This is a genomic window from Xenorhabdus mauleonii, from assembly GCF_900113945.1.
Lineage (GTDB): Bacteria > Pseudomonadota > Gammaproteobacteria > Enterobacterales > Enterobacteriaceae > Xenorhabdus > Xenorhabdus mauleonii.
On the sequence record NZ_FORG01000004.1, the window covers coordinates 230,687 to 288,357 of the forward strand.

The window sequence follows — 57,671 nt, forward strand, 5'->3', positions numbered from 1 at the left end:
TTATATTGAGACTTGAAATCCGTAAGACAGATATTCATTCATTTTAATAAATTCTGTTATAATGTGCGGGCATGCATGCGTTGTAATCAGAGAAAAATTTTTTATATTTTTTAGCTGATGTATCAACCGATCTTGTTCTGAGTATCGCAATATTTATAACGAGTCAAATCAATATATGAATACTAAAATGCAGCTAAAACGAGTAGCTGAAGCGAAGTTACCTACGCCTTGGGGCGAGTTCTTGATGATTGGGTTTGAAGAAATCAAAACAGGTCGTGATCATGTCGCCCTTGTTTTTGGTGATATTTCTGGCGATAGCCCGGTATTATCGCGGATCCATTCTGAATGCCTCACCGGAGATGCTTTATTCAGTCTAAGGTGTGATTGTGGTTTTCAATTAGAAGCAGCATTAACACAAATTAGTAAAGAAGGCCGAGGTGTTTTGCTGTATCACCGTCAGGAAGGCCGAAATATTGGCTTGCTGAATAAAATCCGCGCTTATGCTTTACAAGATCAGGGTATCGATACCGTTGAAGCCAATCATCAATTAGGTTTCGCGGCTGATGAAAGGGATTTTACCCTTTGCTCAGATATGTATAAGTTGTTAAATATCAATGCGATTCGTCTTCTGACCAATAACCCTAAAAAAGTTGAAATCATGGTGGAAGCCGGCATAAATATTGTAGAACGAGTGCCGTTGATTGTTGGGCGAAATCCTAAAAATGCTTACTATCTGGATACCAAGGCCAGCAGAATGGGGCATATGTTGCTTAAATAAGCAGCCTCTTTTGATTGCGTTGTTGACTCCAGAGTCGAGTTAAGAGATATCAGTTTATCTTTTAATCTCCGCAGTAATTAATCTCTGCAATAATTCATCTCTACAAAACAAGAAAAACTGCGTCGGTGTGGGCGCAGTTTTTCTTTCCAAAGATAATTTATTTCATTACTACTATCTTATTTAAGCATATTACGAATGACGTAATGCAAAATACCACCATTATAGAAATAAGCCAGCTCTGTGCCGGTATCAATACGGCAACGGGCATTGACCATGATTTCTTGTCCATTGGCATAAGTAATTTTCACCGGAATCGTCTGCCCAGGTTTAATATTGCCTAATTCTGCAATATCAATTTGTTCATCTCCCGTCAGGTTTAATGTCTTACGACTGGTACCTTCAGGGAATTCCAGTGGCAATACCCCCATGCCGATTAGATTCGAGCGATGAATACGCTCGAAAGATTCCGCTATTACAGCCCGAACCCCCAATAATCGTGTTCCTTTTGCTGCCCAGTCACGACTTGAACCCGAACCGTACTCTTTGCCTGCAATAATGATCAGCGGCGTTTTTTCCTCTTGATAACGCATAGCTGCATCATAAATGGCGAGCTGGGATTGTGATGGAATGTGGCGGGTATATCCCCCTTCAATTCCAGGCACCATTTCATTGCGAATACGGATATTGGCAAATGTTCCCCTCATCATGACTTCGTGGTTACCACGTCTTGAACCATAAGAGTTAAAATCTTTTGGTGTAACGCCATGCTCTTGTAAATAACGTCCTGCGGGGCTATCTGTTTTGATGTTTCCTGCCGGAGATATATGATCCGTTGTAACCGAATCTCCCAATATAGCCAGTATGTGAGCCTGATGAACATCAGTCACAGGTGCAGGTTCAACGGTCATATCGCTAAAGAATGGCGGATGGCGGATATAGGTTGAATCCGGTTGCCAGAAATAAGTCGCTGAACTTTCTACATTCAAAGATTGCCAGCTTTCGTCCCCATCAAATACCGCATTGTATTCTTTATGGAACATCTCCGTTTTAACTTTCTCAACGGCTTCCGCAACTTCTTGACTATTAGGCCAGATGTCCCTCAAGTAAATATCATTGCCCTGTTGATCCTTCCCGATAGGTTCACGGGTCAAATCTTTCTTCATGCTGCCGGAAAGTGCATAAGCGATCACGAGCGGTGGTGATGCCAGCCAGTTCGTTTTCACCAAAGGATGAATGCGCCCTTCAAAATTTCGGTTACCAGACAGCACTGCGCCTACAGTCAGATCATTCTGCTTAATTCCCGCTTCAATGGGATCAGGCAACGGGCCTGAGTTACCGATACAAGTAGTACAACCATATCCCACCAAATTGAAACCCAATTGTTCCAAATACGGCATGAAACCGGCTAACTTAAGATAATCTGTCACTACTTTTGAGCCGGGTGCCAGTGAGGTTTTAACCCAAGGCTGGCGCTGTAGACCTTTTTCAATCGCTTTTTTGGCAAGTAAACCCGCTGTCATCAAAACATTGGGGTTAGAAGTATTTGTACACGAGGTAATGGCAGCAATAACAACTGCACCATCCTGCAATGAAAAAGTTTGGTCATCCAAAGTGACAGATATTTCAGATGAATGAGCCTGTGCTTTATGAATATCCAGCTCAACAGCCGATTGGAACGCTTGTGGGACATTCCCCAGCGAAACCCTATCCTGTGGGCGTTTTGGCCCAGCCAAGCTGGCTTCTACTGTTGACATATCCAATTCAAGATTGCTAGTGAAAACAGGTTCGTCCCCTGCGTTACGCCACAATCCCTGAGTTTTGCTATAAGTCTCTACCAAAGCAATTTCTTCTTCATTGCGTCCGGTTAAGCGCATGTAGCTTAATGTAATATCATCAACCGGGAAGAACCCACATGTGGCGCCATATTCAGGCGACATATTGGCAATGGTCGCTCTATCCGCCAAGGGCAAATCAGACAATCCATCGCCGTAGAATTCGACGAATTTGCCTACAACGCCATGCTGGCGCAGCATTTGAGTTACAGTCAGCACCAGATCCGTCGCGGTGATCCCTTCCCGCAATTTACCGGTCAATTTAAAGCCAACTACATCCGGGATTAGCATGGAAACAGGTTGCCCCAGCATGGCCGCTTCGGCTTCAATTCCACCGACACCCCAGCCCAGAACACCCAATCCATTAATCATCGTGGTATGGGAATCTGTTCCGACCAATGTATCAGGATAGGCAAAATTTTTACCCTCTTGATTTTCATACCAAACCGCCTTACCCAGATATTCGAGATTAACTTGATGGCAGATCCCTGTTCCCGGCGGCACAACACGAAAACGGTTAAAGGCTTTTTGCCCCCAACGCAGGAACAGGTAACGTTCATAGTTACGTTCCATTTCAATCTGAACATTTTCTTCAAATGCTTTATCTGTACCAAATTTATCGACCATCACTGAGTGATCTATGACCAAATCAACCGGTGATAGCGGATTCACTTGTTCTACATTTCCACCGAGCCTCAACACCGCCTCTCGCATAGCAGCCAGATCCACCACCGCCGGAACACCTGTAAAATCCTGCATTAACACCCGGGCAGGACGATAGGCGATTTCTCTGTCTGCATGGCCGCTTTTCTGCCATTCCACCAGCGCCTTCAAATCATCTTCGACAACAGATTCACCATCAATATTGCGAAGAAGATTTTCGAGCAGGACTTTCAGGGACTTGGGTAAGCGGGAGATTTCACCCAATTTTTCGGATAACAGAGGTAAGCTGTAATAGTGGTAGGTTTTACTGCTAATCGGTTCCCCATTGATCGATTTACTATTGATCAATAGCGTTGAAGCACAGTCCGTTTTTAAATTAAACGACATAACCCCTCCTTTTCTTATTATGGTTAACTACACTATTAAACATAACATATAAAAAAACATTTGTTGTTCAGCGATCACACATTTTGCTAACTGACTGTAAAACCTCACTTATTGATAAACTTTATTGATGACAATTCAAAATTAGTTGTGTTTTATTCGTAGTGAATAAATAAGCAGAACATTCGACAGTATTTGTTACTAGAGGCTTTACTCTTTGATTTGAATACTGATAGCTGTATTCAAATTCTTTGATTGGTTAATCACAAATTGGAGAATCAACTATGGATATAAAAACAGACAAAACACACAAAGATTATTTAAGTCATATACAACAGGCCGACCAATTTTTCTCCACGGAATTTAATGTTAATAGTAAGAATGGTAAGTATTCTCTGGGGGATTATCGGTTCAGCGATACAGATGGCCTTGTCCAGTTTGTCATAACCTCACAAGTTACTGATAAAGCACATGCCTTACAGCAATTAGACAATATCAAAAAAACACAGATAGCCCTTTCCTCAATAGCTACTGACTATATAGCCAAATATACCGATGTTCATGGCAAGCAGTTTAAAACTGATATTCAATTCTGGAGTGATGTCATCGCGAAATTGCCACTGATGAGCATCCAGAATATCGAAACTCAAACCTACCGCCATGACATGATAGGTTTTTCCATTGCAACGAATTTACTCCAACTCATTATGGACATTGTATTGACTACCCATTCACCCGGTATGAAAAGTTTTGCTAATTTCTTACAAAAACAAGGAGATGCAATCAGAATGGGATTGGAGCAAAATGATGATTATTATTCTACTCTGACATTGGCCAGTGTCATTGAGGCCGTCGGCATGGATGGGCAAATCATATACATTCCCAAAATAAAACTGTATAAAATTGATTTTGATAGAAGTAATTCGGAAATGACATCAAATTGCGCTTCCAATAAAAGTGTCAATGTTGAGTTTACTTACTCTTCCTGCGTAGCACTATTTGATTATCAGGCGTTGGAGGATCCTCAAATAAAAACCTCTTTTGATAACTTCATTCTTAAGCACAGAACATCATCAATAGAAGATTCCGATAGCTTTTTCAGCGGTGAATTTAAACCAAGCTCTGATTGACAACCCCCCTTAATGAGGTCGTTTCAAAATGCTGAAGCGGCCCTCTTCATATTTTGGCTAATACTTATTTTTCTAATGTTTATGCCTGTTAAATTGGCTCCAGTCAGCATAAGTTTAACCATTTTCACGATTGTTAAGCATTATTCGCTTGTTGTTTCATGAAAATGGGTAGATAAAGTCTGTTGTTTGCACAAACACTAAAGTTACATCCGCGTCAGCCTTCTTGGTGTTTTATTGTTACTTATTAGCTTTCGACTATAAAGGGTGAATGCAGAAAGATTGCAAGCAACAATGATGATAACCCAAAAATCACTATTGCCTTGCTAACGGGATGTGTTCATATAAGTAATATGAGTTATAAAACCTTTCCTTTAATGGATTATTTTTATTTTCTAGAAGTAAACCAATTAATTAAAGAATATTTAACAGATGACGGAGTTTGTTCACTAAAAATAATAGCCTATGACTTCAACAAATTAAAACCTATAGACAACCAAGAACCTGATTCGATTACCCGTGCCAGGTTAGTGAGTATGGGATTCGAAAGGTGTTTTGCTGAATATGTACTGCGAGATAAACATGAGTTGGATATAACCAGAGAAAAGTATAAGCGCTATATTCTTATTCACTTGATATATGAAGATAACATTGCTGACGCAATGTATGCTTATCGCCTTGCAATCAGTACATATTGGTTTCATTTCCAACCTGACGCCCCAACAAGAACTTATCCCGAAGTGTTTGATGGAGAAATGCCTGGTAATATACAAAGCTCATCTACTCGCCCTCAATGGGAACCACGGAATGCTCCTCCTGCTTTTGTAGCTCCCTCCAGAAACAGAGGAAGAGGTTCTTCCACAATGCACCCATCAAGTTCCAGGACATCCAGAATATCTCAACGTAACCAGCCACCTTCCTATCGTCTTGTAGGCCTTTACGAGCCACCACCGAGCTATGATTCAGTTGTAAATCAAAACGCGCCCCCCAGTTCCGGCCAAGACAGAGCGGGCCCATCCCATTTTTCACCTACTGGCCCGACAAGTTCTCTAGGACAAAGCCAAAATCCGTTTCAAGCCAGAGGAAGAAGAAGGGACAGAAGATAAAAAAAATCACCTCCTACTTTCAGGAGGTGATTTAATCTGTTTAATCCGTTTTTTTATATAATCGGTAATTCAATGTCTTTGAACATTTCTTCGATTTCTTCATTAGAGCGTAATGCAACCGCTTTATCTACAACATCTCGAGTAAGATGTGGCGCAAAACGCCAGATAAAATCATACATATAGCTGCGCAGGAAGCTGCTGCGCCGGAAACCAATCTTCGTTGTGCTGTAACTAAATCTATCACGCATATCAATGCGTACCAGATCGCTGTCTTGAACAGGCTCAACGGCCATACTGGCAATAACGCCTACCCCCAATCCTAAGCGCACATAAGTTTTAATCACATCGGCATCTGTTGCCGTGAATACTATCTTAGGCTTCAAGCCAGCTCTATCAAAAGCAACATCCAACTCAGAGCGCCCAGTAAAGCCAAAGGTATAGGTTACAATCGGATATTCCGCCAATTCTTCGATAGTGACATTCTGTCTATTGGCAAGAGGATGTTCTTTCGTTACCACGACAGAACGGTTCCAATGATAACAAGGCAACATAATCAGATCGCTGTATAGATGAAGCGCTTCGGTTGCAATGGCAAAGTCACTGTTCCCCTTGCAGACTTCTTCCGCAATTTGGGTGGGTGAACCTTGGTGCATGTGAAGCGAAACATTAGGATAACGCTCAATAAAGCCTTTAATGACAGGAGGCAACGCATATCTTGCCTGTGTATGGGTAGTCGCAATATATAACGAGCCACGATCTGGATAGGTATGTTCACTGGCGACAGAACGAATCGAATCTATTTTTGACAGAACCTCACGTGAAATACGGACAATTTCTTCACCAGCCGGAGTCACATGTGTTAGATGTTTGCCACTGCGCGCAAATATTTGAATACCCAACTCATCTTCAAGCATCCTGACTTGTTTGCTGATCCCTGGTTGAGAGGTGTACAATCCTTCCGCTGTAGAAGATACGTTCAGGTTGTGATTAACCACCTCTACAATATAACGTAATTGCTGTAGTTTCATATCAGCACTGTCCCTAATAATAGTGTACGAATGTTTTGTAATTTAATAAATTTCTATATTTCTAATGGTTATTCGCTTATAACCATATGATATATTTACTTATAGGCATATAACCACTATAACACCTGCTGTATATTTATATAACAAATAATTAGGTTGGGTAACTATTATTGAATACTTGTTGCAGATATATTGTGTTTTGATTCTGCTTAAATACAAAAAAAAGCCAGTCCTGAAGACTGGCTTTTTAGAAAGAAAAAGTACGTTTTTGATAAAAAAAGAAATATCTGTCTAAATATGTCACCATGAACTACACCGCAATAATTGCGGCATAATTCACCATTTTATCACTATCGTGATTACTTCTCTTTTACGACCCAAGCACCATCAACAAAAAATGCTGTCCATCCGGTAGCTTTGCCGTTCTTCTCGGAAGAAACGTATTGCTGCTTGGTTTTGCGGCTAAAACGTACTACCGTTTTATTTCCCTCAGGATCAGCCGCAGGTGCTTCAGCTAAATAACGTAGCTTTTCCGGCAAACGATCTTTGAAGCGAGCAAGTTCTTCAACCAATGGTGCACGAGTTTCACGTGATTTAGGGAATGTATTGGCTGCTAAAAATACTCCGGCAGCTCCATCGCGCAATACAAAGTAAGCATCCGACTTTTCGCAGGCCAATTCTGGCAACGGAACCGGATCTTCTTTCGGAGGAGCCACTTCCCCATTACGTAAAATCTTACGGGTATTCTTGCACTCTTCGTTTGTACAACCCATGTATTTACCAAAACGCCCCATTTTCAGATGCATTTCAGAACCACATTTGTCACATTCAACGATAGGGCCATCATACCCTTTGATGCGGAACTCACCCTCTTCAACTTCATAACCATCACAAGCAGGGTTATTACCACAAACATGCAATTTGCGCTGGTTATCAATCAGGTAGCTATCCATTGCCGTGCCGCATTTCTTACAGCGTCGACGGGCACGCAATGCATTGGTTTCCGCATCCTCTCCTTCCAGGATATTCAGTATTTCATTTTCTGGGATCAGATTGATTGTTTGCTTGCAGCGCTCTTTCGGTGACAGAGCGTAACCGGAACAACCGAGAAATACGCCCGTAGTCGCTGTGCGAATTCCCATAGCTCGATTGCAAGTCGGACATGCAATCGAAGTAATGACCATAGGATTTGGCCGCATACCGCCTTCATCAGGATCTTTGTTGGCAACCTCAAGCTGTTCACTAAAATTAGAGAAGAATTCATCCAGTACACCTTTCCAGTTCGCTTCATTATTGGCAACATGATCAAGCTGGTCTTCCATTCGCGCAGTGAAATCATAGCTCATCAATTCGTTGAAATTTTCTTCCAGACGATCATTGACGATTTCACCCATTTTCTCTGCATAGAAGCGGCGGTTTTCAACACGCACATAGCCACGATCTTGGATGGTTGAAATAATTGACGCATAGGTCGATGGACGACCAATTCCACGCTTCTCAAGCTCTTTAACCAAAGAGGCTTCACTGAAACGAGCCGGGGGCTTTGTAAAGTGCTGGCTTGGAAGCAACTGCTGTAAGTTAAGTTCAGTACCAACTTCAATGGTCGGTAATGTTTTATCTTCATCTCCCTTGCGCAAGGCTGGCATCACTTTTGTCCAACCGTCAAAACGCAAAGTGCGCCCTTTTGCACGCAGTTCAAAATCACCGGCTTGAACAGTCAGTGTCGTTGAATCATATTTCGCAGGCATCATCTGACAAGCGACGAATTGGCGCCAAATAAGCTGATACAGTTTTTGAGCATCAGCTTCCATGTCTTTCAACTGTTCGGCCATAACTTCGACATTAGAAGGCCGGATCGCTTCATGCGCTTCTTGAGAATTTTCTTTACTGCTGTAAACATTGGCGCTCTTCGGCAAGTATTTGTCACCGAAATTATCACTGATATAGCCACGAACCATATCCAGTGCATCCTGACTCAAATTAGTTGAGTCGGTACGCATATAAGTGATGTGACCCGCTTCATATAAACGTTGCGCCATCATCATTGTCTTTTTGACCCCAAACCCAAGCCGCGTACTTGCCGCTTGTTGCAATGTTGAGGTAATGAACGGTGCGCTCGGTTTACTGGACGTTGGGCGATCTTCACGGTCAATGACTTTATATTTTGCCTTTTCAAGCAAAGATACAGCAGCCTGTGTTTGCTGCTCATTAACCGGCTTGAACGGTTTTCCCTTTTCATGGGTTACTTCCATATGGAGAGCAACCTCATCCTTAGCCACTAAATCCGCATAGAGTTGCCAATATTCTTCCGGCACAAACGCTTTGATTTCACGCTCTCTCTCGACCACAAGGCGAACTGCGACAGATTGAACCCGCCCGGCAGATAATCCTCTGGCCACTTTTTTCCACAATAGCGGTGAAACCATATAACCGACAACACGATCCATAAAACGGCGTGCTTGCTGAGCGTTGACTCGGTCAATATTCAATTCACCGGGCTTATCGAAAGCGTGAGTAATTGCATTCTTGGTAATTTCGTTGAATACGACTCGACTGAAACGAGCTTCATCCCCACCAATAATTTCCCGCAGATGCCATGCAATGGCTTCTCCTTCGCGGTCAAGGTCCGTTGCCAGGTAAACATGTTCAGCCTTTTCAGCTAACGCCTTCAGCTCCGCAACAACTTTTTCCTTGCCGGGTAGAATTTGATAGTTTGCTGCCCAACCATGGTACGGATCGACACCCATGCGATTTACCAGCGCTGTTTTCTCATCTTTTTTTACTTTCTTTTTATCCTTATCGGTAGATGAGCTTGAACTCTTTTGACTTGCTGACCCACTTGTCGGCAGATCACGGATATGACCCACACTGGATTTTACAATGTAGTCATTCCCCAGATATTTATTGATTGTTTTGGCTTTTGCCGGGGACTCCACTATAACAAGAGCTTTAGCCATAGTTACCTTTACCTAATTATCTTCTTTTCAGATGGCGAAAATCACGGAGTTATGTTGCGATATATAAAATAAAATCTCTTTTTATATTGCGATAGATTTGCAAGATATCAACTAATTTTTATCTTGTACTTTTGTTTCAGCGCAAAACCCTTTGAAATATTTAAGGTATTTTATATCCCAACACAAACCGTGCAATTATATGATTTAACAGTTGTAAACAAAATATTCCATCTGCATGACGAAAAGCCCACACTCTACCTGATAAAAAACGATGCGCAACAACTTATTTTCGGAAGGAGCACAATAAATGCAAACTGAAACCATGCCCATTACGCGAGAACTGTTACTAAAAAAAGCAAATGAAATCATTAGGAAGCACGAAGATTTTATACAAGGAATGTATGCAGAGAGTGTGGAGCAAAAAGGAGGAGTGTTAGTGTTCCGCGGTGAATACTTTTTAGATGAACATGGATTACCGACGACTAAAAGCACAGCAGTGTTTAATATGTTTAAACATTTAGCGCATATACTGTCCGATGAATATCACTTAGTGGATTAGAAAATTAATCCGCCACAATTGTTCTGTTATCAATAATAATGCGGGTAATAAAGGGCATAATGTCTTCTATTTACCCGCATTAATTTTAATCGATTATTATGACAATTAATTCAATATCGGTTAATTGCCATTACACATAATCACAATAGAGGCTTTTCACCTCTTTGCCACCAGCGCATAAACAATTTATCGACGTTTTCCATCGCGCTTCCCATGACTCGTTCAACGACACGTTTACGACGAGAATAACTAACACCGATAACTTCGCAATGTTCAATCTGTGAGATCAGAAAATCATCACTGACTCCTACGTCATCAATCAGGCCATACTCTTTTGCTTGTGTTCCGTACCAATATTCACCTGTAGCCACCTTTTCCACATCCAAAGATGGGCGATGCTGGTGAATAAATGATTTAAATAATTTATGCGTTTCGTTCAAATCTTCCTGAAATTTCTTCCGACCCTGCTCTGTGTTTTCTCCCAAAACAGTCAGAGTACGCTTGAATTCCCCGGCAGTATGTAACTCAACATCAATATCATTTTTCTTCAGCAATCGATGAATATTTGGCAACTGAGCCACGACACCAATAGAACCGATAATAGCAAAAGGCGCAGCAAGAATACGATCAGCCACACAAGCCATCATATAACCACCACTTGCAGCAACTTTATCCACGGCAATGGTCAGGCGTATTTCTTTCTGACGTAAACGTGCCAACTGAGATGCAGCCAACCCATAACCATGCACCACTCCACCGGGGCTTTCCAGACGCAGCAAAACTTCATCTTTTTTATCTGCCACCGCCAGTATGGCACTGATTTCTTCACGGAGAGAATCAACTTCATGGGCATCCATACTGCCTTTAAAATCCAGCACATAAAGACTTGGCTTTTGCAAGCCCGTTTGGCCTGCTTTGGCTGCCGTTTTTTTCTGTTTAGCGTCGTTCTTTTCCTGTTTTTTCAATGCCTTTTGCCAGATTTTTTGTTCTGCTTCGCTCATGCGAGCCTGCTGCATCTGGCGCTGCTTTTCTTTGTACAATTCACCGAGATTAGTGAGTTTCAACTCCCCTTTATGCATTGTTTTACGGACACCTAATCCGATACAAAATACCGCCAGAACAACGATAGCCAATACCACTGTGAGTACTTTCGCTAAGAACAATCCGTATAGAGACAAATATTCCACAGATCCACCTTTATTATCTTATGATGAACAATATGTTTCATTCTAACCAAAAACCGAGGGGTGCGCTCTAACAGTTTACTGACCCCTTCTCAATGCGTGCTATTTTGTTATTTCCAAGGCCCTTGATATTTGACGATGGCTTTAAGTTTTGTTCTGATTACAGTCTTCAAGTGCCATCCCGAAATGGTAACCAATGGGTTTCCAAGAATCACAAGAAAATCACAGGAAAAGTGTTCGATGTTCAATTACCATCCCAATGATGATCTGCTGCAACAAAAAATTATTTTAGTCACGGGTGCCGGTGACGGCATCGGGCGGGAAGCTGCCTTGACTTACGCTCGCCACGGCGCACAGGTTATTTTGCTGGGACGCACTACCGCTAAATTAGAAACCGTCAAACAACAAATTGAAGCCAACGGTGGTTTACCCGCCGATATCTACACTATGGATCTTCTGACTGTAACCACAGAAGAATGCCAAAATTTTGCCGCCGAATTGGCTCAACGTTATCCTCGTTTAGATGGCGTGTTACACAATGCAGGCCTGCTGGGCGTTGTCGCCCCGATCATAGAACAGCCCCCTCAACTCTGGCATGAAGTCATGCAAGTGAATGTTAATGCCACCTTTATGCTGACTCAGGCTCTGATCCCGCTGTTATTAAAATCCCCTTGTGGCTCTTTGGTATTTACCAGCTCCAGTGTTGGCCGCGAAGGCCGGAGTGGTTGGGGCGCTTACGCAGTGTCTAAATTCGCCACCGAAGGTTTCATGCAGGTTTTGGCGCAAGAATATCAAGGTACGTCTTTGCGCATTAATTGCATCAATCCCGGCGGAACCCGTACCAGCATGCGGGCCAGTGCGTTTCCTGATGAAAACTCAGGCAAATTGAAAACGCCTGCCGATATAATGCCCGTTTATCTTTATTTGATGGGTGATGACAGCCAAAATGATTCCGGCATTAGTTTTGATGCCCAACCTGGTCGAAAAGCGGGGCCTGCTGAATAATGACAAGGGATAACAGCCAGCACCAAAAAAGACAACAGCGCCTGAAAGAAAAAGTCGACGCCCGTATCGAGGCGGCACAGCAAGAACGGGGGATCGTTATTGTATTCACCGGGAATGGAAAAGGAAAAACCACGGCTGCATTCGGCACTGTCACTCGTGCAATCGGGCACGGGCAACGTGCTGGTGTTATCCAATTCATCAAAGGAACATGGGAAAGCGGAGAGAGGAATTTACTGTTACAACACGGTGTTCAATTTCATGTAATGGCAACCGGATTTACATGGGAAACCCAAAACCGTGAAACAGATACCGCTGCCTGTCTGGTTGCCTGGAAACAGGCGGCAGACATGTTATCAGATCCTTCATTGAACCTTGTTGTTTTGGATGAGCTGACCTATATGGTCAGTTATGGTTATCTGGAATTGACGGATGTCCTGACGGCTCTCAAGCAGCGCCCCTCACACCAAAGTGTCATCATCACCGGGCGTGGGTGTCATCGGGAGTTGCTGGAATACGCTGATACCATTACAGAAATGCGTCCAACTAAACATGCATTTGATGTAGGAATAAAAGCTCAAAAAGGAATTGATTGGTAAACAAACCCGCTGTTTCAGTCTGGGTTGGAGTTCAGGCCAACCGTCGCGATTAAAACAGCGGAATAAGAATTAACGACCTTTAGAGGTTGTATTTCTAGATGTCGTATTTCTCCCGGCATTTTGACGAGAGCTACTAGCAGGGCGTTTTCCGGCAGGACGGGCGGCAACTTTCGCATGTCGTTTTACTGCACGGCGGATCTGATTAGCTTTGATTCGGCGTTGATCACGTTCAACAGCCACTTTAGTCACCATTTCATCACCCAAACCAACTAACTGACGCAAATAGTTGGTTTGCTCCAGGCCCAGTTCAGTCCACCCAGCACGCGGCAAGCCTTTCGGCAAATCGATATCGCCATAACGTACACGGATCAGGCGGCTGACCTGCACGCCGACAGATTCCCACAAACGTCTGACTTCACGGTTACGACCTTCTGTCAACGTGACGTTGTACCACTGGTTAATCCCCTCACCGCCTTTAAACGTGATAGTTTTAAATGATGCTGGGCCATCTTCCAGTTGAACACCCTGAGTTAGTTGGCGAAGCTTTGCATTATCCACTTCACCGAAAACACGGACAGCATATTCACGTTCTACTTCACGGCTTGGATGCATCAAACGGTTTGCTAATTCACCATCCGTTGTAAACAGCATCAACCCACAAGTATTGATATCCAAGCGCCCGACAGCAATCCAGCGTGCGCCCTGCATTCTTGGCAGACGATCAAACACGGTAGGACGACCTTCAGGATCGTGGCGAGTACACAATTCACCTTCCGGTTTGTAATAGGCTAAAACACGGCAAATATCTTTCTGTGCCTCTTTAATGTTTAAAATCCGCCCATCCAGACGAATCTTGATTGAGGGTTTAAATTCGATTCGATCGCCCAGCGTTGCGGTCTTGCCATCAATGCTAATGCGCCCTTGTTGAATATACCCCTCAATTTCGCGACGGGAACCATGACCAGAACGCGCGAGAATCTTTTGTAACTTTTCTGTTTTATCGCTCATTGAGCAACCTCTGCTGTCGCCTTCACAGGCGTCGTATTTGAAATAAGAAATTAAAGCACTCACCTTATAAAAAAGGTGTTACATCACCTTCGCCTTCGCGAAGAATTACTGGTGAATCTCCAGTTAAATCCACTACCGTTGTCGGCTGCTGCCCAAGATAACCACCGTGAATAATTAAATCAACTTGTTTACCCAACGTATCTTTAATCTCTTCTGGATCAGACTCTGCAAAATCATTTCCGGGCAAAATCAAGCTGCATGACATCAATGGTTCGCCCATTTTTTCCAGCAGGTCTAAAGCGATAGGATTGGAAGGAACACGCAACCCGATAGTTTTACGTTTTTCATTCATCAAACGGCGGGGAACTTCTTTTGTTGCCTGCAAAATAAACGTGTAATTTCCGGGCGTGTTATTCTTAATCAACCTGAACGCTTGATTATCCACGTGGGCATACGTCGAAATTTCGGAAAGGTCACGGCACATCAGCGTAAAATTATGGCGACCTTCCAATTGACGAATACGACATATGCGGGACATTGCATCTTTATTTTCAAGGCAACAACCAATGGCATAGCCGGAATCTGTCGGATAGATAACAACCCCGCCCTTTTTCAGTACATCCACGCTTTGGTCAATAAGACGAGTTTGTGGATTGTCAGGGTGGATATAAAAAAACTGGCTCATAACATAACCTCTATTCTCATGCAGTCCCAATCCGTGACCAGTCGTGCCATATCGGAACAACATCACCGGGTAACCACAAATTTCGCCCGAGTTCTATCCATGAACAAGGTTGGTGAAAATCCGATCCTAATGATACTTTCAACCCATATTCTCTTGCTAATTGACCAAGTTGTTGTCTCTCATTAGGTGCTTGCTGGCACTGTGCAACTTCCATTGCATCACCACCATGTTGTTTAAACCAAACTATTAGTCGTTTCAGCCATTTTGTCGACAAATCATACCGGCCCGGATGGGCAATGACAGCTTGTCCACCAGCTTGGTGAATGGTTTCAATAGCTTGCTCAATTGTACACCATTGAGGCCGTACATAACCGATTTTTCCCTTTGCCAGATACTTTTTGAACACTTTCTGGATTGTCGGCTCAACACCTGTTTCAACCAGAAAGCGGGCAAAATGCCCGCGAGTAACTTGCCCGCCATTCGCGAGCCGGGATGCACCTTCCCAAGCACCGGGAATACCCGCTTTAGCTAAACGGTTCCCTATCTCAATACCACGCTGATTTCTTAAACTGACTTGGTTTTTCAGAAATTTTCTCAAGGAAATAGAATTAATATCGATATTTAAACCCACAATGTGGATTTCAAAATTCTCCCACAGCGTTGAAATTTCAGCGCCAGATACTAATGTCAGTGGCAGATTATTTTGTTGGATATGGTTTAAAGCAGGTTCAATGCCTTCCGTTGTATCATGATCGGTAATTGCCAATACATGAATCCCCATGGCAACGGCTCTGTCTACAAGCTGCTCAGGTGATAAAACCCCATCTGAAGCGGTCGTATGGCTATGTAAATCATAGCGTCTTGTCATTTCACTGGCAGCTTCAGTCATTATGTCGTACCTGTTTTATCGGGTGGGAAATGAGAGCACTTATCTATTCTATCGTGCTCCCAAGTATAAAGAGGTCATAATAACATAGGTGACAACAATAATGTTACGCGGCTGTTATTCCAGCCGCGTATTCAGTGACGTGATATTATCTGGCAATAATCAATAATAAAGATAAGATGCTTTCATTCAGTATCAAAGTTACACACTTTGAAATCAGCGTAACAGATTTGAAAATGCCTTTCAAAATGGATTGGTTTCCCACAAAATGACGCCGACATCACGATATCCTGTTCTCCTGATATACTGCGTTCTACATTAAAGCTCCAATTTCCTTGATTATCTGCTGTGACTTTTCCTGTTTTAATATCTCCAAAATGACTAGTCTGGACTTTATATGACATTTCCATATTTGGCGGTGCGGTTCCGTTCACCAACACGTCGGTGATATGACTCATATGTATCAATTTCTGCCCTTCATATGGATGAGTTATATTTATTGAAGCGACCGCACTGACCTGACCTGTTCCACTATCTTGAAGTCGATGAATAGATTGTGTCGCGATGACTTGATAAGTTCCTAATTCAGCATTATGTATGCTACAACTCCATTTACCTTCTGTTTTTGAAGCTTGTACAGGGCCACAGGGCCAGTATTTTCCATTTTTATATTTTGCTTTCAAAGAAACAGATGCACCCGGCGTTGCTTTCCCTGTAATGGGAACAGAAATTGTTTCAGAGTCTCCCATGACTGTACAAACCGGCTCAGCAGTAGCATCAATATTCACAGCTGAAACACCATACTTTACATCATAATTACGGATGATTGTTTTACCCGACGGTGCTTCATCTACCCACTGTTCGGCCAAAAGACGGTATTTTCCCGCGATAGACTGCATAGCGGGGCAAGCCCAGTTTTGATTTTCATCGACCTGAACATGACAATTTACTGTATCCGCTTGTTTGTCAGTAATGGCAACAAGAATATCGGCACCGACTTGCCCTGTTCCATGAATGGCATACGTCGGAGTTTTAATATCTTCACCTTCTTTCGGACTCAGTACTCGCACCTGTAAATTCGGCCCATAACGCACTTGAAAACTTCGGTTAATTTTGGAACCAATATCGTCTTCTACCGTCACATTATAATTCCCCGGTACAGAACCATAAGGCCCGCAAGACCAAGTGTAATCATCCATATTCAGCTTTGCCTGACAATCATTATGGCCACTAAATCCTTTCACTGTCACTGATTTAGCCTTGCTCGGCATCGTGCCATTAAAAGTATATGAGGGGGTTTTAATCACTTCACCTTCTTGAGGTGATTTTACTGTTAAAATTGTATCACCAGCATCAGAAACAACATTAAATACAGCTTTCGCGGTGGATTGCTGAGTATTATCCCAAAAAGCCGTAACCACTAACTTTTGTTCCCCTGTAATGGCAGTATTTAACCCATAATTTGATTGCCAGTTCCCCTGTTTATCTACAGTAATACCCTGCTTACAAACCTGAGTAAGTACTTTTTTATCTAAACAAATCGTTGTTCCGGGTGCCCCAGTTCCCTTTGGAAAAATATTGTCGAGGCGATGATATACAGCTCCTGCATGAGGCTGCGTAATAGTGACAGGAGTAATTGTTTTGGTCTGAACTTCAAAAGATACCTGTGCACTTGAAGTTAAATCACCGTTGATTCGTTGATCAGCAGAAATGATGTACTTCCCTTCTACAGGTTGATAAGGCCCACAAGACCATTTACCTGTAGATGTATCAACAGTAGTTTGGCAGTTTGGTCTGTTTGCAAAATCCTCAATATAGACTTGGGCGCCTTTTTCCCCCGTCCCTGAAATCATAAACGGCAGTTTCGTTATTTTTGCACCATGCACAGGATTAGTGATTTGTATTTTTTCCCTAGAAACCAGATAATTACGCCTGATTTGCGATGTCCTTTCATAAACACCACTGAATATCTCCGATTCTTTTTTGTGATATTTATATTGAGCCGCATAAAGAGAGAATTCTCCCTCATCTTTTGCTGTTATTACCGGGTTACCGGGACAAGCCCATTTCCCTTGGTTATCCACAGTTGCTGTACAGATAATCCCATCAGAGGGAATCAATGAGAATTGTTCTGTCGGTAGAAAATATTGAGAGCTTGCAACAAGAATAAGCTGCTTGGGGCTTCCTTGGCCTTGAATACTAATCTCATCCTTTACCTGATATTGCGCTCCTGCGGCTGGAGACATGATCCGTATCGGTACCTTGAATTTCCACGTAATAGGAACGCCGATTGAATTCTTATTATCGGTTTCCTGCAATGCCAGTGTATAGGTATCCCCACCTAAAATATCACCAAGGTTCTCACCCAGAGGCAACGCCAATTCCCAAAAGAAACCACCTCCTACGTCCAGAGGGACATTAAGAAGTGAACTAATGATATTCCAAAAACCCCCTGCCAGACTGCTGATAAATCCCCCGAACCCTCCACCACCACCGCCACCGCCACCACCACCACCACCACCACTACCACTACCACCGGGGCCACTCAAGGTTCCAAAAAAATTAATAGGATTATCTGGATCTACTTCCGAATTATTTTCAGGGCTATGAATTTCAAATTTTTTTTGCTCGGGTTCATCATCACTTTTATCTTTGACAGTGAAATAATGAGTATCTGTGGCAATGATTTTCCCATCTTTTAATAATTCAGCGGTCAAGGCATAAGTGCCCGGAGAAAAAATCAGGGGTTTTCCACAATCCCAATTACCATTGTCACTGACCACAGCACCCGAGCAAATAATGGTTTCATTATTCAAATTTTTATTATTTTTATTTAACTCCGGTAGCTCATCTATTTTTTTCTTTTTAACATCAATATTGCCAGGCTCATTAGCACTTCCTGATATATTTACTGGCGTACCTTCTGCCACTATTTCGCCTTGAGCTGGCCTCTTCAGTTTACCTACAGGATCGCCATTAATTTCAAAATAAAACCTACCAGGAGTTTTTCCTTCATTATAAGGTGTTTTCCTAAGGTCAGTCCAACCCAATAGATGTTTCATATCATTTGCTTCAATATAATATATTCCCTCTTCCAAACTTTTAGGAAGTGATATAACCCACTTTGGAAAAGACATTAACTCTTTAAACTCACCATATGTTATTTTTAATTCCTTAGAATAAATGCCCGCATTTCCATCTTCAGATAAATCAACCTTATAATAATTGGAATTCTTATCTTCATAATCGCACTTAAGATTATCTTCGGGAAAATGCGGCCCATCCTTTTTCATGCATATATAATATTCTGAAGGATAAAGAATAGTATTGTTCGGTGCAATATATAGCTTTTCATCACCACCATATCCTTCTAGCTCTATCTTTTCTTCTAACTGACTCTTATTAAATTTTTTTAAATCAATAGCAGAGCTATTTTCCAAAAATTTTGGTATGTAATATACTCCCGTAAAATTCCCCTCAGAAAACAATATTGAATCAAGCGGATCGATATCATTATTTTTTCGAATTGAAAAAACCCTATACTTATACACTGTATTTATATTGAATTCTTCTTTAGGCGAATTTTCAATAACATAATGTTTAAAATAACCTCCATGATAAAAGTTATTTCCTTTGCAGTCATAATCATCAGCAGCAGACAAACAAAAAAAATCAAAGACATCATCTACGTCGATCTTAATACTCAGCTTTTTGCTATATTTACTATCCTTATCCAGAACCATTGTTACATTATCATATTCCTTTTTTTTATAAGATAAATTAACTTCATCCATAGTATCTTCACGATCTGTCACTTGAACTGCTGTTATTGTATAATCCCATCTTCCTTCTTCATTACTATTTTCAGTAAAACTTTTATTAGAGTCTATAGTACATGACCATAAGCCATAGCTCTTTGTTTTAATTAAATTATCACCATCATGCAATTCTTCACATAACTCATTTTGTGAAATGACTTTACCACTTACATTAGATTTTAACGCAATATTAATTATTGAACCAGGATCAGCGTACCCACGCAATTTAATTTTTTTACTCGATACTATCGTATTATTTGTCGGATAAACGATAGCAAATTCGTTTGCATAAGTAGGAATAATTGCTTCCACACTGTCTTCTTCCCATGCCTTATATGGTTTACTTCTCTCTCGAGCTGTAATTTTCACAATTTGATCTTCTGATGTTTCAAATTTATCGGGCACAATTTCTGCACGTGGAATAGAACATTCCCATTTCCCATTTTCATCTGATTTGCCACATAAAAGTGAACCAGATTTATTTTGACCAACAACATCATAATAAATCTCTATTTCACTCAGTGGCTTCCCCCATCCTCTAATAAAAATACTTTCACCGCGTTTTGTTAAATGAGTATGCCAATCAGGGTTTTCAATCCAAATTTTTTTCATGCTTTCAGAAAACCACTGACCAATAGGGATGATAAACTCGTTGCTAGAAGGAAAATCAATAAAACGGTTATTATGTTTCTCGGTTAAATCAGAAAAGAACGCCGGATTATTCTGATATTCATTAATTGCATAATCTTTGTCTGGTACAGGATATCCCCAGGAGGCCACACCAATAATAGTATCTTTCCAAATAGCAGGGCCACCTGAATCTCCGCGTTGTATTACCCCAAAATTCCGATAGTCTGCCGTATCTGCTTGTAGCATTAACCCTGGACCGTCCTTATTATCAAGAGATAAAGAAATAACTTTCATACCAGCTCGATATTGTTCGTATTTCTTAGACGGTATTTCTTTACCCGTCTCCTTATCATAACCTTCATCACCATAGCCATAAACAAGAGCATGATAATACTTTTCGAATTTTTTTTCATACGCTGCATCATATTCAAAAAATCGACGAACACGGCCAAATTTTTCTATCTTTTTTATTTCTTCTTCTACAGCAGATTCCAATCTTATCAATGCAATGTCTAGATTTTCGTTATATATATATAAATTTTTATTTGATGATTTACCAATTGGTACATCTTCATAATTAGAAATTTCATATTCTTCAGATTTATCTTTATTTACACAATGAGAAGCGGTTAATAAATAATATTGTGAAATAAGGGAAGCTGTGCAATCAAAAGTTTTATTAGTTTCTATATCCGTTATTTTAAGTCTAACAACCCAAAGTTGACATCTCCCATCACCTCTCGAACAAGTAAACCCCTCTCCTCCGGCAATATTTTCTAAAGGTGGATACTCAATTTTATCATTAGAAAATGAATAACCACACAAAAAGAGAAACGATATCATTATAATTATCTTAATCTTGTTCATAACACCCCCTAATATGTAGTTTTTATTCTTACTCAGCACATTTCATTCCATTTTTATCTCCCGTGCATTTTATTGTTTTTTCATCACTTCTTTGATAAATATCATTGTCAACGCTTTCTTTGAAAGTAAAAATATAACTTCCTTCTTGAGCATAAAATTTCCTGCTTAATTTCCAATTTCCGTCCTCATCTGTATCTACATCTCCTACTTTTATATCGTTCACTGATATACTTACTTTCGGTAAAAATTCCTGAGATTTAACACGTGGCAGAGATGTCCCCTGAAAATAAGTAAAGTCATTTTTATTTTCAGACGTTACAGAAAAAATTTTAGAACTTAATATCTCCATGCCACTTATGTAGTTCCCATCCTTATGATGGCTGAGCGAAATATCTATGAATCCTGTTGGAGCATTTTTAAATGTCGTCTTCCAATTTCCATTAACCTCATCTGTAGGAGGTAAAATAATTCCGCCTGTAGGTATAACTTGGCCTGTCTTTATATCTAACTTAACATAAATAGGATTAGACGGAGCAGTACCCTCGATTTCAATATCTTGTGTATTATCAGTTGTTGAGGAAATTATATTATTATTGCCAGGTTTAGATATTTTAAGGCAAGGAAGTACACTATAATTAACGACTTGGCTTCCGGATAAATTAGAAGTCGCTGTATATTTAATGGAACAGACAGCCTCTACCCCGCTCAAACTCCATGTTCCTGTATCAAGATCAACAGTAGGTGTATAGTTTGTTTTCGGTGAATAAATGGAGCCATCCGGATTATAACCGGTGATACTGATTAGCATATTTTTTGCATCATTAATTGTGACACTATTAAATCTACCGGATAAATCATATTTACCCGAAGAAATCACCTCACCATTCGCCATATTATCAATAAATAAACTACATGCTGGGCCTTTAATCGTTACACTTGAATTTTTTACGTCTTTAATGCTGATCGTTGCTGCATCTAAACCGCAATTTATCCAAAGACTAAGAACTCCCCACCCATCCGAGCCTATCAACTTGGTTTGGTATACGTTATCATCAAAATCAGTGATTAGAATAGGCAATGAGCCATCGCTCATAAGATTTTTTCCATTCACAGTAATATTATTTTGAACAGCTGTTCCAGATGTTGGATCGGTGATTTGAGGTTTAGGGGGGCATGGTAACGCGCTATAATTAACTGTTGGGCTTCCAGTTAAATTAGCTGTAGCTGTATATTTGATGGAACAAATAGCATCCAAACCATCTAAACTCCATGTTCCTTTATCAAGATCAACAGTAGGTGTATAGTTTGTTTTCGGTGAATAAATGGAGCCATCTGGATTATAACCGGTGATACTGATGACCGGGGGCTGTATATTGTCAGGTATGTCATTATCGAAATTAACTGTGCCAAATAAATTATATTTACCTGGAGGAATTACTTGCCCATCTTGTATTGAAGTCATAAATACACCACATGTTGCTCCCGAGATATTTACAGGTGAGCTACCTGTTTCAACGATAGATACATTTGCATATTCGTTACAAGGCATCCATACTTTCCCACTCCAATATTCCCTACCTTCTTCTGTAGAACTGGCTTTATACTCCGTCTCAGATACATCAACATAAAGGTTCGGTAAATATATGTCGTCCACCAACCCCTTTCCTTCAAAGATGACAAAATTCTTTAGAGCCTGATAATTGTCAGCAGGAGAAGTAATTTTTGGTTCGTCCCCTGAATTGCGGATCGTTATATTTATTTTCATTTCATCTTCAGCATAAACGCCAAACGTACCTAAACAATTTTCTCCATTACAAGTAGCTGTAATATCAAATGGGCAATCATTAGACAAAACTTGAACATGCGTCCGCCATTCCGTATGATACGCATCTGAATAAAGAAAGGTTTCTACTCCAAAATCACATGAGTCAGAATTAGACCTAGGTGGAGATATTCTCCATATTACAAATTTTTGCCCATCATAACATCCTCCAAAAAAATTATTGCTATCTTCAAGCCTATCAGGCTTTTCCTCATTTGCTTTTACAGTAAAGTTACTACCACCCGTACCATACATACACTGATGCTTGAATACCTTAATTTCTAATGGATCATAATAATTACCATTAAAGAAAACCATATTATAATATGCAGAAAAAATATTTCTGGGATGATTGTTTTTTTCTTCATTATAGATATTGTCTGAAATAATTTTGTTTTCTATTAACTCAATCGCATTAGCATTAAAAACAAAAAATAATATAATAAAAAAGATAGCGTTCAGGATTATTTTCATGAAAACACCCCTCATTTAAGAACATTATCAATTTGTTGACTATTAAATAAGGAACGACATTAATAAAAAACCTTCATTGAATCTCTATTATCAGAATGGTATCAATTAATAACACCATGACACATATAAATATAATGCGAAAAATTATTTTTTAATATGGAATGTTATTTAATCCCTTAGGAATGGTTTGATGAAATTGAGTTTACCTATATTAAATAGAGCTTTTTAGATATTACTAATCATATTTTCTAATCACTTCCTGTTATCTTCTTTTGGCCTGCTATTGTCATCTTTTTTATGAGTACAGAAAAAACTGTTGACAGGCGAATACCGATCTAGTTTACTAGTACGCAGGTTAGGAAAGATGCTTTTATCAATATACCATTTAGCAAACACTGAGGCACTCGAAAATGATCGTATTTATGCAAGCTACGCAAATCGGCCGTTGGTGGCATAACTTCCCATTCAGGGTAGTTGGCTCACGCACATAAATACACATGCAAAAGTGCCGAAACCCGCCCTAAGAAGCGGGTTTTTTTATCACGGTTTTTATCATTTCAGTTTTTGTGGATGCAGATAGCACGGGGTATAAATATGAATGGCAAAGGATTCAATATCTCTATAAATCAAATGGATACTGTTTATAAAACTGATCCAACACTGCTTTTCCATCAACTTTGCAATAACCGCCCAGCGACACTATTACTCGAGTCCGCTGAAATTCAAAGTAAAAATAATATTAAAAGCATTTTGATCATCGATAGTGCCATGCGCATTACTGCCAATGGGTATCAGGTGACTTTTGAGGCTCTCACCCCTAATGGCAAAAATCTGTTTCCTATACTCGCAGCCTTACTTGCGGAAAAAGCACAATTAAATATCGAATCGCAAGTTATGCATGCGCATTTTCCTACTGCTGAACATAATCTGGATGAGGATAGTCGTCTCAAATCGGATTCCGTTTTTGACGCATTACGTGCCTTATCGGCACTGGCCTCTTTTTCAACTTCGCCTGACGCTATTTTTATTGGCGGGATGTTTGCTTACGACTTAGTCGCAGGATTTGAACCCTTGCCCGCAGTCAAAAATCATCAGAATTGTCCTGATTTCTGTTTTTATCTTGCAGAAACGTTACTCGTGATCGACCATCAGAATGAACATTCATATCTACAAACCTCTCTATTTGGTGAAACTAATTCATTTGATGAAAGTAGCTCAGGTGGAAAGAGTTCAGATGATAGTAATCCAGAAAAAAAACGCCTTAATGAACGTATGACAATGCTGGCCTCTACAATTGCAGAATCTATTCCGTCACTTTTGCCTGTTGCACTGCCTGATTTCACTGTTGACTGCAACTTAAGCGATGACCAATACGCAAATATTGTACAAGAACTACAGCAATCAGTCCGTCAAGGAGATGTCTTTCAGGTCGTCCCATCACGGCGCTTTACCGTGCCATGCTCTGCTCCGCTGAATGCTTATCACGCATTGAAAAAACAGAATCCAAGCCCCTATATGTTTTTTATGCAAGACAAGGATTTTTGCCTGTTCGGAGCCTCACCTGAAAGCGCACTTAAATATGATGCCAAAAATCGCCAGATAGAAATCTATCCCATTGCCGGTACACGCCCGCGCGGACGCAATGCAGATGGAGAATTGGATTTCGACCTTGATAGCCGCATTGAATTGGAAATGCGCACGGATGCCAAAGAAATGTCTGAACATGTGATGCTGGTTGATTTGGCCCGTAACGATTTGGCTCGTATTTGTGAGCCTGGCAGCCGCTATGTCGCGGACTTAACCAAGGTCGATCGCTATTCATTTGTCATGCACCTCGTTTCCCGGGTTGTCGGTACCCTCCGCCATGATTTGGATATCTTCCACGCCTATCAAGCCTGCATGAATATGGGTACATTGACAGGAGCTCCCAAGGTTCGAGCCATGCAACTCATTGCAGAATGTGAAGGTGAGAGACGTGGCAGTTATGGTGGCGCGGTGGGGTATTTTACCGGTAAAGGTGATTTTGATACTTGTATCGTGATCCGTTCCGCTTACGTGGAAAACGGACGCGCCACAGTACAGGCCGGAGCGGGGATCGTATTGGATTCCATCCCTCAATCAGAAGTGGATGAAACACGCAGCAAAGCCAGAGCGGTTATTCACGCCATTGCCAAAGCCCACAATATGGAGGTGACATTCTGATGGCTAATATTCTCCTGCTCGATAACGTTGACTCTTTTACTTATAACCTTGTTGATCAATTGCGTACCCGTGGGCATTACGTCGTTATTTACCGCAACACCGTGCCAATTGACACCATCATCGCCAAATTTGATGAAATGAGATCGCCACTGCTAATGTTATCTCCAGGTCCCGGAAAACCTTCAGATGCTGGTTGTATGCCTGCGCTTATCAAGCAGGTTATGGGGCAAATCCCAATCATCGGCATTTGCCTTGGACATCAGGCCATCATTGAAGCCTATGGTGGAGAGATTTCGACAGCCCCGGAAATTCTGCATGGGAAATCAACGCCAACAACACATGATGGGCACAGCATGTTTGCCGGCTTGCCAAATCCTTTTTCCGTCGCACGTTACCACTCTCTTGCAGGCATACGAGTTCCTGATGCTTTGACTATCTCAGCATCGTGTGCTGATACCGTGATGGCTGTACGTCATGAAGAACACAAAGTCTGTGGGTTCCAGTTTCACCCTGAATCCATTCTGACAACTCGGGGAGCCAAGTTGCTGGAGCAAACCTTGGCTTGGGCGCTAATTTAAACATATTCATTCAAACCTATAACCTTAGGCGCATAGAACTTAAGGGCACAAAACTTAAAGGTATCTCATTAAAAGTATCAGACAGGAAGGAACGGGAAAATGCAGTTGATTTTTGACAAATTATTCAATGCCCAAGCATTGACACAACAAGAAAGCCAGCGATTATTCGACGCCATGATTCATGGCGAGTTGAACGATGTTCAATTATCCGCTGTATTGATTAGCTTAAAACTGCGTGGTGAACAACCCCAAGAAATTGCGGGCGCAGCTCAGGCATTTCTGGCAAATGCGGCTCCCTTTCCCCGCCCTGACTACCTATTTTGCGATATCGTCGGAACCGGGGGAGATGGCTCCAATAGCATCAATATTTCAACCGCCAGCGCCTTTGTTGCCGCCGCCTGTGGTTTTAAAGTGGCAAAACATGGGAATCGCAGTATTTCCAGCCGTTCCGGTTCATCTGATGTGCTGGCTGCATTTGGCATTGCGCTGGATACCTCTGCCGAAGACTCACGCAAGGCTTTGGACGATATTGGCGTTTGCTTTTTATTCGCGCCTCAATATCACCACGGTTTTCGCCATGCCGCACAAGTTCGCCAACAGCTAAAAACCCGAACCTTATTCAATGTACTTGGCCCATTAATTAATCCAGCTCGTCCCCCACTGTCACTGATTGGGGTTTACAGCCCTGAATTGGTGGAACCCATCGCCCGAACCTTACAGTCATTGGGTTATCAAAGGGCAGCGGTTGTGCACAGCGGCGGGATGGATGAAGTGGCTTTGCATGCTCCAATTCATATTGCAGAATTGAATCATGGTGAAATTAACCAATATCAGTTAACGGCAGCCGATTTTGGCTTACCGAATCATCATCCTTCTTCATTAAAAGGTGGAACCCCAGAAGAAAATTGCGCTATGTTGACGAAACTATTGCAAGGGCGTGGACAAAAAGCCCATGCTGATGCTGTAGCGGCCAATGTCGCTCTCTTGATGAAAATCCACGGGCAAGAGAATCTACGGGAAAACACACAATTAGCACTCGATACTATTTACAGCGGTCAACCTTATGAAAAAGTGACTGCACTAGCGACAAGGATTAAAGCATGAAAACTGACGTCTCACAGAAAAGTGTATTGCAGAGAATTGTTGATGATAAAGCAGAATATCTGCTCAACCGTAAAGCAGAGCAGCCGCTGGAAAATTTCATTGATTCCATTGTGCCGAGCCAACGTCAGTTTTATCAGGCATTAACCCAAGATAAAACCGTTTTTATTCTGGAATGCAAAAAAGCGTCGCCGTCAAAAGGGTTAATCCGTGAAGATTTCGATCCTGTTCGCATTGCTAAAACATATCAGCCTTATGCGGCTGCAATTTCTGTTTTGACTGATGAAAAATACTTTCAGGGCAGTTATGATTTTCTCAAGATGGTCAGCGCTGCCGTGCACCAGCCTGTTTTATGCAAAGATTTTATTATTGATGCCTATCAGGTTTATCTTGCCCGTTACTATCAGGCTGATGCTATTTTACTTATGTTATCTGTGCTTGATGATGACACATATCGTGAATTATCGGCGCTGGCACACCGTCTTGATATGGGAGTTCTAACTGAAGTCAGTAATGAGGATGAACGGCAACGGGCAATTGCATTGGGAGCTAAAGTTGTTGGAATCAATAACCGGGATCTGCGGGATTTGTCCATCGATTTAGAACGTACACGCAAACTGGCTGCGGGTTTACCTGAAGGCACCATTATTATCAGCGAATCGGGCATCCACCAGCACCACCAAGTCCGTGAATTAAGCCAATATGCTCACGGTTTTTTAATTGGCAGTGCTTTAATGGCTCAACCCAATATCGATCTGGCTTTGCGTCGCTTGATTTTGGGCAATAACAAGGTTTGTGGATTAACCCGTCCCCAAGACGCCAAATCTGCATTGCAGCAAGGAGCCGTTTACGGTGGTTTAATTTTCGCTGAAAAATCCCCACGCAAAATTAACCTGCAAAAAGCACAACAAATCATTAATGAAGCCTCTTTACAATATGTCGGGGTGTTTCAAGATCAGTCGGTTGATTTTGTCAGTGAGATTGCCCGTACACTTTCATTAAGTGCGGTGCAATTACATGGAAGTGAAGATGAAAACTACATCAATACATTACGCCCTGTATTACCTGAACATTGCGAAATCTGGAAAGCCATTGATATGTCCAAGGTGACAGAAGCGACCTCCGACATACCTAATGTTGATCATTTCTTACTGGATAATGGCTCCGGTGGAACAGGTAAGCCATTTGATTGGCAATTAATTGCCCCACAACTCCAGCACAACAGCATATTGGCTGGAGGGCTGAATGTTGAAAACTGCCGGCAAGCAGCCGCGCTCAACTGCCATGGGTTAGATTTTAATTCTGGTATCGAAACTTCTCCAGGCATCAAAAGCAAACACAAAATAAAACAATTATTTCAACAATTACGCTGTTATCACTAATTTTTCAGACAGAAAGTGGATGAATAGAATAATGAGTAAATTGAACCCGTATTTTGGCGATTTTGGTGGTCAATTCGTTCCTCAGATTTTGATCCCTGCGCTCAATCAGTTAGAAAGTGCCTTCATAGATGCGCAACAAGATCCTGAGTTTCAGCGTGATTTTCTGGATTTGTTGAAAAACTATGCAGGCCGGCCTACCGCCTTAACCTTGTGTCAAAATCTCACTAAGGGTACGAAAACGCGCCTGTACCTGAAACGGGAAGATTTGCTCCACGGCGGAGCCCACAAAACCAATCAAGTATTGGGGCAAGCGTTGCTGGCAAAACGCATGGGAAAAACTGAAATCATTGCCGAGACTGGTGCAGGCCAACATGGTGTGGCAACTGCCTTGGCATGTGCGCTGTTGAACCTGAAATGCCGTATTTACATGGGGGCAAAGGATATTGAGCGCCAGTCACCCAATGTCTTTCGCATGCGCCTGATGGGTGCAGAGGTGATCCCGGTTCACAGTGGCTCCGCTACGTTGAAAGATGCGTGCAATGAAGCCATGCGTGACTGGTCTGGCTGTTATGACAAAGCGCATTATCTGCTAGGAACCGCAGCCGGCCCCCATCCATATCCAACAATGGTGCGGGAATTCCAGCGCATGATTGGCGAGGAAGCCAAAGCACAAATTTTGGAAAAAGAAGGACGTTTGCCTGATGCGGTTATTGCCTGTGTCGGCGGCGGCTCCAATGCCATTGGCTTGTTTGCTGATTTTATTCCTGAAAATAAAGTCCGCTTGATCGGTGTTGAACCAGCCGGCCACGGTATCGAAACCGGGGAGCATGGTGCTCCATTGAAGCATGGCAAATTAGGAATTTACTTTGGGATGAAAGCCCCAATCATGCAAACAGAAGACGGGCAGATTGAAGAGTCTTATTCCATTTCAGCGGGATTGGATTTCCCGTCCGTAGGCCCCCAGCATGCTTATTTAAATAGCATTGGCAGAGCTGATTATGTCTCTATCACCGATGAAGAAGCCCTTGCTGCTTTTCAGGAGCTGTCCCGCAATGAAGGGATTATTCCTGCCTTAGAGTCGTCCCATGCACTGGCTTATGCGTTGAAAATGATCCATCAGGCTCCAGATAAGGAACAGTTGTTAATTGTCAATCTATCTGGCCGTGGCGACAAAGACATCTTTACCGTTCACGATATTTTAAAATCCCGGGGAGCAATCTGATGGAACGTTATGAGCAACTTTTCAAGAAACTAGAAAACCATAATCAAGGTGCTTTTGTTCCTTTTGTCACCTTAGGTGATCCAAACCCTGAATTGTCACTGGAAATTATCAATTCATTGATTTCCGGTGGAGCGGATGCACTCGAATTGGGTTTTCCGTTTTCAGATCCCCTTGCCGATGGCCCCACCATTCAAAATGCGAATTTACGGGCGTTATCCTCCAAGGTGACATCGGCGACATGCTTTGAGTTACTGGCCAAAATCCGGAAACAACATCCTGAAATTCCCATTGGCTTGCTGGTTTACGCCAATCTGGTCTTCCACAATGGGATCGATGATTTTTACCGTCGCTGCAAAGAAGCGGGTGTAGATTCCGTGTTGGTAGCCGATGTACCGCTATCTGAATCATCCCCTTTCCGTTCTGCCGCCATGAAATATGACATTGCCCCGATATTTATTTGTCCCCCCAATGCTGATGACGCTCTACTGCGTGAGATCGCCTCATTCGGGCGTGGATATACTTATCTGCTGTCGAGGGCGGGCGTAACAGGAAGTGAGAATCAGGCAACCCTGCCATTGAACCATATTATTAATAAACTCAAAGAATATCATGCCGCCCCTGCTCTACAGGGCTTTGGTATTTCCGAGCCAATGCAAGTCAAGAACGCCCTCAATAGTGGTGCTAAAGGGGCAATTTCGGGTTCTGCCATTGTAAAAATTATTGAAGGTAATTTGGATCAACCCGCCGTTATGCAAGAAAAACTCATGGCTTTTGTTCGTAATATGAAGGAAGCCACTCGATGAAGATCCAGCCATAATTTCCCTTCGATGAAATTATCCCCATTGGATTTCAAATTGCATCAGGGCAGCAACTTGAAAGATGACGGGGATAACATTTCCTCCACAAACAGGCAGGGAAAATTATAAATATGACTCCGCTGTTTGCTGCTTCCATTGTTCTCAACAATACTGATGTTTGCAGTTCTAACAAATTTCATGACACACCAATTTCATGTAAATCAAGCTCATGAAAATCAACTGCCATTTCATGAAAAACAAAAGATCACTTTTACCAATCAGACGTTTTCCTTGACATCAATGGAGTATCATTATGAAACAACTACAAAAAATCTCTGCATTTTTCGTCGCAATCATAATGGCAATGGCGATATCTGCCTGTGCCCCAACGACCACAACAGAAGGCACAGGAGGTTATATTGACGATACCGTGATCACCACAAAAGTAAAATCTGCCTTGCTGGCAACCAAGGGTTTGAAATCCAATGAAATCAATGTTGAGACCTTTAAAGGACGTGTACAACTAAGCGGTTTTGTTAATTCTCCTGAAGAGATTAAACAGGCAATACAGGTAGCCAGAGAAATCAAAGGGGTTAACTCGGTCATTAATTCCATCAAGCTTCGGTAAAACCTAAAATTGAAAAATGGGGCTGATTAAGCCCCATTGGTTCTCTCTTATGTCAAACACACACGTCGCTTGTTTTTACTACTTTCCTACTTTTGTTTAAATTTCAATCGTCCACTCAAACAAAATTAGAAACTGTAACCTACGCTAAACATAAAGACCCATGGGTCGAGACGAGTCTTATATTTCTTCTGCTCATCACCCACTTTAAATTTCACGTCAGTTTCGATATTCATCCACCACAGTGAAGTATTCAACATCCAGTTTTTATCTAATTGATAATCCATACCAACCTGACCCGCGACTCCCCAAGAATCTTTCAGATCCAAACTATTTAAATTAGCGGCTTGTACTGTGGCATTATTATTAAATTTTTCGCTGAAGAAAGTTGTGTAGTTAACACCCATACCAATATAAGGACGTAATTTATTTTCTGACGCACCAAAATAATATTGTGCCATTAGCGTTGGTGGTAGATGTTTAACCTCGGCGATTTCACCCGCACCCGGTAAACTTACTTTGTGCTGGAAAGGAGTTGCTGCCAATAATTCAACACCAATATTATCGGTTATCATATAACCAAAAGTTAAACCCAACTGAGTATTATTATTGACATCAAAAGATCCCAAACCTAATACATTATCAGAACCTGCATTTGGTCTTACCGTTGCTGTGCCTGCACGGAACAAGAAATCACCCGCTTCATGAGCAAAGGTCAATGACGGAGCTAACGTAGCCGCAGCCAATACGAGCGCAGAAATCTTTTTCATTATCCATCCCATTTGTGTGGTTTTAAAACTGTCAGAAATATACCCGTTTGTTTACTGTTATGATCTAAGACAGATCACATCTTTTAAAGATTTTTAGAAAATAAGGTATCTGTAGTTTTATTATTTCATCTGATGGATATTTTAAATTGATCCAAATCAAGATTAGCTTACTATTACTTTTATTATAGATTTTCATTCATGTTTTTATATCAATTTTTGGTTATTACAGCTATTTAATAACAGGAGTATCCTGTTGCAATATATTATTTGACATCCTTAACTTACATAGCAGCTGATAACATAAAATTAATATTTTTATCATTTTGATAAAATATCAATACGGTTAGCCAACAAAGATAATTTTTCCCTGCCCTTCAATACCTGCTCACGGGGTGCGACAAGAAAGTAAATCTGAGGTATCCAATAATCCCCCTAACAGGGTACAATTGAACATTATCGTTGTTTATTTGATAGGAGCCACTTTCATGCCCATCACGGCAAATACCCTGTATCGTGACAGCATCAACTTTTTGAAGAACCAACTGTTGAATATTGTCATACTCGCTGTCTTGGCCGCGTTGGTAACAACACTGCTTGAGCATCTTCTGATGCCGAATGGTGAGCAACTCAATTTATTAATTGGGATACAAGATGCCTTCAAAGAATCCGGCAACACAGGCGTCAAAGATTTTGTGGAGCAGTTGACACCTGAGCAGCAAATGATGTTTTTACGCACAGCATTCGGGATCTTATTCACCAACATTTTCGGCAATACCTTACTGGCTGCCAGTGTGTTGGTTCTCATTAATGCGGTTTCCAATGGCCAGCAAACCAATGCCATTCACGCCAGCACATTATCAATCACACTATTGCCTAAAATGTTTTTGCTAATGTTTATCTGCACCCTGTTGATTCAGATTGGCTATGTTTTGATGTTATTGCCTGGGATACTCTTTTCTATCGCATTCGCACTTGCCCCTATTTTCTTGTTCGACAAAGGCAAGGGTATCTTTTCTGCCATGCAGGATAGCTGGAAACTGGCATTCAGTAACATGCGGCTGCTAATTCCTGCCATGTTATTGTGGCTTGCTACCAAGTTGATATTGGAGCTTTTGCTAACAAAAGCCCCTTACGTGCTCTCGTCAATATTAAATAATTTATTGTCAGCACTGCTGTTGATTTATCTGTTCCGCCTGTACATGTTGGTTAGGCCGCAAAACGGTACAAAATAAAACCCAAACTCAACAAGATAATTCACCTCCGTATCTCTGTGTAGGGGGTGAATTACGAACTCATTTCTTCCCTCTCCTTTTCCGCTATGTGTTGCTTACTTTGTATCAGACGAATGGCAAAATAGAGATCTGGCACAACTATCAGATCTTCATCACTGCGGCTGAGTTTGTTTTGCTTGATCCAATACTTCAGCTCTGTCCTGCGTCCGGCCAATACCAGAGTGACGCCTTTTTCTTTCAGTTCAGTAATCAATTCATCTAAGGCCGCAAAAACACTGACATCATCATAAGTAAAACTGACAGTAGCATCCACCACCAGCCATGACGGATGAATTGGGGCACTGCCTACATGCTGTAATACCCGTTTTTTAAAGTATCCGGCGTTAAAATAGGTCAGTGGGGAGTTAAAACGGTACATCATGATGCCATCCACGGGTTTAATCTCATTATCTTGGTGAATGGAGCGCACCATGCCTTGGTCGTTTACCCCCAGCAATTGATCTGAAGGACGGAATATAATTCGCAAGAATTGCAACAACCCTAGCAAAACGGCAAAACCAATGCCATCAATGACACCCACCAGCAAAACCGCAATGAAAGTAAAAATAGAAAGCGTAAAAGCCTGACGATTGCGTTTCCGGTATGCCCAGATATTTTTTAATCCCAAAAGTGACCATGAGGAAAATATTAAAACAACGCCCAGCGATGACAGAGGGATGTGTGTCAGAAAGGTTGTCATAAATAACAACACCAACAGAATGGAACCCGCCGCGATGATTGACACCATTTGGGTTTTTCCGCCAAGTGAATCATTGACTGCGGTGCGACTGCCAGCCGCACTGACAGCAAATCCTTGCGATAAGGATGCGGCAATATTGGCAATACCCAATGCCCTGAGTTCTAAGTCAGAATCGACCTGATAGCCATTTTTGCTGGCAAAGCTACGAGCTGTCATCATAAAGCTGACAAAACTTATCACCGCAAGGTTAATGGAAGGAACAACTAAATCACGTATGACACCCAATTCAAATTCTGGCATTGGAACAATGGGCAAGCCCTTGCCCATATCGCCAACAATCTGAACGCCATATTGGTCAAGCTCAAATTGCCAGCTGACGTAAGTTGTTACAATCATTGCTATCAGAGGAGCCGGCCAATTGGGTCGGATAAAACGGACAATGATCAATACCAGCAATGTGAGAACTGACATGCCCACCGTTGGCCAATGAGCACCCAGTAATTTATAGGGAACCGCAATCAACCGTTCAATCAATTCAACTGGCAGGCCTGAGATCCCAAAAACTTTTGCAATCTGGTCTGCCATAATGGTAATGGCAACCCCATTGATAAAGCCTTTCAAAATAGGACGAGACAAAAAATCGGCAAAAGCGCCTAACCGAAAATGGCTGGCTAAAATGCACCAGAACCCTGTCATTAATGTCATAACAATAGCAAGCTGCCAACGAACGTGTTCATTTCCTAAGGCCAGTGGTGTTACCGCCGCAGCAATAACGGCGCAAGTTGCTGCATCTGGCCCAACAATCAACTGGCGGGAAGTCCCGAACAATGCATAGGCAATCATGGGTAAAATACAGGCATACAAACCGATAATGGCACTAATGCCCATTAACTCCGCATAAGCAATGGCCACCGGCAATGCAACCGCAGCAACAGAGAGGCCTGCCCGCATATCATGGCTAAAATATTCTTTACGATAATGACAAAGATTTTCCAAACCCGGCATCCAACGATGCAATCTTTTCCACAACATGACCTTTATGCCCTTTCGTAAAAAACAACCTACTATAATGCTGTGTTAAAGAGAAACTCACAAGTACCTCATTTCTGGTTAAAATCCGCCCAACATGGGAAACAAGTGAAAAATGTTTTTTCCGAAAAATAAACCATTTCACTGATATCTGATACACTCTGGCACAAATTCAAGAACATGCCATTATTGGCATCACTATGGGTTCAATTTATGAAACAACTTTTAGACTTTTTGCCTTTAGTCGTTTTTTTCATCGTTTACAAGATGTACGACATTTTTTATGCTTCCGGCGCATTGATTGCGGCTACCGGATTGGCGGTTGTTATTACTTATTTGCTCTACCGCAAAGTAGAAAAATCTTCTTTAATTACCTTTGCCATGGTCGCAGTCTTCGGGACGCTGACTCTGGCTTTTCACAGTGATTTGTTCATTAAATGGAAGGTCACTGTTATTTATGCCATTTTTGCTCTTGTTCTGATCATCAGCCAATGGGTTATGAAAAAACCACTTATCCAGAAAATGTTGGGCAAAGAGCTAGAATTGCCCGATTTAATCTGGAATAAGCTCAATACAGCCTGGGCAATCTTTTTTGCAGTCTGCGCATTAGTAAATATTTATGTTGCTTTCTGGCTACCTCAGGAAGTTTGGGTTAACTTTAAAGTATTCGGGTTAACTGCATTGACGCTGGTCTTTACTGTGTTGAGTGTGGTATATATCTACCGCCATCTACCTCGCGAACAAAAATAATGTATACCCACTGGATTTTAAGATGCAGCGCGGCGGCAAAAGAATGACAAGTTCGTCGGAAACGAGTTTGTCCGGCCGAAAGCTGGCTTCTGGTGAGAAGCAGGAGCTTCTCAGTAATCCCCGGGAACATAGATAGCTATGTGACTGGGGTGAGTTAGCGTAGCCAACAAAGCAGCATCTTGAAAGACAACAGGTATAATGACCCTCAGATGGATACCTGCCAACAATTCGGCAGGTATTGTTGTATTCACCAAATAAAGCAAGTTTTCTAATGACACAACAACAATCCTTACCAAACGGAGAATTGGTTCTCCGTACACTGGCCATGCCCGCTGATACCAATGCCAATGGGGATATTTTCGGTGGCTGGCTGATGTCTCAAATGGATATTGGCGGCGCAATTCTGGCAAAAGAGATTGCACTGGGGCGCGTGGTAACTGTTAGCGTAAATGGCATCAGTTTTCTGAAACCAGTTGCGGTAGGTGACGTCGTATGCTGTTATGCCCGTTGTCTCAAAACGGGTAATTCATCAATCACCATTCATATTGAGGTTTGGGTGAAAAAAGTGGCATCCGAACCCGTTGGGCAGCGTTATCGTGCAACAGATGCGGTTTTCACTTATGTTGCCGTTGATGAAAACAACTCTTCGCGCCCTTTGCCCGAAGGGAAAAGACATTTCAAGCTAGAAGGCAGTGATTCAGAATAATATTGTGTTCGAAAAATTATTCATGAAAATCAGAGGAGCGTTATTATGGCGCTCCTTTTTTTATTAAAAAATAGAGCAAATTGAAAGAAATAATAAAGTTCGACATTCACAATGCTTTGACTGTTGTCTGACCATTTAGAGATATAATTGCCAGATTAAGGATTCTTTTTACACTGTTTTGAATAGTAAGATATATATTTTTTTAAAGGAAAGTCATAACTACCTCGACATTAATTAAAAAAATATTGATTGAGTTTGAAAGTGGAATAACAGCAGGATTAGCTCAATAAGAGGGAACTTGAAATAGCATAAAATAATCAGATAGTTATGACAGAGCCAAGGAAAACTATGTTCCTTGACTCTTTACTTAATTAACTTTGAGAAATACCGGTTACTCTAAATTCAATAGTTGCTATATATCCGGTAGCTGCCGTTTTCTCATAGCGCCATTTTCTCATGGCTTGTTTCACTTCACGTTCAAAGATATTTTTAGGCGTTGCAGAGAGAATTTTGATGTTTTTAACTCGGCCATCTTCATCAATATCAAACTCCACTTTTACCACCCCTTCAGTTCCTAGCTGTTGTGCTCTGGATGGATAAATAGGATTTGGCCTGCTCAGTGCCCTTGGTCCACGTTGCACTGCAGGTGCATTATCCTTAGCAAAATGGGACGGAGTCGGTTCTCCAAGATTATTCACAACCCGAGACATTTCATCAGAGACAGGTTTCATCGGCTGTTCTGATACTTTTTCTATTTTTTTCTCTATCAGCTTAGAGTCTTTTTTAACGATTTTCTTCTCTTCCCGTTTTTTCACTTCCGGTTTTTTTTCAGGCTTAGGCAGGGCTATTTTCGCGATAGGTTCAGGCTCTGGTGCCGGAGGTTCAGGTATAGATTCAGGCATAGCAGCCATCGAAGCAGGAGCTTCTGCTGCCAGCTGAATCATAGCGACAGACATGGGAGCTGGTTCTTGTCGCTTTACGGGGTCAATCGCATAGAAAAACGCCGCAGCAATAGAAATATGTAAACAAATAGAAAATAGTATCGGCCAGGGTATCCAACGCATAAGTGAATTCTTGATTAGCAGCATAATAGTCAGTTTTCAGATTGCCATTAGTTTAAATGCAAATGACTATCATATTCAATAATGATTCAAAAACATCTGTACCCTTTTTACTTCTCAATCCTTGATTTGTTAACTAAATTATAACGTTACTTTATCGGATACTTATCATGCTACACACTTTGTTACACCCATTCTAAATTCTGGACAAACAAAAGCGCCCGGCGGCGTTTATAGGAATCTATCTTATGCAATCTATAGATACGAAAATTACGCCGCGATTGGCTTTCGAGCCAGCGACGACGACGGCTAACATTTTGCCGGATCATTCTCCAGCGCCCTACTTCGTTTCTGCTGTGTTTCATTAGTTATCCCTGATTAATTTTCTCATTGAGGCTGGTGTATTATTCTTAATCCCACCTTTAAAGATGTCAACTAATTGGCAACCCAACTTATATTAGGTTGATAGTTTGCTAAAATTTCTAGAAAATTGTGGTAATGACGGTGTTAAATACTTAAATAAACAGGATTGATTGCCACGTATGACAACCTTTTATTCTGTACTGAGCTGGCTGGCGATTTTCTTATATTGGCTGATTATTGCAGGGATCACTATACGAGTTTTGATGAAACGCCGTCCAGTGACTTCTGCAATGACTTGGGTACTTATTATTTACATTATCCCTTTAGTGGGAGTTGTCGCTTATTTGTCATTTGGTGAATTGCACCTCGGTAAACGCAGGGTTGAACAAGCCAAGCAAATGCGTTCATCTGTTGTTAAGTGGCTTGCCGAGTTAAGAAAATCCACTCTCATATTTGCCAATGAAAATAGTGAAGTGGCTACGCCGCTATTCCAATTGTGCGAGCATCGCCAGAAAATCAAAGGCGTTAAAGGCAATAAAATGCAATTAATGACCTCCTATGATGATTCATTAAAAGCCATTATCAACGATATTGAGAACGCCAAGTACAATGTTGAGATGGTCTTTTATATATGGCAATCAGGTGGGCTGGTTGATCAAGTAACTGATGCTCTGATGCGGGCTGCCAAGCGCGGGGTTAAATGTCGGATCATGGTGGATTCAGCAGGAAGCTGGCAATTTTTCCGCAGCCCTTACCCTGATATTATGCGTAAAGCAGGGATTGAATTTGTCGAATCGCTGAAAGTAAATATTTTCCGTCTATTCCTGCGTCGCATGGATTTACGTCAACATAGAAAAATTATTTTGGTCGATAATCATATTTCATACACCGGCAGTATGAATATGGTTGACCCTCGTTTTTTTAAGCAAAATGCGGGGGTTGGGCAATGGGTCGATATCATGGTAAGAATGGAAGGCCCTGTTACCACAATTCTGGGGATTATTTATGCGTTCGATTGGGAAATGGAAACCGGGAAACGCCATCTTCCCCCTCCTCCAGACAACATTGTTATGCCTTTTGAACAAGCCAGCGGGCATACCGCCCAAGTCATTGCTTCCGGGCCGGGATTCCCTGATGAATTAATCCAGCAATCGCTAATGACGGCTATTTTTTCCGCCCGCAAGCAACTTATTCTTACTACGCCTTACTTTGTCCCCAGTGATGATTTAATGCACGCAATCTGTACGGCAGCCATGCGTGGCGTAGATGTCAGCATTGTTATTCCAAGCCAGAACAATTCATTTCTTGTTCGTTGGGCCAGTCGAGCATTCTTTACTGAATTATTGGAAGCCGGCGTAAAAATTTATCTTTTTGAAGATGGCCTGCTGCATACCAAAAGTGTTTTGGTTGATGGGCAACTCAGCATGGTTGGTTCTGTTAATTTAGATATGCGCAGTCTGTGGCTTAATTTTGAAATTACCGTAGTGATCGATGATGAACTCTTTGGTAATGATTTAACGCTCGTCCAACAAGACTACATTATGCGTTCAACGCTGCTGGTACACAATCAATGGGACAAACGCCCCGTATGGCACCGTGTCCTTGAACGTGTCTGTTATTTCTTCAGTCCTCTGTTATGACTTACGTTAAAACTGAATTTTTGCAGGATAATCGATAAAGAATAGGTTTAACGATTTTAGGGCGATGGTGTTCCCCCAGCTCTCACGATAAAAAATCACCTAGCCCTGAGCTTCTTTTAAACGAGTTGCTGGATTGGTGCCGATCGCTCTCTGATCCCCTGTGCCGTTCCAGCAATATCCAAATTAGAATATAATCTTCCCCTTGTTTTCGATGACACCCGTTGAATGCTTGTCATTACTGATGACAGAAAACAAAAGATGAAAAACTTCCATTTAAAATCAAGCCATTATATTTATCACCTAACTACCATGATGAATATAGCTGACTGATAAAACATATTTCACTTTGTTATTAATTTTGGATAATCCCATTATGGAAAACCAACCGACACATACTATGCAATTGGATTTAAACAACCGCATGACGGAAGATGAAGCGCTGGAAAAAGCCTATGACCTTTTTCTAGAGCAAGCACTTGATAATCTTGATCCGGCTGACAGCCTATTATTTAATTTGCAGTTCGAGGAACGAGGCGGCGCAGAATTATTAGAACTTTCTGAGGTGTGGCCTAAATATGTTGATTTTGATTTAGATCCGAATTTTTTTTCCGAAGTCATCATTGGGTTGGCCGAGTCTGACGATGCCGAAATTGACGATATCTTCGCTCGCGTCTTGATCTGCCGGGAAAAATCTCATCCCATTTACCATATTCTATGGAAAGAAAAATGAGAATATTAAAAATCCCCCTTATTTTATAAAGGGGGATTAAGTTTATATTTGTGACAGCGTCACGTTTATTTTCCCGATGAGAGACACTTACAGAGGGTCAACTTTCAGGCAAGAGACAGCATGTTTAAAGCTGCCTTCCAACAAAGGACGAGTTTTGGCACATTCTGCATCAGCCATCGGGCAACGGGTGCGAAATACACATCCTGACGGTGGATTAATGGGCGAAGGCAACTCTCCTTCGAGTAATTCAATACGTTTATCACGCTCTTTGTCCGGATCCGGAATGGGTACCGCTGACATAAGTGCACGTGTATAAGGATGCAATGGGTTATGATAAACCTCATCATAAGTCCCCAATTCCACTGCATTCCCTAAATACATGACCAAAACACGATCTGAGATATGTTTCACGATTGACAAGTCATGGGCAATAAATATCAGGGAAAGCCCCATTTCCCGCTGTAGTTCTTGCAACAAGTTAACAACCTGAGCCTGAATGGAAACATCCAGCGCAGACACAGGTTCATCACAAATAACTAATTTGGGTTCCAGAATCAAAGCACGTGCAATTCCGATACGCTGACATTGCCCGCCGGAAAATTCATGAGGATAACGGTTTATCAGGTTAGGCAATAACCCTACCCGCATCATCATCTTTTTAACTTTCTCTTTTATTTCCTCGGTCTTCATTTTGGGGTGATACGTCCTCAATGGCTCGGCAATAATATCGCCAATGGTCATACGAGGATTTAATGACGCCAGAGGATCTTGGAAAATCATTTGGATATCGTTACGAATATCCTTCCACTGTTTGTCGTTGACTTCCAGTAAGTTCTGCCCAAGCCAAGTAACCGATCCCCCAGAAGCCTTGACTAACCCAATTATTGCTCTGGCAAATGTTGATTTTCCGCAACCGGACTCTCCCACCACACCCAGCGTTTCACCTTCGTATAGCCTCAACGTAACGCCATCGACGGCTTTTAAGGTTTTCGCCGGTTGCCAGAACCACTGTTTTCCATCTTTGATATCAAAGTAAACTTTAAGATCATCGACTTCCAACAGAACACGTTTTTCAGCTATTGTGCTCATACTAATTCCTCCTGGCGTCTAAAGCAGGCACGCAAGCGCCCAAGGCCAAATTTTTCCAATTGCGGTTCCTCATGAGCACAACACTCAATAGCAAACTGGCAACGGGGCTGGAACGGACATCCTTTCGGCAAACGCAGTAAATTAGGTGGGTTACCTTGAATTGTTATTAATGTTTCTTCATCGCCATCCAAGCGCGGTACAGCATTTAATAATCCGATGCTGTAAGGATGAGAAGGATGATAAAACACATCCCGCGCCGTACCATATTCCATCGTTCTTCCCGCGTACATGACCAATACCTTGTCACAGATACCTGCCACTACCCCCAAATCATGGGTAATCATGATAATGGCAGTATTGAATTCGCGTTTTAACTCATTGAGCAATGTCATAATCTGAGCCTGAACGGTCACGTCCAGTGCGGTTGTCGGCTCATCCGCGATCAGCAATTTGGGTTGGCATAATAGAGCCATCGCAATCATGACACGTTGACGCATACCGCCAGAAAATTCGTGCGGAAACATGTTCATACGTTCACGTGCTTCTGGCATTTTGACAGCATCCAACATGCGGATGGATTCTTCAAAAGCTTCACTTTTCCCCATATTCTTATGCAGCATCAATACTTCCGTAAGTTGCTCACCCACTCGCATATAAGGATTAAGGGAAGTCATCGGATCCTGAAATATCATCGATATTTCTTCAGCCCGCATTCGGTTTAACTCTTTTTCTTTCAGGTTGAGAATTTCTCTTCCATTAAAATGGGCAGAGCCACTAACCGAACCATTGCTGGCCAATAATCCCATCAAGGCGAATGCTGTTTGAGATTTACCGGAGCCAGATTCCCCTACAATCCCCAGAGTTTCACCCGCATGTAAATCAAAATTCAGTTTATTCACGGCAGTGACATCGCCATCAGGAGTGCTGAATGCCACATTTAAGTCTTTTACTCTTAAGAGTAATTCAGCTTTCTTTGAAGTTTCTACGCTGTTCATAGGCTCTCCTTAACGGTCTTTTGGATCGAGGGCATCTCGCAGGCCGTCGCCAATAAAGTTAAAACAAAATAGGGTCATTACCAGAAAGCCCGCCGGAAACAACAGCAACCACGGAGCCACTTCCATTGAGTTGGCTCCATCACTTAACAAAGCCCCCCAACTGCTGAGTGGTTCTTGGGTTCCCAATCCAAGGAAACTCAAGAAAGATTCAAACAAAATCATGCTTGGTACGAGTAATGAGGCATAAACCACTACAACACCCAAAACGTTTGGCACAATATGACGCAGTACAATATGGCGGGTAGAAACTCCCCCTACTAAAGCTGCTTCGATAAATTCCTTACGTTTTAAGCTCAGTGTCTGACCACGGACAATACGCGCCATATCCAGCCACGATACCATGCCTATCGCAACGAAAATCAGCAGGATGTTTTGGCCGAAGAAGGTCACCAGAAGAATAACGAAGAACATGAATGGGAAGGAATTGAGAATTTCCAACAGACGCATCATGACCATGTCGATTTTGCCGCCCAGATAACCTGACATCGCACCATACAGGGTACCAAAGAGTACCGCTATCAAGGCTGCGGCAATCCCAACCATCAGAGAAATACGCCCACCAATGGCAACACGCACCAATAAATCACGACCTGATGAATCGGTACCCAAATAGTGGCCGGATTCAAAATCCGGTGGCATTGTCATCATGTTCCAATCTGTGTCATCGTAAGCAAATTGAGACAGCATTGGTGCAAAAATCACAAATAACGTAATCAAAAACAGGATACATAAACTCGTAATTGCCGCCTTATTATGGATAAAACGACGACGTGCATCCTGCCACAAACTGCGGCCTTCAATTTCCAGTTGCTCGGAGAAATTTTCCAGAGCTTCGCTATTTTTTTTATTCGGTAACATTGCGTGCTCCAGTGTCTAGTAACGGATTTTCGGATCAATGACGGCATACAGCACATCAACAATGGCATTAAACATAATGGTCAGCCCACCCACGAGAATTGTCAGACTCAGAACCAGTGAGTAGTCACGGTTTAATGCTCCATTAACAAACAATTGCCCCAACCCAGGTAAACCAAAAATAGTTTCAATAACCATTGATCCCGTAATGATGCCGACAAACGCAGGCCCCATATAAGAGATTACGGGTAATAAAGCGGGTTTAAGGGCATGGCGGAAAATAATTCTGCGTAATGGCAAACCCTTGGCTCGCGCGGTACGAATAAAGTTGGAGTGTAAAACTTCAATCATTGAACCGCGGGTAATACGGGAAATACTGGCGATATAAGAAAGAGAAAGCGCAACCATCGGCAAAAGCATATATTTAGGCGCCCCGCCGTTCCAACCTCCCCCCGGTAGCCATTTCAAAGTAATGGCAAATATCAGAACCAGCAAGGGAGCGACCACGAAGCTGGGGATAACCACCCCCGTCATGGCAAACCCCATGACCGTGTAATCCCATTTGGTATTCTGGTTCAATGCCGCAATAACGCCCGCACTGACACCAAATATCACTGCCATAATAAACGCTGCAAATCCCAATTTAGCAGAAACAGGCAAAGCTTCTGCAACCAAATCATTTACACTGTAGTCTTTGTATTTGAATGACGGACCAAAATCCCCTTTAGAAAGCTGGATTAAGTAATTGAAGTATTGTTTATACATCGGGTCATTGAGATGATATTTCGCTTCAATATTTGCCATGACCTCTGGCGGTAGCTTCCTTTCCCCGGTAAATGGGCTACCCGGCGCAAGCCGCATCATAAAAAACGAAATTGTGATGAGAATAAAAAGTGTCGGGATCGCCTCTAAGCAGCGACGTAAAATGAATTTTAGCATTGCCCGTTCCTATTGTTTAGCCAAACCATGGCCTTAAAATAATCTGACATTGGGTGGCTCGAGTGTTGAGCCACCTACTCATTCCTAGTGTTTTATTATGTACAGATCTTTAGTGTGGAAGTTATCTAATGGATCTTTGCCGGTATAGCCACCGACATAAGGTTTTATTACACGTGTATTCGCATAATAAAAGAGAGGTACGATCGCTGAATCTTTGTCCAATAAAGCATTTGCTTTGGCATAGATATCAATGCGTTCTTCATCTGTCTTGACTTGTAGGGATTGTTTCATCAATGCATCAAATTCTTTGCTCTTGTAGTGAGCGGTGTTATTGCTGCTCGTTGATAGCATCGTATTTAGGAAACTGGAGGATTCGTTATAATCTGCACACCACCCAGCTCGGGTTATGTCGTAAGTTCCCTGATGGCGGGAATCAAGATAAGTTTTCCATTCCTGATTTTCGAGGGAGACCTCAATACCGATATTATTTTTCCAAATAGATGCCGCACCAATTGCTATTTTTTTGTGTAAATCAGACGTGTTATACAACAATTTAATTTTCAGTGGGTTGTCTTTGGTAAATCCGGCTTCTGCCAATAGCTTTTTCGCTTCTTCATTACGCTGTTGCTGATTCATTTTAAATGCCCAATCTGGCTTTTCATCTTTAAAATCAGCAATAAACGGCGGAGTGAAACCATGGGCCACTGAATCGCCCTGATTTTTCACCTTATTGGTAATGATATCGCGATCCATACCAAGCTTCAGAGCGGTACGTACACGAGGATCAGTAAATGGGGGTTTTTGATTGTTTATTTCATAAAAATAAGTACACAGATAAGGATTGACTTTCACCTGATCAGGAATTTCTTTTTTCAGCTTCTGGAACAATTCGATAGGCAGGTTATGGTAAGTCATGTCAATTTCGCCAGCACGGTAGCGATTGACATCAGTGACTTCAGATGAAATGGGTAAAACAGTTACCTGATTAATAATGGTATTTTTGTTATCCCAATATGTTGGGCTACGCTCGAGAACAATTCGCTCATTAATCACCCAATCTTTAAGTTTATACGCACCGTTGCCTACAAAATTCTTTGGCTGTGTCCATTTGTCACCGTATTTTTCAATTGTTGCACGATGAACTGGAGATGTTGTTGGATGCACAAACAGTCTGTTCAAATAAGGCACTGATTCGCTGAGAGTTAATTGTAATGTATGATCATCTAGAGCTTTAACGCCCAGAGCATCAGGCTTTTGTTTACCACTGATAATATCGTCGACATTAAGAAGATGAGCGTATTGCATGAAACTTGCGTAAGGTGATGCTGTATTAGGATCGGTCACCCGACGCCAACTATAGACAAAATCCTGTGCTGTGACAGGGTCACCGTTTGACCATTTTGCATCTTTACGCAGATGGAATGTCCAAACTTTAAAATCCGGTTGATGCTCCCAACGTTCAGCAACGCCGGGGACAATGTTGCCATCGGGATCATTGATCACTAATGTTTCAAACAAATCACGAGCAAGGCCGGATTCGGGTACGCCTTCAATTTTATGTGGGTCCAATGATTGTGGCTCTGAGCCATTATTGCGAACCAACACTTGTTTTGCATCGTCAGCGAGTTGCACACCTGCGGGCACTTTCGCTGCAAAGGCCTGCGTCCCCATCATCATTCCCAAAGCTACTGTAATGCCAGCAGCAAGTTTTTTCTTTGTTGTGTTTATCATCTTATTTTTACTCCTATTGATATCATTTAACCCACTAAGGTCATATTCACATATGCATTAAATGGAATAGCTATATCCGTATCCAAAAGAACGATTTTGTTTACAGCAGAGCACTATTTTTTCGACGGTGATTAATTCACCGCTTTTTTGATATATAAATTCTTAAGATCGACATAATCAAGAGGATCTTTCCCTGTCATTCCCCCGACAGTAGGACGAATGAGGCGTACACTGACCCGGTAATAAATAGGAATTATTCCTGAATCTTTATCAAGCTGGGCTTCAGCTTGTTGGTAAAATTCCTGGCGGGTTGCATCATCTTTAGCGGCCAGCGCCTGACTCATATAATCGTCAAAGGCCTTACTTTGATAGAAACCTGTATTGTTACTGCTGGTTGACAACATCATATTCAGGAAAGAAGACGGTTCATTGTAATCCCCGCACCATGTTGCTCTGGCGACGTCATAATTGCCTTCATGGCGGTTTTGAAGAGAAGTTTTCCACTCTTGGTTCTGTAAGGTAACTTTTGCGCCAATATTTTTCTGCCACATAGATGCTGCGGCGATGGCTTGTTGTTTATTTTGTTCTGAGGTGTTGTACAGCAGCGTAAATTTAAGCGGGTTTTTGGCATCAAAACCGGCTTCTTTCAATAATTCCTTTGCTCGTTGATTACGCTGTTCTTGTGTCCAGTTTGCCCATTCAGTATTAATGGATAAACCACTGCCAGTATAGGTCGGTGTAAAACCATAGGCGGGAATTTGCCCCTGTCCCATAATTCTTTCAGTAATGATATCTCTATCAAGACTCAGCTTTATGGCTTCACGAACCCGCTTATCTTTAAACAACGGTTTTTTATTATTGATTTCATAATAAAATGTGCACAGGAAAGGGGAAACTTGTAATTGATCAGGGATATCCCGTTTCATTTTTTGATACAGCTCTGGCGGAATCGCACTGTCTGTAATATCAATTTCTCCGCTACGGTAACGGTTGACATCACTGATCCCAGAAACAACCGGCAGGAAAGTGCCTTTTTCAATAATGGATTCTTTATCATTCCAATAATGAGAGTTACGGGTTAAAACAATTCGTTCATTGATAACCCAGTCTTTCAATACATAAGAACCGTTGCCAATAAAATTCCCCGGAGACGTCCATTTAATTCCCCATTTTTCAACAACATCTTGTCTGACAGGTTTCAAGGCTGTATGTGACAGCATATCGACCAGATACGGAACGGGTTGACTGAGCGTGATTTGGAAACGGCGTTCATCCAACGCTTTTACACCCAGTTGTTCCGGTGTTTTTTTCCCTGTCAATATATCATCCGTATTCTGTACGTAGGTATATTGCAAATAGCTGGTATAGGGAGAACCCGTGTTTGGATCAGCAAGGCGTTGCCAACTGTAGACAAAATCCTGTGCAGTTACTGGCTTACCATCGCTCCATTTAGCGTCCTCACGTAAATAAAACGTCCATACTTTATAGCCTTCATTTTCCCATTTTTCGGCTACTCCGGGCACTGTTTGCCCATTTGCATCAGTAGTCACCAACCCTTCCAACAAATTACGAAGAATGTTTGTTTCAGGATGGCCTTCAACTTTATGTGGATCTAATGACGTGACCTCAACACCATTGTTAACGATGATTTCTTGTTTTGCGTCTAAAACGACTCCTGCTGGAATAACAGCCGCAAAACTTGACATAGATGGGAAGGATAATAAGACGATACTCGGAATCAACTTTCTAAATTTTGTTGTTTTTGTTTTCATTCTTTGCTCCAACTCACCAAAATAAAATGAATTTTTCTAATCCATTAACAAAAATAATTAACTTATCAAACTAATAAACAGTTGCTAATTTGTTCAAAAAATACGCTCAAACAATAATTGTTATAGCACCTTTATAATATGTTTATTAAAGCGTTAATTAATTTGTTTACACTATGTAAAATGCATTCGTGCAATAAATGTAACAAACTGAAAGTAATAAGTTTTATTTTAATCTGACAATATAATAATCATAAGATGTATCCGAAAAAGAAAATAAACATTATTTTAACAAAAAGCAATCATCGCAGAGTAAAAACCCAACTCCATCACAAAATATGTAGATAGAACACTAGATAGGTAAGGTAACGAAAAGCAGAGTGGTGTGGAAAATTACAGTATTGTATTGAAGAAGTTATAACCTAAAGAGGAATAAAATATAAATAAATGTTTTAAAGAATATTCAGAATATGACGGATGTAACTAGCCGTGTGTTGATTGATCATTTGTTAATTGCGGTCAATGAACACTCTATTTACGTGTAAAATTTCATCGTTTTATATTAACGATATCGATAAATACATAAGTTATTTTATCTACGCAATATCACAGTAACCCGGGAAACAAGGTTTTCGTGCCTGTGATGATAAATTCAACACCCAACGACATTAATAATAATCCCATAATCCGAGTAATTACATTGATACCTGTTTGCCCCAAAAATTTGACCAAAAAAGAGGCAGATCGGAATAATAACCAGCAACAAAAGGCAAATAATACGCTGGTCAGTGCTAAACCCAGATAATTTTGCCATCCCTGATAACGTGCACTCCAAACCATGCAGGAACTAATTGCTCCCGGCCCCGCCATCAGTGGCAATGCAAGTGGTACAACAGCAACGCTCGATCTTATTGCTGTTTCTGATTTTTCCAATTTGTTTTGTTTATCTTCTCCCAATTTACCGTTAATCATCGACACGGCAATCATGATGATCAACATTCCACCAGCAATTCGGAATGAATCAATAGAAATACCAAACACGTAGAGAATAGAGTCACCGACCAGTAGTGAAATACATAAAATGATCGCAACAGATAAATTTGCTATGAGATTGGTATTATTTCGCCCAGCAGTTGTTTGATAATTAGTCATTCCAATAAAAACAGGTAAAACACCGATTGGGTTAACTAACGCAAACAATCCCATAAAAAATTTAATATATCCAGCAAACCCCAGTAATGGCTCACCCACAGCTCATTCCCCTTTAACGTAAATAAAGAAAATTGATAAAACACCTAAAAAATACAGTAAATAGAAATCTTTTCGTTACGTTAAATCAATTAACTTTGCAATTTCTGTTGGGAATACCATCGCACCGTGAAAAATACCAATAAAATAAAGTTAATTAATTGTTATCTTAAGTTAAATGAATGTTTAAGTTAAATAAGTCCATTAAATGAGAATTAATCTCATAAACAGCAAGCTGAATGGTATCAGCTAGCTATTTTTATGATCTAAATCACTATACGAAAGTCTGTAAATGATAAGCTACTTGCAAGTAATCATTTTGAGGATATTAATTATATTTTTATAAATCATAGCGTTAAGTAATTTTTTAAGGCAATTGGCAGTCTTAAACCAATCTTTCATAAATAATAAGTCTCATGACATTATTTAATGAATAAGTCATCTCTCACAGCTAATTCCCTTAAAAAATTTAACCTTTATTATCAGGAGTAATTTTTATGGCTGTAACTCAGGTAGCTGAACTCAATGAATTAGTTGCTCGTGTAAAAAAAGCCCAGCACGAATTTGCTACTTATTCTCAGGAACAAGTTGATCGCATTTTTCGGGCTGCTGCTCTCGCCGCCGCAGATGCTCGTATTCCATTAGCAAAATTAGCTGTTTCCGAATCTGGCATGGGAATTGTGGAAGATAAGGTGATCAAAAATCATTTTGCTTCTGAATACATTTATAACGCCTATAAAGACGATAAGACTTGTGGAATATTATCTGAAGATAATACATTCGGAACCATCACCATTGCTGAACCCATTGGCTTGATTTGCGGTATTGTTCCAACCACAAACCCAACTTCAACTGCAATTTTCAAAGCGCTTATAAGCCTCAAAACCCGCAACGGCATTATTTTCTCACCACATCCCCGTGCGAAAAAAGCCACTAACCGAGCCGCAGAAATTGTTCTGAAAGCCGCTGTTGAAGCCGGAGCACCAAAAGATATTATCGGCTGGATTGATGAACCTTCCGTTGAGCTTTCAAATGCCTTGATGCATCACCCCGACATTAACCTTATTTTGGCGACAGGTGGCCCCGGCATGGTAAAAGCAGCCTACAGTTCGGGTAAACCCGCCATTGGCGTCGGCGCAGGTAACACACCTGTTGTGATCGATGAATCCGCAGATATCAAACGTGCTGTCGCATCTATTTTGATGTCAAAAACTTTTGATAATGGTGTGATCTGTGCTTCAGAACAGTCTGTGATTGTTGTTGATGCTGTTTATGAACAAGTCCGTGAACGCTTTTCAACCCATGGCGGATACCTCCTGCAAGGGAAAGAATTAAAGGCAGTTCAAGATATTATTCTAAAAAATGGAAACTTGAATGCCGCCATTGTCGGGCAACCTGCAACAAAAATTGCTGAAATGGCCGGAATCAATGTTCCTGATCATACTAAGATTCTTATCGGCGAAGTCACATTGGTTGATGAAGCGGAACCTTTTGCCCATGAAAAACTGTCGCCTCTGCTTGCTATGTACCGTGGCAAAAATTTCGAGGATGCTGTAGAAAAAGCTGAAAAATTAGTCGAAATGGGCGGCATCGGACATACCTCATGCCTTTATACAGAACAAGATAATCAGGCTGAGCGAATTAAATACTTCGGCGACAAAATGAAGACAGCCCGTATTTTGATCAACACACCCGCATCTCAAGGCGGAATTGGGGATTTATATAACTTCAAATTATCCCCTTCCCTGACGTTAGGATGTGGTTCTTGGGGAGGAAACTCTATTTCCGAAAATGTGGGGCCGAAACATTTGATCAATACAAAAACCGTCGCCAAAAGAGCCGAAAATATGCTGTGGCATAAACTGCCAAAATCAATTTATTTCCGACGGGGTTCTCTGCCCATCGCCTTGGAAGAAGTCGTTGCCGACGGCGCGAAACGTGCTTTTATTGTGACCGATCGCTTCTTATTTAATAATGGCTATGCCGATCAAGTGACCAATGTTTTGAAATTCCACGGCATGGAAACTGAAGTTTTCTTTGAAGTTGAAGCTGATCCCACTTTAAGTATTGTCCGCAAAGGTGCTGAACAAATGCACTTGTTTAAACCCGATGTCGTTATTGCCCTTGGTGGCGGCTCTCCTATGGATGCAGCCAAAATCATGTGGGTTATGTACGAACATCCGGAAACGCATTTTGAAGAACTGGCGTTGCGTTTTATGGATATTCGTAAACGCATTTATAAATTCCCGAAAATGGGCGTTAAGGCAAAAATGGTTGCCATTACGACTACGTCAGGCACGGGTTCAGAAGTTACGCCTTTTGCCGTTGTTACTGATGATGTAACCGGACAGAAATATCCTCTGGCTGACTATGCCCTAACACCGGATATGGCAATAGTCGATGCGAATCTGGTGATGGATATGCCGAAATCACTGTGCGCTTTTGGTGGCCTTGATGCTGTAACTCATGCACTGGAAGCCTATGTTTCTGTGTTAGCCAATGAATATTCTGATGGGCAGGCACTGCAAGCACTAAAATTACTGAAAGATTTTCTGCCCGCCAGTTACCACGAAGGTGCAAAAAACCCTGTTGCCCGCGAACGTGTCCATAATGCAGCGACCATTGCCGGTATCGCTTTTGCCAACGCGTTTCTGGGAGTATGCCATTCTATGGCCCATAAACTTGGCTCCGAGTTTCATATTCCACATGGTTTAGCTAATGCTCTGTTAATTTGTAATGTGATTCGCTATAACGCAAATGACAATCCAACAAAACAAACTGCATTCAGCCAATATGATCGTCCACAAGCACGGCGTCGATATGCAGAGATCGCAGATCATTTGGGATTAACGTCAGCAGGAGATCGCACCGCTGCAAAAATTGAAAAATTGCTGGCTTGGTTAGAAGAGATGAAATCTCAATTGGGTATCCCAACATCCATTCGTGAAACAGGAGTTCAGGAAGCTGACTTTTTGGCAAAAATAGATAAGCTCGCAGAAGATGCGTTTGACGATCAATGTACCGGTGCCAACCCACGTTACCCATTAATTTCAGAGTTGAAACAATTGCTGCTGGATTCTTTCTATGGACACGAATACGTAGAACAATCCTCATCTCAAGAAGCGATTAAAGTAAATAAAAAGAATAATAAGAAACAATAATAAATCATAAGCTGATGTAACTTAAAAGGCGTTAGGTAATCCCAACGCCTTTTTATTATTCCGTTTTACTGATTCAATAATTTTATACCTGCTTAATTTATAATTAAGGGCATTAAACCTTTTTGGCCTTTACTTCACGAATAACGTCACTATAGTGCTTACGACACACTGCAACGTATTTTTCATTACCACCGATATCAATCTGGCTCCCTTCGTAAACAACGTTACCATCGCCTCCAAAACGCAGTGTACGGCTGGCTTTCCTGCCGCAATGGCAGATAGTTTTCAATTCCACCAATTTATCTGACCAAGCGAGAAGATATTGGCTCCCACTAAATAACTCTCCTTGAAAGTCTGTTCTTAATCCATAGCAAAGAACCGGGATATCATCATAATCAACAATTTCACAAAGTTGTTCGACATGTTTTTTTGTCAAGAAATGACACTCATCAATCAAAATACAATGTACTTTTTCCGATTCATTTTCACTTTTGATAAGCTCGGCAATATTTGTTTCTGGCGAAAACAACAAGGCTTCAGCAGATAAACCAATACGAGAACAAACCTTCCCTTTACCGAATCGAGTATCAATTTCTGCTGTAAAGATCAGCGTTCTCATTCCCCTTTCGTTATAGTTATAGGAAGATTGCAATAAAGAAGTTGATTTCCCTGCATTCATGGCAGAATAATAAAAATAAAGCTGAGCCATTGGCCGGTCTATCCTTTTGTCAAATTAATCAGGTGATATATTGCGGCGAGTTTACCACAAACTCTGATTTAGATTACGCATTGTTATTGCTAAATGTGGGCTAGCAGAAACAAATTAGGCTGAATAAGAAAAGATTATTTTCATGATAACCATCACGTTTGTGCATATAAAATCAACGATACAAGTGCATTCTGCATGACAAATGAACGAACTTAACTTCAAAAGAATAGTTATATTCTTTCCACCCTTTGCATATTAATAATCAGAGTGGTTTACTTTTGCTCAATTCACTCCACTATAATCATAACTAATGGATTACCCATAAAAAAACTTTCAACTCATACATGCTTTCTAACTTATTTCTATAAGAACAGTTAACATTCCTTACAGATTGACCATAAATTAGTTTTATACGTTTTGGTTTATCACTTACTTAACTTTACAGTAATCTCTACCCGCTCTTATTGAAATGGGAAATCCAATAGCCGGATTAAAACGCAATATATCGATTATCAAAAAAATTGCATTTTAAAATGGCATGTTTTAGCCTTAGAAAGTAAATTCACTATTGCAGAAAATAAAATAGCATTCTATTATTATCCCTACATCAGCTATCATCATTATAATTTGAGACCAGGACAATGAGCGAAAATTTAAAATCCTTAAATAACATCCGTACCTTGCGCGCACAAGCAAGAGAATGTGAACTAACTACTTTAGAAGAAATGCTGGAAAAACTTACGACTGTTGTTGAAGAACGTCGTGATGAAGAAAGTCAGGCTCGCGCTCAAATAGAAGAGCGTTCACGTAAGCTTCAAGAATACCGTGAAATGCTGGAGAAAGACGGTATTGAATTAAGCGATTTAGTAGATGCTTTAAGTGGTAAAGCTACTGGTAAATCTAAACGTGCTGCACGTCCAGCTAAATATTCATACTTTGATGAAGGTGAAACTAAAACTTGGACTGGCCAAGGCCGTACACCTGCTGTCATCAAAAAAGCAATTGAAGAAGAAGGCAAATCACTGGAAGATTTCCTGATCTAATCAATTGTTTTATAGCCTTAATAACAAAAATACCCTGTTCAGGGTATTTTTGTTTTGTTATTTAATATAACTAAGTTAATTATGCGCTGATGTAAAAACATGGTGGTATATTAGCGTCTAAGACGTCTTCATATTTTCCAACATGTTGAAAAAAATTTAACACTAGCTTAGTTTTTTATTAACATAGACTTATAAAAAAGGAGCATTTAGCTCCTTTTCTTGTTTTTATTGCCCTGATTTTTGATAAAAATCTAAATACCAATCGACAAACTGTTTTACCCCTTCCTTTACGGGAGTATTGGGCGAAAAACCTATCTTATTGAAGAGTGCACTGGAATCGGCGCATGTTGATAACACATCACCATCCTGAATCTCCATATAATTCTTTTTAGCTTCCACCCCTAATGAAACTTCTATTGCGTCAATAAAGTCCCCCAGCTTTGTCGGTTGACCATTACCAATATTGTATACACGATATGGTGCAGAGCTGGCTGATACCTGCCCATCTTCAACAAGCCACTCTTTATTGGGAGTAGGAATTATATCCTGCAGCCTGATTATAGACTCCACAATGTCATCAATATATGTGAAATCCCTCACCATATTGCCATAATTATAAACATCTATTGCTTTGCCTTCTAACATAGCTTTAGTAAATTTAAATAAAGCCATATCAGGACGCCCCCATGGCCCATATACCGTAAAAAACCTCAAGCCTGTGGTAGGAAGTTGATAAAGATGTGAATAACTGTGAGACATTAACTCATCAGCTTTTTTCGTTGCGGCATATAAAGAGACAGGATGATCAACAGAATCATCCGTCGAGAATGGCTGTTTCTTATTTAATCCGTATACTGAACTTGAAGATGCATATAATAAATGTTCTACATGATTATGGCGGCACCCTTCAAGAATATTGATATGACCGATGATATTCGCATCAATATATGCCATAGGATTCTGTATTGAATAACGGACGCCTGGCTGAGCACCTAAATGGATAACACGCTGAAATTTGTGCCTAGTAAACAATTCGGGTATAGCAATTCTGTCAGCCAGATCTAATTTTTCGAATTTAAAATTTGAATAAGGGAGTAATAAATTTAATCTCGCCTGCTTCAAATTAACATCATAATAATCATTAAGGTTATCTATACCGACAACCTCATGCCCCATATTCAATAACCGCTGGCTGACGTGAAAGCCAATAAAACCAGCAGTGCCTGTAACTAAAAATTTCATACTGTAACTCAAATAACTGGATTGATAGAGGCACCTCGACCAATACCATAATAAGTAAACCCTCGCGATTGTAATCGCTCAGGATCATAAAGATTACGCCCATCAAAAATTACAGGCGTTTTCAATGAATCCTTAATCACATCAAAATCAGGCGCCCTGAAATTTTGCCATTCTGTACAAATAATCAAAGCGTCAGCCTCTTTTAAGGCGGCTTCTTTTGTTCCCATTAAGGATAAATCATCACGCTGCCCATAAATACGTTGAGCTTCCTGCATCGCTTCAGGGTCATATGCCTGAACTTTAGCACCGCATTCCCATAGTGTTTCCATCAATACACGGCTTGATGCTTCACGCATATCATCCGTATTAGGTTTAAAGGACAGCCCCCAAATAGCGAATGTTTTACCTGATAGGTCATTGCCAAAATGGCGTTTAACAAATGCCGGCAATTTATTTTTTTGTTTTTCGTTAACTAATTCGACTGCCTGAAGAATTTTTGGCGTATATCCAATTTGTTCAGAAGTTCGGATCAATGCCTGAACATCTTTCGGGAAACATGAACCACCATACCCACATCCCGGATAAATGAAGTGGTAGCCAATGCGAGAATCGGAACCAATTCCCTGACGTACATTTTCAATATCAGCACCCAGCATTTCTGCCAAGTTGGCAATTTCGTTCATGAAACTAATTTTTGTCGCCAACATACAGTTAGCTGCATATTTTGTCAGTTCTGCACTGCGGATATCCATGATTATCATACGATCATGATTGCGATTAAATGGTTCATACAATTCTCGCATTACATCAACTACATTCTCGTTATCACATCCGATGACAATACGTTCAGGACGCATACAATCAGCAACTGCCGCCCCTTCCTTCAAAAACTCAGGATTGGAGACAACATCAAACGGAAACTCTGCATTGCGTTGCAACAGGGTTTCTTGCATTACTGCCTTGACCTTATCTGCCGTACCTACCGGTACCGTTGATTTGTCCACAACAACTTTGTGACCATCCATATTTTCTGCAATGGTCCGGGCTACCGCAGTGACATATTGAAGATCAGCGGAGCCATCTTCATCCGGAGGTGTTCCTACTGCAATAAACTGTAATTTGCCATGAGCAACACCGGCTTTAGCATCCGTTGTAAAATTCAGACGCCCTTCAGCATGGTTTTTCTTTACCAGAGGCACCAGACCCGGTTCAAAAATAGGGATCTGACCATTTTTCAGATTCTCAACCTTGTTTTCATCAACATCAACGCAAAGTACATCATGCCCAACTTCCGCGAATACCGTTGCCTGAACTAAGCCTACGTAGCCAATACCAAATACAGTAACTTTCATATCACACCTTAAATTACGAATGAATTATTCTTTAATCTGATTTTGTAAGGTCATGACCCAATCCGTGAATGATTTACCCAATTCCTTATGTCTCATGCCATATTCAACAAATGCCTGCATATAACCTAATTTATTGCCACAATCGTGGCTACGTCCACGCAGGTGATAAGCTTCAACCGATTCTTTTTCCATCAGCATGGCAATGGCATCAGTTAATTGTATTTCATCACCAGCTCCTGGAGCGGTTTTCGCCAATAATGGCCATATTTTTTCAGATAATACATATCGGCCAACAATAGAAAGATTTGACGGTGCTTCTTCTGGTTTCGGTTTTTCAACAACACGAGCAATAGGTTTGCTATCACCTGGTTGTAGGCTTTCACCTAAACAATCAACAATACCGTAATCCGAAACGCTTTCTACAGGTACAGGCTCCACCAGAATCTGGCTGATACCACACTCATTAAAACGCAATAACATTTCGCTCAAATTATATTTTGACAGGTCAGTGCTGTATTCATCCAAAATGACATCAGGCAAAATAACCGCAAATGGCTCATCACCAATCAATGGCTTGGCACACAAGACCGCATGCCCCAATCCTTTTGCAATCCCCTGCCGAGTTTGCATGATCGTCACATGATTCGGACAAATTGATTGTATTTCATCCAGCAACTGACGCTTAACCCTTTTTTCCAGGATTGCTTCCAACTCAAAGCTGGTATCAAAATGGTTTTCTATCGAATTCTTGGATGAATGTGTAACCAGAATAATTTCGTTAATGCCCGCTTTGATACATTCATTCACAACAAATTGAATCAGTGGCTTATCCACGAGGGGAAGCATTTCTTTTGGTATTGCTTTAGTTGCAGGTAACATCCGAGTTCCCAAACCAGCAACGGGTATAACAGCTTTTTTTACTTTTTTGTTTACTGCTGACATTACATCGTCTCCTGCTGCTATTGCTATGTTGTCACTGAAAAAGCGTTACCACGGCAAAACATCAGTGCAGCTTAAACAATAGCATTAACTCTTTAAAAAATTGTATGTGTGAAAAAAATCGCATCCGTAAAAATAACGCGCACGAGTATACCAGCTAATTCAACCAGATATACAGTGCACAGGTTTATATTCTCATTTCC

The 57,671-nt window shown here is 41.2% G+C and carries 45 protein-coding genes and 1 other annotated feature; of the genes, 20 read left to right on the forward strand and 25 right to left on the reverse strand.

The window, feature by feature from the left end; translation table 11 throughout:
- Window positions 1-187: 187 nt before the first annotated feature.
- Window positions 188-778, forward strand: a complete 591-nt coding sequence (gene ribA / locus BM100_RS05875) for a GTP cyclohydrolase II (protein WP_092508871.1) — start codon at window positions 188-190, stop codon at window positions 776-778.
- A 176-nt stretch (window positions 779-954) separates the two neighbouring features.
- On the opposite strand, the gene acnA is transcribed toward ribA, so the two are convergent.
- The gene (acnA, locus tag BM100_RS05880) at window positions 955-3,660 is read right to left on the reverse strand and encodes an aconitate hydratase AcnA (protein WP_092508873.1); all 2,706 of its coding nucleotides are present in this window, start codon (window positions 3,658-3,660) and stop codon (window positions 955-957) included.
- Between the two features lie 281 nt (window positions 3,661-3,941).
- On the opposite strand from acnA, the gene BM100_RS05885 reads away from it, so the two are divergent.
- Complete coding sequence (locus BM100_RS05885) at window positions 3,942-4,787, forward strand: hypothetical protein (protein ID WP_092508875.1); 846 nt, start codon at window positions 3,942-3,944, stop codon at window positions 4,785-4,787.
- A gap of 350 nt (window positions 4,788-5,137) precedes the next feature.
- Window positions 5,138-5,890, forward strand: a complete 753-nt coding sequence (locus BM100_RS22490) for a hypothetical protein (RefSeq protein WP_139216934.1) — start codon at window positions 5,138-5,140, stop codon at window positions 5,888-5,890.
- A 53-nt stretch (window positions 5,891-5,943) separates the two neighbouring features.
- Here BM100_RS22490 and cysB read toward each other — a convergent pair whose 3' ends face one another.
- The gene (cysB, locus tag BM100_RS05895) at window positions 5,944-6,918 is read right to left on the reverse strand and encodes an HTH-type transcriptional regulator CysB (RefSeq protein WP_092508879.1); all 975 of its coding nucleotides are present in this window, start codon (window positions 6,916-6,918) and stop codon (window positions 5,944-5,946) included.
- 359 nt (window positions 6,919-7,277) lie between these two features.
- On the reverse strand, window positions 7,278-9,875 hold the full coding sequence (gene topA, locus BM100_RS05900) for a type I DNA topoisomerase (protein ID WP_092508881.1): 2,598 nt from the start codon (window positions 9,873-9,875) through the stop codon (window positions 7,278-7,280).
- Window positions 9,876-10,182: 307 nt separating this feature from the next.
- Here topA and BM100_RS05905 point away from each other — a divergent pair, with 307 nt between their 5' ends.
- A complete protein-coding gene (locus tag BM100_RS05905; RefSeq protein WP_092508883.1) occupies window positions 10,183-10,434 on the forward strand; it encodes a YciN family protein in 252 nt (83 codons plus the stop codon).
- Between the two features lie 140 nt (window positions 10,435-10,574).
- Here BM100_RS05905 and sohB read toward each other — a convergent pair whose 3' ends face one another.
- The gene (sohB, locus tag BM100_RS05910; protein ID WP_092508885.1) at window positions 10,575-11,621 is read right to left on the reverse strand and encodes a protease SohB; all 1,047 of its coding nucleotides are present in this window, start codon (window positions 11,619-11,621) and stop codon (window positions 10,575-10,577) included.
- A gap of 237 nt (window positions 11,622-11,858) precedes the next feature.
- Between sohB and BM100_RS05915 the strand changes: the two genes are divergently transcribed.
- Together BM100_RS05915 and cobO are read left to right on the forward strand one after the other, a co-directional pair.
- Entirely contained in the window at window positions 11,859-12,623 is a 765-nt protein-coding gene (locus BM100_RS05915) for a YciK family oxidoreductase (RefSeq protein WP_092508887.1), read from the forward strand.
- Complete coding sequence (gene cobO, locus BM100_RS05920; protein ID WP_092508889.1) at window positions 12,623-13,219, forward strand: cob(I)yrinic acid a,c-diamide adenosyltransferase; 597 nt, start codon at window positions 12,623-12,625, stop codon at window positions 13,217-13,219. The genes BM100_RS05915 and cobO overlap by 1 nt, the downstream gene beginning before the upstream one ends.
- Window positions 13,220-13,288: 69 nt before the next feature.
- On the opposite strand, the gene rluB is transcribed toward cobO, so the two are convergent.
- The 5 genes from rluB to BM100_RS05945 form a co-directional block, all read right to left on the reverse strand.
- Window positions 13,289-14,227 (reverse strand): 23S rRNA pseudouridine(2605) synthase RluB, encoded by a 939-nt coding sequence (rluB, locus tag BM100_RS05925; RefSeq protein WP_092508891.1) that lies wholly within the window; start codon window positions 14,225-14,227, stop codon window positions 13,289-13,291.
- Window positions 14,228-14,291: 64 nt separating this feature from the next.
- On the reverse strand, window positions 14,292-14,912 hold the full coding sequence (locus tag BM100_RS05930) for an L-threonylcarbamoyladenylate synthase (protein ID WP_092508893.1): 621 nt from the start codon (window positions 14,910-14,912) through the stop codon (window positions 14,292-14,294).
- A 16-nt stretch (window positions 14,913-14,928) separates the two neighbouring features.
- Window positions 14,929-15,801, reverse strand: a complete 873-nt coding sequence (rnm, locus tag BM100_RS05935; protein WP_092508895.1) for an RNase RNM — start codon at window positions 15,799-15,801, stop codon at window positions 14,929-14,931.
- Between the two features lie 182 nt (window positions 15,802-15,983).
- Entirely contained in the window at window positions 15,984-21,113 is a 5,130-nt protein-coding gene (locus tag BM100_RS05940; protein WP_092508897.1) for a trypsin-like serine protease, read from the reverse strand.
- A gap of 28 nt (window positions 21,114-21,141) precedes the next feature.
- Complete coding sequence (locus BM100_RS05945) at window positions 21,142-23,409, reverse strand: hypothetical protein (RefSeq protein WP_092508899.1); 2,268 nt, start codon at window positions 23,407-23,409, stop codon at window positions 21,142-21,144.
- A 440-nt stretch (window positions 23,410-23,849) separates the two neighbouring features.
- Window positions 23,850-23,950: a sequence feature (Trp leader region), on the forward strand.
- Between the two features lie 53 nt (window positions 23,951-24,003).
- Between BM100_RS05945 and BM100_RS05950 the strand changes: the two genes are divergently transcribed.
- The 7 genes from BM100_RS05950 (at window position 24,004) to BM100_RS05980 (ending at window position 31,319) form a co-directional block, all read left to right on the forward strand.
- Complete coding sequence (locus BM100_RS05950) at window positions 24,004-25,611, forward strand: anthranilate synthase component 1 (protein WP_092508901.1); 1,608 nt, start codon at window positions 24,004-24,006, stop codon at window positions 25,609-25,611.
- Complete coding sequence (locus BM100_RS05955) at window positions 25,611-26,189, forward strand: glutamine amidotransferase-related protein (RefSeq protein ID WP_092508903.1); 579 nt, start codon at window positions 25,611-25,613, stop codon at window positions 26,187-26,189. The genes BM100_RS05950 and BM100_RS05955 overlap by 1 nt, the downstream gene beginning before the upstream one ends.
- Window positions 26,190-26,288: 99 nt before the next feature.
- Entirely contained in the window at window positions 26,289-27,293 is a 1,005-nt protein-coding gene (gene trpD, locus BM100_RS05960) for an anthranilate phosphoribosyltransferase (protein ID WP_092508905.1), read from the forward strand.
- Window positions 27,290-28,672, forward strand: a complete 1,383-nt coding sequence (trpCF, locus tag BM100_RS05965) for a bifunctional indole-3-glycerol-phosphate synthase TrpC/phosphoribosylanthranilate isomerase TrpF (RefSeq protein WP_092508907.1) — start codon at window positions 27,290-27,292, stop codon at window positions 28,670-28,672. The genes trpD and trpCF overlap by 4 nt, the downstream gene beginning before the upstream one ends.
- Window positions 28,673-28,703: 31 nt before the next feature.
- Entirely contained in the window at window positions 28,704-29,894 is a 1,191-nt protein-coding gene (gene trpB, locus BM100_RS05970) for a tryptophan synthase subunit beta (protein WP_092508909.1), read from the forward strand.
- Entirely contained in the window at window positions 29,894-30,697 is an 804-nt protein-coding gene (gene trpA, locus BM100_RS05975; RefSeq protein WP_092508911.1) for a tryptophan synthase subunit alpha, read from the forward strand. Before trpB ends, trpA begins: the two co-directional genes overlap by 1 nt.
- A gap of 307 nt (window positions 30,698-31,004) precedes the next feature.
- Window positions 31,005-31,319, forward strand: coding sequence for a BON domain-containing protein (locus BM100_RS05980; protein WP_092508913.1), 315 nt, complete (start codon window positions 31,005-31,007; stop codon window positions 31,317-31,319).
- Between the two features lie 125 nt (window positions 31,320-31,444).
- Here BM100_RS05980 and ompW read toward each other — a convergent pair whose 3' ends face one another.
- Complete coding sequence (gene ompW / locus BM100_RS05985) at window positions 31,445-32,086, reverse strand: outer membrane protein OmpW (RefSeq protein WP_092508915.1); 642 nt, start codon at window positions 32,084-32,086, stop codon at window positions 31,445-31,447.
- Between the two features lie 485 nt (window positions 32,087-32,571).
- Between ompW and BM100_RS05990 the strand changes: the two genes are divergently transcribed.
- Complete coding sequence (locus tag BM100_RS05990; protein WP_092508917.1) at window positions 32,572-33,318, forward strand: YciC family protein; 747 nt, start codon at window positions 32,572-32,574, stop codon at window positions 33,316-33,318.
- A 52-nt stretch (window positions 33,319-33,370) separates the two neighbouring features.
- On the opposite strand, the gene BM100_RS05995 is transcribed toward BM100_RS05990, so the two are convergent.
- Window positions 33,371-35,089 (reverse strand): SulP family inorganic anion transporter, encoded by a 1,719-nt coding sequence (locus tag BM100_RS05995; RefSeq protein ID WP_092508919.1) that lies wholly within the window; start codon window positions 35,087-35,089, stop codon window positions 33,371-33,373.
- 210 nt (window positions 35,090-35,299) lie between these two features.
- On the opposite strand from BM100_RS05995, the gene BM100_RS06000 reads away from it, so the two are divergent.
- Entirely contained in the window at window positions 35,300-35,836 is a 537-nt protein-coding gene (locus BM100_RS06000; protein WP_092508921.1) for a septation protein A, read from the forward strand.
- Between the two features lie 110 nt (window positions 35,837-35,946).
- Here BM100_RS06000 and BM100_RS22970 read toward each other — a convergent pair whose 3' ends face one another.
- Entirely contained in the window at window positions 35,947-36,114 is a 168-nt protein-coding gene (locus tag BM100_RS22970; RefSeq protein ID WP_169924666.1) for a hypothetical protein, read from the reverse strand.
- Between BM100_RS22970 and yciA the strand changes: the two genes are divergently transcribed.
- Window positions 36,108-36,542 (forward strand): acyl-CoA thioester hydrolase YciA, encoded by a 435-nt coding sequence (yciA, locus tag BM100_RS06005; protein WP_092508923.1) that lies wholly within the window; start codon window positions 36,108-36,110, stop codon window positions 36,540-36,542. The genes BM100_RS22970 and yciA overlap by 7 nt on opposite strands.
- Before the next feature lie 371 nt (window positions 36,543-36,913).
- Here yciA and tonB read toward each other — a convergent pair whose 3' ends face one another.
- On the reverse strand, window positions 36,914-37,630 hold the full coding sequence (gene tonB / locus BM100_RS06010) for a TonB system transport protein TonB (protein WP_092508925.1): 717 nt from the start codon (window positions 37,628-37,630) through the stop codon (window positions 36,914-36,916).
- 158 nt (window positions 37,631-37,788) lie between these two features.
- The gene (locus BM100_RS06015; protein ID WP_092508927.1) at window positions 37,789-37,968 is read right to left on the reverse strand and encodes a YciY family protein; all 180 of its coding nucleotides are present in this window, start codon (window positions 37,966-37,968) and stop codon (window positions 37,789-37,791) included.
- 177 nt (window positions 37,969-38,145) lie between these two features.
- Between BM100_RS06015 and cls the strand changes: the two genes are divergently transcribed.
- Both cls and BM100_RS06025 read left to right on the forward strand, forming a co-directional pair.
- Window positions 38,146-39,606: a cardiolipin synthase gene (cls, locus tag BM100_RS06020; protein WP_092508929.1), complete on the forward strand. Its 1,461-nt coding sequence runs from the start codon at window positions 38,146-38,148 to the stop codon at window positions 39,604-39,606.
- A gap of 403 nt (window positions 39,607-40,009) precedes the next feature.
- A complete protein-coding gene (locus BM100_RS06025) occupies window positions 40,010-40,336 on the forward strand; it encodes an HI1450 family dsDNA-mimic protein (RefSeq protein ID WP_244590586.1) in 327 nt (108 codons plus the stop codon).
- A gap of 87 nt (window positions 40,337-40,423) precedes the next feature.
- Here the strand turns inward: BM100_RS06025 and oppF are convergent, their stop codons facing one another.
- The 7 genes from oppF to BM100_RS06060 form a co-directional block, all read right to left on the reverse strand.
- Window positions 40,424-41,425, reverse strand: a complete 1,002-nt coding sequence (oppF, locus tag BM100_RS06030; RefSeq protein ID WP_092508933.1) for a murein tripeptide/oligopeptide ABC transporter ATP binding protein OppF — start codon at window positions 41,423-41,425, stop codon at window positions 40,424-40,426.
- The gene (gene oppD, locus BM100_RS06035) at window positions 41,422-42,420 is read right to left on the reverse strand and encodes an ABC transporter ATP-binding protein (RefSeq protein WP_092508935.1); all 999 of its coding nucleotides are present in this window, start codon (window positions 42,418-42,420) and stop codon (window positions 41,422-41,424) included. Before oppD ends, oppF begins: the two co-directional genes overlap by 4 nt.
- Before the next feature lie 9 nt (window positions 42,421-42,429).
- On the reverse strand, window positions 42,430-43,338 hold the full coding sequence (oppC, locus tag BM100_RS06040) for an oligopeptide ABC transporter permease OppC (RefSeq protein ID WP_092508937.1): 909 nt from the start codon (window positions 43,336-43,338) through the stop codon (window positions 42,430-42,432).
- Between the two features lie 15 nt (window positions 43,339-43,353).
- The gene (gene oppB, locus BM100_RS06045; protein ID WP_092508939.1) at window positions 43,354-44,274 is read right to left on the reverse strand and encodes an oligopeptide ABC transporter permease OppB; all 921 of its coding nucleotides are present in this window, start codon (window positions 44,272-44,274) and stop codon (window positions 43,354-43,356) included.
- Between the two features lie 84 nt (window positions 44,275-44,358).
- Window positions 44,359-46,005, reverse strand: a complete 1,647-nt coding sequence (gene oppA, locus BM100_RS06050; protein WP_092508942.1) for an oligopeptide ABC transporter substrate-binding protein OppA — start codon at window positions 46,003-46,005, stop codon at window positions 44,359-44,361.
- A gap of 131 nt (window positions 46,006-46,136) precedes the next feature.
- A complete protein-coding gene (locus tag BM100_RS06055; RefSeq protein WP_092508944.1) occupies window positions 46,137-47,777 on the reverse strand; it encodes an ABC transporter substrate-binding protein in 1,641 nt (546 codons plus the stop codon).
- Between the two features lie 603 nt (window positions 47,778-48,380).
- Entirely contained in the window at window positions 48,381-49,025 is a 645-nt protein-coding gene (locus tag BM100_RS06060) for a YchE family NAAT transporter (protein WP_092508946.1), read from the reverse strand.
- A 494-nt stretch (window positions 49,026-49,519) separates the two neighbouring features.
- On the opposite strand from BM100_RS06060, the gene adhE reads away from it, so the two are divergent.
- Window positions 49,520-52,183 (forward strand): bifunctional acetaldehyde-CoA/alcohol dehydrogenase, encoded by a 2,664-nt coding sequence (adhE, locus tag BM100_RS06065; protein ID WP_092508948.1) that lies wholly within the window; start codon window positions 49,520-49,522, stop codon window positions 52,181-52,183.
- A 112-nt stretch (window positions 52,184-52,295) separates the two neighbouring features.
- Here adhE and BM100_RS06070 read toward each other — a convergent pair whose 3' ends face one another.
- Window positions 52,296-52,892, reverse strand: coding sequence for a thymidine kinase (locus tag BM100_RS06070; RefSeq protein ID WP_092508950.1), 597 nt, complete (start codon window positions 52,890-52,892; stop codon window positions 52,296-52,298).
- 641 nt (window positions 52,893-53,533) lie between these two features.
- On the opposite strand from BM100_RS06070, the gene hns reads away from it, so the two are divergent.
- Entirely contained in the window at window positions 53,534-53,935 is a 402-nt protein-coding gene (gene hns, locus BM100_RS06075) for a histone-like nucleoid-structuring protein H-NS (RefSeq protein WP_092508952.1), read from the forward strand.
- A 225-nt stretch (window positions 53,936-54,160) separates the two neighbouring features.
- Here the strand turns inward: hns and BM100_RS06080 are convergent, their stop codons facing one another.
- The 3 genes from BM100_RS06080 to galU are packed head-to-tail and all read right to left on the reverse strand — an operon-like array spanning window position 54,161 to window position 57,471.
- Window positions 54,161-55,177, reverse strand: a complete 1,017-nt coding sequence (locus BM100_RS06080) for an NAD-dependent epimerase (protein ID WP_092508954.1) — start codon at window positions 55,175-55,177, stop codon at window positions 54,161-54,163.
- Window positions 55,178-55,185: 8 nt separating this feature from the next.
- A complete protein-coding gene (locus tag BM100_RS06085) occupies window positions 55,186-56,529 on the reverse strand; it encodes a UDP-glucose dehydrogenase family protein (protein ID WP_092508956.1) in 1,344 nt (447 codons plus the stop codon).
- Window positions 56,530-56,553: 24 nt separating this feature from the next.
- Window positions 56,554-57,471 carry a UTP--glucose-1-phosphate uridylyltransferase GalU gene (galU, locus tag BM100_RS06090; RefSeq protein ID WP_092508958.1) on the reverse strand — a complete coding sequence of 306 codons (918 nt, stop codon included), beginning with the start codon at window positions 57,469-57,471 and terminating at the stop codon, window positions 56,554-56,556.
- Window positions 57,472-57,671: the final 200 nt, after the last annotated feature.

Coding starts and splice junctions, on each gene's coding strand:
- trpA (WP_092508911.1), top strand. CDS start 29,894: ATGGAACGTTATGAGCAACTTTTCAAGAAACTAGAAAACCATAATCAA.
- BM100_RS05980 (WP_092508913.1), top strand. CDS start 31,005: ATGAAACAACTACAAAAAATCTCTGCATTTTTCGTCGCAATCATAATG.
- BM100_RS05930 (WP_092508893.1), bottom strand. CDS start 14,912: ATGAGCCAGTTTTTTTATATCCACCCTGACAATCCACAAACTCGTCTT.
- BM100_RS05885 (WP_092508875.1), top strand. CDS start 3,942: ATGGATATAAAAACAGACAAAACACACAAAGATTATTTAAGTCATATA.
- BM100_RS06080 (WP_092508954.1), bottom strand. CDS start 55,177: ATGAAATTTTTAGTTACAGGCACTGCTGGTTTTATTGGCTTTCACGTC.
- oppF (WP_092508933.1), bottom strand. CDS start 41,425: ATGAGCACAATAGCTGAAAAACGTGTTCTGTTGGAAGTCGATGATCTT.
- BM100_RS06070 (WP_092508950.1), bottom strand. CDS start 52,892: ATGGCTCAGCTTTATTTTTATTATTCTGCCATGAATGCAGGGAAATCA.
- BM100_RS05955 (WP_092508903.1), top strand. CDS start 25,611: ATGGCTAATATTCTCCTGCTCGATAACGTTGACTCTTTTACTTATAAC.
- cysB (WP_092508879.1), bottom strand. CDS start 6,918: ATGAAACTACAGCAATTACGTTATATTGTAGAGGTGGTTAATCACAAC.
- trpB (WP_092508909.1), top strand. CDS start 28,704: ATGAGTAAATTGAACCCGTATTTTGGCGATTTTGGTGGTCAATTCGTT.
- ompW (WP_092508915.1), bottom strand. CDS start 32,086: ATGAAAAAGATTTCTGCGCTCGTATTGGCTGCGGCTACGTTAGCTCCG.
- galU (WP_092508958.1), bottom strand. CDS start 57,471: ATGTCAGCAGTAAACAAAAAAGTAAAAAAAGCTGTTATACCCGTTGCT.
- trpD (WP_092508905.1), top strand. CDS start 26,289: ATGCAGTTGATTTTTGACAAATTATTCAATGCCCAAGCATTGACACAA.
- tonB (WP_092508925.1), bottom strand. CDS start 37,630: ATGCTGCTAATCAAGAATTCACTTATGCGTTGGATACCCTGGCCGATA.
- oppB (WP_092508939.1), bottom strand. CDS start 44,274: ATGCTAAAATTCATTTTACGTCGCTGCTTAGAGGCGATCCCGACACTT.
- oppA (WP_092508942.1), bottom strand. CDS start 46,005: ATGATAAACACAACAAAGAAAAAACTTGCTGCTGGCATTACAGTAGCT.
- trpCF (WP_092508907.1), top strand. CDS start 27,290: ATGAAAACTGACGTCTCACAGAAAAGTGTATTGCAGAGAATTGTTGAT.
- BM100_RS06000 (WP_092508921.1), top strand. CDS start 35,300: ATGAAACAACTTTTAGACTTTTTGCCTTTAGTCGTTTTTTTCATCGTT.
- adhE (WP_092508948.1), top strand. CDS start 49,520: ATGGCTGTAACTCAGGTAGCTGAACTCAATGAATTAGTTGCTCGTGTA.
- BM100_RS05995 (WP_092508919.1), bottom strand. CDS start 35,089: ATGTTGTGGAAAAGATTGCATCGTTGGATGCCGGGTTTGGAAAATCTT.
- BM100_RS22490 (WP_139216934.1), top strand. CDS start 5,138: ATGAGTTATAAAACCTTTCCTTTAATGGATTATTTTTATTTTCTAGAA.
- yciA (WP_092508923.1), top strand. CDS start 36,108: ATGACACAACAACAATCCTTACCAAACGGAGAATTGGTTCTCCGTACA.
- hns (WP_092508952.1), top strand. CDS start 53,534: ATGAGCGAAAATTTAAAATCCTTAAATAACATCCGTACCTTGCGCGCA.
- BM100_RS06085 (WP_092508956.1), bottom strand. CDS start 56,529: ATGAAAGTTACTGTATTTGGTATTGGCTACGTAGGCTTAGTTCAGGCA.
- ribA (WP_092508871.1), top strand. CDS start 188: ATGCAGCTAAAACGAGTAGCTGAAGCGAAGTTACCTACGCCTTGGGGC.
- oppC (WP_092508937.1), bottom strand. CDS start 43,338: ATGTTACCGAATAAAAAAAATAGCGAAGCTCTGGAAAATTTCTCCGAG.
- BM100_RS05990 (WP_092508917.1), top strand. CDS start 32,572: ATGCCCATCACGGCAAATACCCTGTATCGTGACAGCATCAACTTTTTG.
- BM100_RS05940 (WP_092508897.1), bottom strand. CDS start 21,113: ATGAACAAGATTAAGATAATTATAATGATATCGTTTCTCTTTTTGTGT.
- cls (WP_092508929.1), top strand. CDS start 38,146: ATGACAACCTTTTATTCTGTACTGAGCTGGCTGGCGATTTTCTTATAT.
- cobO (WP_092508889.1), top strand. CDS start 12,623: ATGACAAGGGATAACAGCCAGCACCAAAAAAGACAACAGCGCCTGAAA.
- BM100_RS05915 (WP_092508887.1), top strand. CDS start 11,859: ATGTTCAATTACCATCCCAATGATGATCTGCTGCAACAAAAAATTATT.
- rnm (WP_092508895.1), bottom strand. CDS start 15,801: ATGACTGAAGCTGCCAGTGAAATGACAAGACGCTATGATTTACATAGC.
- rluB (WP_092508891.1), bottom strand. CDS start 14,227: ATGAGCGATAAAACAGAAAAGTTACAAAAGATTCTCGCGCGTTCTGGT.
- BM100_RS05945 (WP_092508899.1), bottom strand. CDS start 23,409: ATGAAAATAATCCTGAACGCTATCTTTTTTATTATATTATTTTTTGTT.
- BM100_RS06055 (WP_092508944.1), bottom strand. CDS start 47,777: ATGAAAACAAAAACAACAAAATTTAGAAAGTTGATTCCGAGTATCGTC.
- BM100_RS06015 (WP_092508927.1), bottom strand. CDS start 37,968: ATGAAACACAGCAGAAACGAAGTAGGGCGCTGGAGAATGATCCGGCAA.
- BM100_RS05950 (WP_092508901.1), top strand. CDS start 24,004: ATGAATGGCAAAGGATTCAATATCTCTATAAATCAAATGGATACTGTT.
- topA (WP_092508881.1), bottom strand. CDS start 9,875: ATGGCTAAAGCTCTTGTTATAGTGGAGTCCCCGGCAAAAGCCAAAACA.
- BM100_RS05905 (WP_092508883.1), top strand. CDS start 10,183: ATGCAAACTGAAACCATGCCCATTACGCGAGAACTGTTACTAAAAAAA.
- acnA (WP_092508873.1), bottom strand. CDS start 3,660: ATGTCGTTTAATTTAAAAACGGACTGTGCTTCAACGCTATTGATCAAT.
- oppD (WP_092508935.1), bottom strand. CDS start 42,420: ATGAACAGCGTAGAAACTTCAAAGAAAGCTGAATTACTCTTAAGAGTA.